The sequence below is a fragment of the Providencia sp. PROV223 genome (genome assembly GCF_028479245.1).
Taxonomy (GTDB): Bacteria; Pseudomonadota; Gammaproteobacteria; order Enterobacterales; family Enterobacteriaceae; genus Providencia; species Providencia rettgeri.
This window is the reverse complement of record NZ_JAMPNG010000013.1, coordinates 57,672-113,528: the sequence shown is the minus strand read 5'-3', so window position 1 is coordinate 113,528 and position 55,857 is coordinate 57,672. Positions and strand designations below refer to the sequence as shown.

The following is a 55,857-nucleotide window of genomic DNA, read 5'->3' as shown; positions in this document are numbered from 1 at the left end:
GTGTTTTTTTTGAAAATAATTTTTAAGTGATGGTATTTTATACTTTACGTACATTTCTCAAACAAAAAAAGCGGTTTTATACGTAATTTGATATAAAAAAGGTGGCTATTATTAGCCACCTTTTGATTTCACAATAACATCAATTACTGTTTAGCAACGATTTCGTCATTTTCTACATCTAAAATGACAGGTTTACCTGGCAATAACTTACCTGACAAGATTTCTTGTGCCAGAGGGTTTTCAATTTCCTGCTGAATTGCACGTTTCAACGGCCTTGCTCCGAAGATTGGGTCAAAACCAGCCTCCCCAATTTTCTCAAGTGCCGCTGGTGTTGCACTGACTTCATAACCGTGCTCTTCAAGACGTTTATATAAACGAGCCAATTGAATATTGGCAATATTCGTAATTTGCTCTTTACCTAATGGATGGAATACAACGACTTCATCTATACGGTTAATAAATTCAGGTCTGAAACTATGGGATACCACTTCCATCACCATATCTTTCATTTCTGAGTAACCAATCATGCCAAACCTTTCTTGGATTAAGTCAGAACCCAAGTTGGATGTCATGATGATTACTGTATTACGGAAGTCTACCGTTCTACCTTGCCCATCCGTTAAACGTCCATCATCAAGCACTTGTAATAAAATGTTGAAAACATCAGGGTGTGCTTTCTCAACTTCATCCAATAAAATGACTGAGTAAGGACGACGTCGAACTGCTTCAGTTAAATACCCACCTTCTTCGTAACCAACATATCCAGGAGGTGCGCCCACTAAACGTGATACCGCATGTTTTTCCATAAATTCAGACATGTCGATACGAACCATTGCATCATCGCTATCAAACATAAAGTTTGCTAACGCTTTACATAACTCAGTTTTACCTACCCCTGTTGGCCCTAAGAACATAAACGAGCCAATTGGGCGGTTCGGATCTGATAACCCTGCACGACTACGACGAATTGCATTCGATACTGCAACTACAGCTTCATCTTGTCCAATAACACGCTGATGGAGTTGCTGTTCCATACGTAACAGTTTCTCTCTTTCGCTTTCTAGCATTCGAGATACAGGAATGCCAGTCCAACGCGCTAAGATTTCTGCAATTTCAACATCTGTTACTTTATTACGTAACAGTTTCATGCTTTTACCTTCAGCTTTCGTTGCCGCTTCAAGCTGTTTTTCCAACTCTGGAATTTTACCGTATTGCAATTCGGACATTTTTGCCAAATCACCCATACGGCGTGCTTTTTCCATCTCGATACGTGTATTTTCAAGTTCAGCTTTAATATGCTGAGTACCCGTTAATGATGCTTTTTCAGCTTTCCATTCTTCTTCTAACGCAGAATATTCACGCTCTTTCTCTGCGAGCTCTTCTTCTAACATCTCAAGGCGTTTTTTACTTGCGTCATCTGATTCTTTTTTCAGCGCTTGCTGTTCGAGTTTGAGCTGAATAATACGACGTTCCAGCCTATCTAAGGATTCAGGTTTTGAATCCATTTGCATACGTAAACTTGCACCCGCTTCATCAATTAAATCAATCGCTTTATCGGGTAACATGCGGTCAGTAATATACCGATGCGATAACGTTGCCGCTGCCACAATCGCTGGGTCAGTTATTTGCACATGGTGATGCAATTCATAACGTTCTTTTAAGCCACGTAAAATAGCAATTGTGTCTTCAACGGATGGCTCTGCGACATACACTTTTTGGAAACGACGTTCTAAAGCAGGGTCTTTCTCAATGTATTGTCGATACTCATCCAATGTGGTTGCACCAACGCAGTGTAATTCACCACGAGCCAACGCGGGTTTTAACATGTTGCCCGCATCCATCGCACCATCGGCTTTACCTGCACCAACCATAGTATGTAGCTCGTCAATAAATAGAATGACGTTACCTTCCTGTTTGGCGAGGTCACTTAGAACGGCTTTCAGACGCTCCTCAAACTCACCACGATATTTCGCACCCGCAATCAGTGCCCCCATATCTAGGGATAATACCCGTTTGTTTTTTAACCCTTCTGGAATTTCACCATTTACGATACGTTGTGCTAACCCTTCAACAATCGCTGTTTTACCAACACCTGGCTCACCAATCAGCACGGGATTATTTTTAGTACGGCGTTGCAATACTTGAATGGTACGACGAATTTCTTCATCTCGGCCAATCACAGGGTCTAATTTGCCTTGCTCTGCACGTTCAGTTAAATCAACCGTATATTTTTTCAAGGCTTGGCGCTGGTCTTCAGCGCTTTGGTCATTCACTTTTTCTCCACCACGCATCTGTTCTATTGCCTTTTTTAAATTATCTTTATTAACACCTGCTGCTTTGAGCATGTCTGCTAATGTCGTATTGGCTTCTAAAGCGGCGACAAGAAATAATTCTGAGGAGATAAATTCATCTCCGTGCTTTTGTGCCAGCTGATCACATAAATTCAAATGACGCATTAAGTCACTTGATGGTTGAACATCTCCCGCTACACCTTGCACTTGAGGTAAACGACCTAGCGCATCTTCGACTTTTTGCTGGAATTGTACGGCATTCACGCCTAACGTCGTCAGCAATGGACGAACGGTACCCCCTTCTTGATTAAACAGGGCACTTAATAGATGAATAGGTTCTATAAACTGGTTTTCGCGCCCAAGGGCTAGTGATTGGGCGTCAGCGAGAGCTTGCTGGAATTTATTAGTTAAACGGTCCAGACGCATAACACCTCCAATAAATGAGATTAAATTTGCTACTGGATACTAGATGAGGTCAGTTTTTAAATATTCAAGTTTTGCAAGGAATTATTTTCATAATATCCATTAATTTAGAATAAAACACCAAGACTAGGTGTTTATCCATATTAATGAAGCCATTCTGCCAGTCTTTCCTTCCCTTCGATAGGAAAAAAATCTGTTTTCATCTGTTACGGTACAAAAATCACCGCCATACACTTTCGTTACGCCAGCAGCTTGTAGTCTTTTACGCGCTAACAAATAAATATCAGCTAGATATTTATTGTTATAAGGAATAAAAGCAGAGGCTAAATCAGACGATTGATTAACAAAAGCCTCTTTGACTTCCTTGCCGACTTCAAATTTCTTAGCACCAATAGCTGGGCCAAGCCAAGCGATAATTTCATTTGCAGGACAAATAAATTGAGCAACTGTATTTTCAAGGACTCCATGACATAACCCACGCCACCCTGCATGGGCGGCGGCTACTTCCGTTCCGGCTTGATTAGTAAATAACACAGGCAAGCAATCCGCCGTCATAATGACACAAACTTGGCCAACCTGGTTGCTATACACTGCATCCGCTTGCCTATTGTGAATTTTATTCCCAACAAGATGTAGCACATCAGTACCATGCACTTGCTCAAGCCATACAGGCTGTTGTGGTAGCTGAGCAAGTTTTTCAAGGCGTTGACGATTTTCACTGACAGCATTGGGAACATCCCCAACATGATCACCTAAATTCAAGCTATCAAAAGGTGGTTGGCTCACACCACCTGTACGAGTTGTACTACAGCTAGCTATATTTTTAGGTTGTGGCCAATCAGGGAAAATCAATGTATTCATTACCAGTCCATATCGTCTTTATGCAGTTCAGTATCTGCTTTTAGAGCTTCAATAAGCTTAACCATATCATCAGGTAACGGTGCATGCCACTCCATTTGAATACCTGAGATTGGGTGATATAAACGCAACATGGTGGCGTGCAGTGCTTGCCTATCAAAATTACGCATGACCTCTAAAAACTCCTCTGTCGCCCCTTTTAATGGACGCGGCCGCCCACCGTATAAAGGATCACCAATTAAGGGATGATTGATATGGGCCATATGAACTCGAATTTGGTGTGTTCTACCCGTTTCCAGACGTAAACGTAAACGAGTATGAGCTCTAAAGTGTTCCATTACACGATAATGCGTTACGGCTGGTTTGCCCATTGGGTGTACAGCCATATGAGTTCGTTTAGTTGGATGGCGAGAGATAGGTTCTTCTACCATACCGCCCGCGGTCATACGACCGACCGCAACTGCTTCATATTCACGCGTAATTTCTCTACGTTGCAATGCTTCGACAAGGTGTGTTTGAGCTGGAACGGTTTTTGCGACAACCATTAAGCCTGTTGTGTCTTTATCTAAACGATGAACAATACCCGCCCTTGGCGCATCTGCAATTTCAGGATAACGATATAATAACGCATTCAGAATTGTGCCATCTGGGTTTCCTGCCCCGGGGTGGACAACTAAATCACGCGGTTTATTAATAATTAGGATATCTTCATCTTCATAAATCACATTAAGTGGGATATCTTGTGGTTCCCAGCGATTATCTTCTTCAATGAGGGCATCGATTAAAATTTGTTCACTGCCGAAAACTTTTTCTTTTGGCTTATTGATAACTTTGCCATTAACCTGCACTCTATCAGCTAAAATCCATTCTTTTATGCGAGAACGTGAATAATCAGGGAACAATTCGGCCAAAGCCTGATCTAAACGTTGACCAAGCTGTGATTCAGCGATAGTTGCACTAAGTTGTACTTGTTGAGCCATAAATTAATCTACTTTTTGGTGTTTGTGTTTTGACGGCAGTGCCGTTTCATTTAAAATATATGCTATTGTAACTCGAATTTTGCCGGGAGCCTTATGGATAGACTCCCTCGAAACACTCAGAGGATAACCTACACGTGATGATACGTATGAAAAATCTGGTGGCTGCAGCCACGTTGAGCCTGATTTTAGTCGGCTGTTCCAGCACTCCTGAAGTCAGCCCTGATAGCTCCCCTGCTGAAATATATGCAACGGGTCAGCAAAAACTACAGGACGGCAATTTTAAAGCAGCGATTAAACAATTTGAAGCTCTTGATAACCGTTATCCATTTGGTCCATATGCTCAGCAGGTTCAATTAGACCTGATTTATGCATATTATAAATCAGCAGAGCTGCCAATGGCGATAGCCGCGATTGACCGTTTCATGCGTTTGAACCCAACTCATCCAAATATTGATTATGTCCTCTATATGCGAGGCTTAACCGCGATGGCCCTGGATGATAGCTTATTGCAAGGCCTCTTTGGTATTGACCGCTCAGACAGAGATCCACAGCATGCACGAGTTGCATTCAAAGATTTCAGTCAGCTAGTTCGCTACTATCCTAACAGCTTATATTCCAATGATGCGAGTAAGCGATTAGTTTACTTAAAAGACCGTTTAGCAAAATTCGATCTTTCTGTTGTCGAATACTACAACAAACGCGGTGCTTATGTCGCGGTTGTTAATCGTGTTCAACAAATGCTAAAAGACTACCCAGACACAGAAGCAACACGTAATGCCTTAGCATACATGGAAATTGCTTATAATGAGATGGGGCTAAACCAAGAAGCGAATAAAGTTGCGAGTATTATTGCTGCAAACCCACAATAATATCATCGTGAGATCGAAAACAGCGGCCAAGGCTGCTGTTTAGGTTGTTGACAAAGCGGGATAAAAGCGTGGTTTTTCCCGCTTTGTGTTATCAGCCGAAAATCAATGAATTGATTTTCCTAATTTATTTTCAATAACCGATTAAACTTGCTGCCAAACATAATATGTTTGTCCGCAGTCTGAACAGCAGCCAAGGCTGCTGTTTTCTTTGCTAACGGCGATTTAGTTGCTTGCCCATTTAGTGTGCTAATTTTAACCCAAAAAAAACTCCGGCTAATTACCGTTCCGTTAGCCAACCCAGCCAGTTTCCCTTAATCAATTCATTTTGGCAATGCTTTTTCGCCCCTTTTTTACGTGAAATCACACTTCGGATGAGCGCTACTCTTCCTCTGAATGAGATGTGATCTATATCAATTTTTTCTTAGCAAGAACGGGTATTCTGAACTCAACAAAGACGGAAACAATGAGAGGTAACTATATGATAGTGAACATTACTAGCAAACAAATGGACATTACCCCAGCGATTCGTGAGCACATTGAGAGCCGTCTAACAAAACTCGATAAGTGGCAAGCATCCTTGATAAATACGCATGTTGTTTTATCAAAAGAGCCACAAGGTTTTATGGTTGATGCCAACATAAAAACAGCGACAGGAAAATTGGTCGCAAGTGCCAAGCATGAAGATATGTACGTTGCAATTAATGAACTAATTAACAAACTCGAAAGACAACTTAATAAAGTGCAACATAAAGGAGAATCAAGAAGAGCATATAATAGTGTAAAAGAAGCGAATAATACTGTTACGTTATAATTTTATATTATCTATCAACTAATCTTGAACCTTGTAAACGCGCTCGCTATGGGCGCGTTTTTTATGTTTCTGATCCTTACCTATTGACTTCTTAGTGAGTATCGGGTTTATTTAAATTGAATCGACTAAAGGTATTCATATGAATCTTAATTTTGTTTTCTTTTTCTTCTTTTTTAGCAACTCCTAATTAGGGGCTTTTGTCGTTCGAGAAAGAAAAGAAGACAAAATTAGAAAGCCCCCTCTAGGGGGCTTTTTTTATATCATAATATTAACAGGGTAGGCAGCATGGAAAACAGCACTAATTTATTGAAAGTAAGAGAAAAAATAAGTCAACTGGATAGTGAATTACTAAATCTTTTAGCAAAGCGCCGTGGTTATGCTGTTGAAGTCGCTGAAACAAAAATTGATGATAGCCGCCCTATTCGTGATAAAGACCGTGAGCGTCAGCTTCTTGATGTTTTAATCAACAAAGGCAAACCGCTAGGGCTTGATGGTTTTTATATCACCCGCCTATTCCAAATGATTATTGAGGACTCCGTTCTTACACAACAGGCGATTTTACAAAAACATTTAAATTTAACCCCGAGTGATACTGCCCGTTTCGCATTCTTAGGGCCGAAAGGTTCTTACTCACACATTGCTGCACGCCAATATTCTGCTCGCCACTTTGACCAACTGGTTGAATGCAGTTGCCATAAATTCCAAGATATTTTTTCATTAGTTGAGAGTGGGCAAGCGGAGTATGGCATTTTGCCAATAGAAAACACCAGCTCGGGTGCAATTAATGATGTTTACGATTTACTGCAAAATACATCATTATCAATCGTTGGAGAAATTCGACTCCCAATAAACCATTGTCTCTTAACAACAGGAAATACTGATCTCAGCCAGATCAAAACCGTGTATAGCCACCCTCAGCCTTTCCAGCAATGTAGCCAATACTTAGCGCAATTCCCTCACTGGGAAATAAAATATTGTGATAGTACATCAACTGCAATGCAAATGGTCGCAGACCAAAACTCACCGAGTGTAGCGGCGCTTGGAAGTGAAGCCGGCGGCGCGTTATACAATTTAAGCGTAATAGAACACAACCTCGCTAATCAGCAAATTAATATGACTCGGTTTATTGTTGTTGCACCGCAACCAATTGAAGTCACTGAACAAGTCCCCGCTAAAACAACACTACTTCTTACCACTGGCCAACAAGCTGGAGCCTTAGTTGATGCATTAGTTATTTTGAAAAATAATAAGATAATTATGAGTAAATTAGAATCTAGGCCAATTAATGGTAAGCCCTGGGAAGAGATGTTTTATGTAGATGTTCATTCAAACTTACGTTCAGATAATATGCAGCAAGCTTTGAGAGAACTTTCAACAATTACTAGATCAATTAAAATATTAGGCTGCTACCCATCCGAAAATGTGGTTCCTGTTGAACCTGAAAAGATCACGCCTTAATAAAATATAATCTGGCTGCACTTTTATCAGTGCAGCCTATTTAGCGGAAACTATATTGCTGCTTTAGGCTGATGACTCGACGATTTAACTCTGAAATAATTCACTAACTCCTTCAAATGATATGCTTGTTCATTTAAGGAGTCCGCAGCAACAACAGATTCTTCAACTAAACTCGCATTTTGTTGTGTGGTTAAATCAAGTTGCCCTACCGCACTATTAATTTGAGAGATTCCATCGCTTTGCTCACGGCTAGCTTGCCCAATTTCACGTAGTAGCGCATTCATCTCTTTTACACTATCCACCATGCCATGTATTTGCTGAGTTGCTTTTTCAACAAGTTCCATGCCTTCTTGCGTTTGTGACGATGAGTTTTCAATCAACCCGCGAATATCACTCGCTGAAGCTGCACTTTTTTGTGCTAATAATCTCACTTCCCCAGCAACAACGGCAAAGCCTCGCCCATGTTCACCGGCTCTTGCCGCTTCAACGGATGCATTCAATGCTAAGATATTAGTTTGGAATGCAATCGAGTCTATTAGGTTAATAATTTCTGTCATCTGTGATGACGAACCGTTGATTGCTCGCATTTTGTTCGTAACTTGGCTCATCATATCGCCATTATTTTGCACAATAATCGCTGCTTGGTCTGCAAGCATACTTGCTTCATGGGTGTGCTCAGTCGTGTTTTGAACAGTTGAAGTTATTTGCTCCATTGAACTAGCCGTTTCTTCAACTGATGCGGCTTGTTCTTCTGTACGTGCGGCAAGGTTTTGGTTCCCTGCAACAATTTGCCCTGCTGCCGCCGAAATACTTTCAGAACCTTGCTGAACCTCTTGGACGATTTCCAGCAAGTGTTCTTTCATATCATTAAGTGCATTTAGCAACACACCCGTTTCATCTTTTGAGGTGACCTGAATATCTTTAGTCAAATCCCCATTTGCAATTGACTGAGCGAAATTAACCGCATTTTCCAATGGTCTAGTAATAATAGTCGTAATATACCAACCCATTACGCAGCCCGCAGCGATACTCAAGATTGAGAGCACAGCCAGTAATAATTTATTACTTTCATAGTCTGCATTGACTTTCCGGCCGATCTCTTGCATCTGCAAGTCTTGAATTGCCATCAATGTTTGAATGTGATCTCGATAATCCCGCTGAATACTCGAAGTTTTCGTCATCATCTCATCAATCGCCGCTTGCCGATTATTTTGTTGTAAGAATACATTCATACGTGCCAGCGATGCATGGAACTGTTGGCGGATCACGCGTAAATCTGCCAAAATTTCTTTAGAACGATCATCAGTGACACTGCTTTCTAGTTTTTCTAACAACTCTGTTATTTTCAGTGTAATTTTAGCAAGCTCTTCACGGCGCTTATCACTACCTCTGTCATCAAGTAAAATCAGCTCTTGGATCCCAATAAAAGAATAAAAGTTATCCATCATCTGCCCGGCTGTCGAAGCAATAGGATAGCTTTCATAAAGTACCTGCTTCATTCCTTCATTAGCCCGGTTCATATTCGCTAAAGAAAATATTGAACTTAAGATAATAAGCGCAACAAAACCACCAAATGCTATCGTTAACTTCATACTGATTTTGAGATTTTTAAAAAACATATATTTACCACGCTAGTCATCATTTAATGAGTAGTGTTATCGGTAAAACAGATAAGATCTTTATCATATAAATCGATCGATTTATAAATATTAATTTTAAAAATTGATTAATTTAGAATTAAATAGTGAATAAATTCAATTTTAGGCTAATTAGCACATTATTCGATAGAAATTATACATATAAGTACAATTACTTATTTTAAATAAAGATTTCAAGTGAGATTAACTAAAATGGAAGAATATGGAAGAATATGGAAGACAGCGATACATTAACACCACAGATAAAGCCCCCTACCGCAATAAAACACGATAGAGGGCGGGGATGATTATTTTCGATTATCGTTTGCTCGTTGCAGTAATGATTGGCTTTCTTTCATAAAATGATGGGCATCTTCGCCGAACCACTGGCTAACTTGATTAAATTGGTGGATAAATTCCTCTTTATCTTTTTTCTCAAGTAGCATTATTGAGTCCCCTAACAATTGGTGATACCTCCGTATCAATTCAACGTTTTCATCAGAAGACATAATAATATCTGCATACAGTTGAGGGTCTTGTGCAAACAGCCGCCCAACCATCGCGAGCTCTAAACGATAAATAGGCGATGATAAATCAAGCAGTTGCTGTAAATCGATATTTTCCTCAGCAAGATTTCGTCCATAAGTAAATGTAGTAAAGTGCCGTAATGCCTGAATAAAGCTCATATTTTTATCATGCTCTTCAGCTGATATTTCTTTCAAGCGAGCTCCCCAAACTAATAGCTGTTCAAGGAACCACTGATAAGACTCCGAGCTACGGCCATTACAATAAGCAAATACTTGCTTTGCAACGCTACCAATATCAGGGCCAAACATCGGGTGAAGTCCAAGTACGGGCCCATCATGCGCAGCTAACATCGCTTCTATGGGCTGTTGCTTAATTGACGCGATATCCATCAAGATCGTGCTTTTATCCAATTTAGGCAGTTGGTTGATCACTTGTACTGTTAAGTGAATAGGTACACTGATGATCACAACGCTCGCACCAGCAACTATAGACTCTGCTTGCGGCCAATCACCTTCATTCAATATTTTGACTTGGTAACCTGATAAAGTCAGAAGGCGGTGGAACAACCGCCCCATTTTCCCATCACCGCCCACAATCACAATGGGTCCAGCTGATGGGTTCAATGTTTTGAACCCTTTATCATTTTCACGTGCGTAAGATTCACGCATGATCCGCCTTAGAATATCCTCAATCAGATCAGGTGGGATCCCCATACGCTCAGCTTCAGCGCGACGTGCGGCCAACATACTGGTTTCGCGCTCAGGCACATAAATCGGTAAGCCATGTAAGCTTTTCACTTCACCGACTTCAGCAACCAATTGCAGCCTTTTTGCTAATAAATCGAGTAACGATTTATCAACTTCATCAATTTGTTCCCGTAAATGGGATAACTCAACAGACATACCAATACCTTGATCAGCTCACTTTACTCAATTTTTGCGCACGTTGTTCAAGCACAGGTAGTAATGCCTGATGCAATTTACGCAATACCGTTTCCGTCGTTTGCCAGTTAATGCAGGCATCAGTTACTGAAACACCGTATTTCATTGAGTCACGGGCTTGTTCTGATGTTTGATTCCCTTCATTAATATGGCTTTCTAGCATAATACCTGTAATTGATTCATTACCATTAATAATTTGTTCAATAATAGAATCAACAACTAATGGCTGACGACGGTAATCTTTATTTGAGTTTCCATGGCTACAATCCACCATAAGTGATGGCTCTAAACCAGCTTTTTTCATTTCAGCTTCACAAGCCGCAATGTCTTCAGCGTTGTAGTTAGGTGTTTTTCCACCACGTAAAATGACATGGCCATTACTATTGCCTTTAGTATGTAATAAACAAACTTGGCCAGATTGGTTAATCCCCATAAAACGGTGTGGCATGGCAGCTGCTTTTAATGCATTAATTGCGGTAGATAAACTTCCATCCGTTCCATTTTTAAAACCAACAGGCATAGATAAACCCGATGCCATTTCGCGGTGTGTTTGTGACTCAGTGGTTCTTGCACCAATGGCAGACCAACTAAATAGATCCCCTAAGTATTGAGGATTGTTAGGATCCAGTGCTTCTGTCGCTAATGGTAACCCCATATTCACTAAATTAGTCAGCAAGTCACGAGCAATATGCAGGCCTTTTTCCATTTCAAAAGAGCCATCCATAAATGGATCACTAATCAAACCTTTCCAACCCACGGTTGTACGAGGTTTTTCAAAATACACACGCATCACAATATATAAGCTATCACTTAATTCTTCGGCTAATACTTTCAGACGCTCACCATATTCAATAGCAGCATCCACATCATGGATTGAGCAAGGACCACATACCACGAGTAAGCGAGGGTCGCGTTGATGAATAATGTCAGCAATCACTTGGCGCGATGTCGCAATGGCATGCAGGTTGCTGCGACTCAGCGGATATTTCTCTTTCAGACTCTCAGGAGTGATTAATACCTGCTCGTCTTGAATATTCACATTGTTGAGTACATCTTTTTGCATGATCATTTTTTACCTACTTAATTAGCTTATATTTGCTTAGTTTGTTATTTACGTATTGTGTTTGGTTGTATGACTAATAACATACCATGCATCGTAAACAATTCAATCCATTTATGTAAAACATTCCCACATATGTAAAATATTATTTACACAACAGTAGTGAATTGATAAATATATAAATTTACATAAAATTAACATTTATAATATTTAAATTAGAGTTCAACACCAATTTTTAGTAAATATTTATTTACAGATTAAGATATTAATCTCTCAGCTATATTCTAAATAGTTCGAGTTGTAGCAAGGCGGCAAAGGAATGAGACGCTAGGAGCATACACAAGTATGTGACTAGTGCGAATGAGTGCTGCCAACACAGCTACAACTTGAAATATGACGAATATAGGTATGTGACCTGTGTGGCTGAGCGCAGCCAACACAGCTAGGACTTGAAATAAACTCTCTCAGCTATATTCTAAATAGTTCGGGGTGTAGCAAGGCGGCAAAGGAATGAGACGCTAGGAGCATGTGACTAGTGCGAATGAGTGCTGCCAACATAGCTACAACTTGAAATAAACTCTCTCAGCTATATTCAAAATAATTCGAGTTGTGGCTAGGCGTCAAACGAGGTTATCTCGGGGAGCATACATAAGTATGTGACCCGAGTAACCGAGAGAAGACAACAACGCCACAGCTTGAAGTATGACGAATATAGTGGTGAATGTAAAAAGGCCCGCAAATGCGGGCCTCTCTCATAACATAACTTTCGGATGTAGCGAAAGCGTATTACTTGGCGTTCAGACGCTCTTTGATACGAGCTGCCTTACCAGAACGCTCACGCAGGTAGTACAGTTTAGATCTGCGAACAGCACCACGACGTTTAACTGCAATGCTATCTACGACTGGTGAGTGAGTTTGGAATACACGCTCAACACCTTCGCCGTTAGAAATTTTACGAACAGTGAATGCAGAGTGCAGACCGCGGTTACGAATAGCGATAACCACGCCCTCGAATGCCTGCAGACGTTTTTTAGAGCCTTCTACGACCCATACCTTAACTTCCACGGTGTCACCCTGACGGAATGAAGGTACGTCCTGCTTCATTTGCTCTTGTTCAAGTTGTTTAATAATGTTGCTCATAATAACTCTCTTACCCTAGGTAAACTGATATGTTTAGACAATTAATTGTCTGGATTCATTTGTTGCTTGGACTGATATTCAACTTGGAATTCAGTCAGCAACATCCTCTGCTCGTCAGTCAGAGCTAGGCTTTCCAGAAGCTCAGGTCTTCTAAGCCAGGTACGGCCGAGTGATTGTTTCATGCGCCAGCTATCTATTTTAGCGTGGTTTCCTGAAAGTAAAACATCAGGAACTTGCATGCCGTCTAACACTTCAGGGCGGGTATAGTGTGGACAATCTAACAAACCATCTGCAAAAGAGTCTTCTTGAGCAGAGGCTTGATGACCAAGTACCCCCGGTATAAACCGTGAAACTGAGTCAATCAACACCATCGCGGGGAGCTCCCCACCACTGAGAACGTAATCACCGATTGACCATTCTTCGTCAACTTCGGTTTGAATGATACGCTCATCAATGCCTTCATAGCGGCCACAAACAAGAATCAATTTCTCATTGGTTGCCAGCTCGCAAACACCGTCTTGACTGAGTTTGCGCCCTTGCGGTGAAAGATAAATAACCTTTGCACCAACACCAGCCTCAGTTCTTGCTGCGTTGATTGCATCCTTAAGCGGTTGCACCATCATCAGCATGCCTGGACCACCACCATAGGGGCGATCATCAACAGTTTTGTGCCTATCGTGAGTAAAGTCACGCGGATTCCAGCACTCAAATGTTAGCAGGCCATTTTTCACTGCCCGACCAGTTACCCCGTACTCGGTTATTGCGCGGAACATTTCGGGAAACAGGCTAATTACACCAATCCACATCATTTCGTCCCACTTATCAAAACCGTTCAACCGGAGATTTAAAAACCAGGATCCCAATCCACTTCAATAAGTTTGGCATCGAGATCGACTTTCTTGATAACCTGCCCATCAAGAAACGGAACTAACCGCTCCTTGATGCCAAATGCATCTTTTAAATTCGCCTTAATGACCAGTACATCATTTGAACCGGTCTCCATCATGTCAGTGATGGTACCAAGGTCATAGCCTTGTAACGTCACTACATGGCAACCCATCAGGTCTTTCCAGTAGTATTCGTTTTCTAACTCAGGAAGTTGGGTTGAATCAACCGCAATCTCAAAGTTAGTCAAAAGCGCAGCTGCATCGCGGTCATCGACCCCGTTCAGCTTGACGATGATATCCTTGTTATGATGTTTCCAATCTTCAATTTCAATGTGTTGCCATTGACCTGAGCGCTGGATAAACCAAGGCTGATACTCAAAAATACTTTCAGCATGTTCGGTGGACGAAAAAACTTTGAGCCAACCACGAATACCGTACGCTGCACCTAATTTCCCCAATACGATTGGGTTTTCAGGTGGCTGTAGTTTAGTTTGCTTGCTCATTGTTACCACCGCGACAGATTAAGCTGCTTTCTTAGCTTGTTTGACCAGTTGTGCAACACGGTCAGAAATAGTTGCGCCTAAGCCAACCCAATGCTCAATACGGTCCAGGTCTAAACGCAGTTCTTCTGCTTGACCAGCAGCGATCGGGTTGAAGAAACCGATACGCTCAATGAAACGACCGTCACGCGCATTGCGGCTATCGGTTACAACGATTTGGTAGAACGGACGTTTTTTAGCGCCGCCACGAGATAAACGAATTGTTACCATAACATCCTCATTAGTTAACAAAACAACCAGACTCCATCGAGGGATAGAGTCCGGCTGTCATATAAAAAGCCCGAAAAGTTTACTCACTTTGACGCAAAAATCAATCAAAAGTGCGTTTTCTTTGAGGCTTTATTGCTTAACGCCCCGGAAAACCCGGAGGCATCATACCCTTCATGCCGCGCATCATCTTGGCTAGACCACCTTTTTTCATTTTCTTCATCATGCGTTGCATGTCATCAAATTGTTTTAAGAGGCGGTTAACTTCTTGCACGGTAGTTCCCGAACCTGCCGCAATACGACGTTTTCGCGAACCTTTAATAATTTCAGGTTTTTCACGTTCTTTACGTGTCATGGAATTAATCATCGCTTCCATACGAACGGTGATTTTATCATCCATTTGGGACTTAACGGCATCCGGTAACTGAGACATCCCGGGCATTTTGCTCATCATGCTCGCCATACCGCCCATATTACGCATTTGCTTTAATTGACTTAAAAAGTCATTTAAATCAAAGCCATCCCCTGTTTTAAGTTTTTTAGCCAGCTTTTCAGCTTCATCGCGGTCAACTTTATGCTCAATCTCTTCAATCAGAGAAATTACATCACCCATACCGAGAATACGCGACGCGACGCGCTCTGGATGGAATGGTTCTAAGGCGTCAGTTTTTTCACCAACCCCTAGAAATTTAATGGGTTTGCCTGTAATTGCGCGAATAGAAAGCGCCGCACCGCCTCGCGCATCACCATCGACCTTGGTCAACACAACCCCAGTCAGTGGCAAGGCTTCATTAAACGCTTTCGCTGTGTTTGCCGCATCCTGTCCTGTCATCGCATCGACGACGAATAAGGTTTCAACTGGCTTAATAATGCGGTGAACTTCTTGGATTTCTTCCATCATCGCTTCGTCGACGTGCAAGCGACCCGCGGTATCTACTAACAGCACATCGTAGAATTGCAATTGTGCGTGTTTTAATGCTTTTTGAACAATAGCAGCGGGTTTTTCTTGTACTTCCGAAGGGAAAAAGTCAATTCCAACACTTTCAGCTAACGTCTCTAATTGTTTAATCGCCGCGGGGCGATAAACGTCAGCAGAGACAACTAATACTTTTTTCTTTTGTTTTTCTTTTAAAAGCTTACCTAATTTTGCAACGCTGGTTGTTTTACCCGCACCTTGCAAACCCGCCATTAAAACGACCGCAGGAGGTTGTGCGGATAAATTAAGTTGGTGGTTTTCGTCCCCCATCGCCCGAGTCAGTTCATTTTGAACTATTTTGATGAACTCTTGGCCTGGTGTTAGACTTTTATTGACATCTTGCCCAACCGCATTTTCTTTAACTTTTTGAATGAATTCACGGACTACTGGCAAAGCAACGTCAGCTTCCAGCAAGGCCATGCGAACTTCGCGTAGTGTTTCTTTAATATTTTCATCAGTTAGACGCCCACGCCCACTGATATTGCGCAACGTGCGCGATAGTCTGTCAGTTAAATTATCAAACATATGTCTTAGCTCAATTCTGTTGATGGGCCGATGTCAGCCTGATCTGGTTGCTAATACAGATAATTTCAAGTGCGTGTTATCTAACAACTTGAATTATAAGCATCAATGCCTTCACAATGATGAAGGAAAACCAACACTAAAAATAATTGCGGCAAAATAATGCCCCATTGTAACATGCCCGCAGTTTTTTCGCTGCCCCCTGTTTGAAACGGATGATACAGGTTATTATGGCTTGAATTTAATAATACGAACCAACCCCGTAGGCACATGAAGTGCTATCCGCAATGAATATATTGCGATTGGCCCGTCCAATAGTTGGAGCCTGCACTCGTACAAGTTATACTATGAAATAACTTTCCACTAAAAATGATTAACGACACTATACTATGCCCGTATTTGCAGTCATAGCAGTTTGTACATACATGGTCAGTCTGTTACTGATCGTCCCCGGCCAAGTGCGTAAACAGCCGTTTTACCGCCATCTCGCGCTTTTTCTTGCCGTTGTTGCGTTAGTAACTCACGCTATTACATTGAAATTCTTGATTTTCAGTGAAGCCGAAGGACAAAACCTCACTCTGTTGAATTTAGGCTCAACAGTGAGCTTACTCATGTGTGTGATTATGACTGTTGTCGCTTACTGGGGAAAGGCTTGGTACTTAACGCCCATAGTCTATAGTTTTGCCATCATTAACTTGATGCTGTCAACGCTAATGCCTGGTGAGTTTATTACGCATCTCGAAGCTCGCGTCCCCCTGTTTGTTCACATTGGCCTCGCTTTGTTGAGCTATGCAACACTTCTTATTGCGGCTTTATATGCATTACAAGTGGCTTTAATCGACCATCAACTAAAAAACAAAACCTTAAAATTTAGTCCCGATATGCCACCGATGATGGTGATTGAACGTAAAATGTTCCATATCACTCAAGTTGGTGTCATTTTGCTAACTCTGACCTTATGCACTGGCTTTATTTATATGGATAATATTTTTGATAAAGAAAATATTCATAAATCAGTGTTATCCGTTATCGCCTGGTTTGTTTATATCACTCTACTTTGGGGGCATTTCCATGGAGGATGGCGAGGTAAGCGCGTTCTATTTTTCCATGTTGGCGGTTCAATCATCTTAACTATGGCTTTTTTTGGTAATCGTCTAATACAGGAGTTCATGGTATTTTGACGCAAATAAAGTCACTACTTTCACCACATAAGGAAACTTGTTTTGGATGATGTGTCCACGAGTACGCTAATCATCATATTGATTGTTTTAATTTTTATGTCAGCCTATTTTTCTGCATCAGAAACTGGGATGATGACGCTAAACCGTTATCGGTTAAAACATTTAGCAAAACAAGGTAATCGCTCAGCGATACGTGTTGAGAAACTGCTTAAACATCCTGACAAGCTGTTAAGCCTAGTCCTTATCGGTAACAACTTAATCAACATAGTTGCTTCCGCATTAGCCACTATTATCGGTATGCGACTATATGGTAACGCGGGTGTAGCGATGGCAACCGGGATCCTAACTTTTGTGATACTCATTTTTGCCGAAGTTATGCCAAAAACACTGGCAGCGCTGTACCCTGAAAAAATTGCATTTCCAAGTAGCTATCTCTTAAAACCATTACAAGTAGTTATGATGCCTATTGTTTGGGCATTTAATACTATTTCAGCACTACTGTTACGTTGCATTGGGGTGAAATCACTAACCGCACGAACTGATGCGGTTAATAAGGAAGAGCTACGCACCATTGTTAACGAATCAAAGCATAAAATTAGCCGCCGAAATCAAGACATGCTGATTTCCATTTTAGACTTAGACAAAGTCACAGTTGGCGATATTATGCTGCCAAGGAATGAGATTGTTGGTATTGATGTCAATGATGACTGGAAATCAATTATTCGGCAGCTTACGCACTCCCCTCATGGCCGTATTGTGCTTTATCGCGATTCACTTGATGACTCTATTGGCATTTTACGCGTCCGCGAAGCGTACCGTCTCATGATGGAAAAACGTGAATTTAATAAGCAAAATCTCATTAAAGCTGCAGATAACATTTATTTTATTCCTAACAGTACACCGTTAAATGTTCAGTTAGTTAACTTCCAGCACAATAAAGAAAAACTCGGGATTATCGTTGATGAATATGGCGAGATTCAAGGTCTTATCACTGTAGAAGATATCTTAGAAGAGATAGTTGGTGATTTCACCACCTCTATGTCGCCATCCTTAGCTGAAGAAGTTTTGCCACAGAGCGATGGGAGCGTTCTTGTGGACGGTTCTGCTAATATTCGTGAACTGAATAAGGCTTTTGATTGGAATCTCCCTGTAGATGGTCCTAGGACGGTTAATGGCATGGTTTTGGAAGTCATCGGTGATATTCCACAACTTGAAGAGCAAATCGTGGTAGGACATTACCTTATCGAAGTATTAGCGATGAATGAAAATATCGTTAAGCAGGTCAGGATCACACCTCTTACTTTTAGTTCTCAAGTCCCCGACCTTTGATTTCTTCATAAACTTGCCATTAAATTCTGCTATAAAAATAAAAAGAGCCTTAATTGGCTCTTTGCATAAAGAATATTTGATAAAAACTAAACGTGTAGCTGTTCAAGTTTCTCAGCAGGTAATGCTAACTCATCGTTCTTATTGATACCAATTTCAGATGCAAGAACATTACGTGCAATTTGCTGAGCTTCTTCCAGTGAGTGCATTTTATATGTGCCGCACTGATAGACATTCAATTCAGGAATTTTGTTTTGGTCTTTCACCTGCAAAACATCTTCCATTGCTGCCTTCCATGCATTAGCAACACGCAGTTCATCGGGCTGACCAATAAGGCTCATATAAAAACCAGTACGGCACCCCATTGGTGAAATATCAATAATTTCAACACCATTACCATTGAGGTGATCACGCATAAAGCCTGCAAAGAGGTGCTCTAAAGTATGCGTCCCTTTTTCTGTCATGGCTTCTTCATTTGGTACAGTAAAACGCAAATCAAAAACCGTGATGGTATCACCACTTGGTGTTTTCATGGTCTTTGCCACACGTACAGCAGGCGCTGACATGCGAGTATGATCGACAGTAAAGCTATCTAATAATGGCATTTTGTGACCTCCTCAAAAATAAAAAATATTTTCTAAAATAAATGAAACTATTTTGAAAATGCAGAGTCTGAATTATTGAAAGACGCGCAATTTGTTATCATCCCTAATTCTCTAAGAGATTTTTTATTTGGCCACCTAGAGTGGCCATTTCTTTTAGCGTCCTGCATGAATGCGTAGATAGTCCTCAAAGCTTTCGCTCTCACTTTGTTCCATCTTCGCTTGCTTCTCTATTGAAGCCAATCGTGCTTGCTCAAATTGCTCTTCAGTTATCACTTCATACGGTTCATTCACTAACTGTTCAAAATATTTTTCAGCTAATTCTAACCCGTAGCCACCAATGCCTTTCTCTAACATTTCATCCATAACGAGCGCTGAATATGTGAGAGTTGGGTCTTTAAACATAGCGACAAATTGGTGACAAACTTCTTGATATTTTGCATCGCAACAAGTGTCTAACACTTCAGCCACGCGGATCAAGTCATTAAATAATTGCTGTCCAACTTCAACTAACGGCTTAACTTCACTACCACAACCGAAACCAATAACTTGACCTGGCTTACGACCTTCAAGGATGACACGATTCCAGTTTTGACGGCAACAGTCTAATTCTTGTGCATTCATTTCAGGCGCATCAGCGAGTACACACCATATTAAGAATAGATCAACAAAACGAGCTTGAGTTTCATTAACGCCTATTGCACTAAATGGATTGATATCAAGTGAACGGACTTCAATGTACTCAATACCACCGCGCAATAATGCATCGGAAGGTGATTCATTGCCTTTAGGAACGCGTTTCGGGCGTATTGGGGCGTAGAGCTCATTTTCAATTTGTAGCACATTGGTATTTAGTTGAATATATTTGCCGTCTTTTTTGACACCCAGTTTTTCAAATTCAGCTGAAGGCTTATGGATAGCTTTTTTCAGGTTTTCTACATATTCATCCAATTTATTGAATGTGATATTTAAATCACTTTGTGATTTATTTGTATAACCTAAGTCACTCATACGTAGAGATGTCGCATAAGGCAAGTAATACGTACCACAGTCCGTTTTATCAAATGACAGCGACGTCTCCCTATCTTTCAAAAAAGAGCCGCAAATCGCCGGAGAGGCGCCAAATAGATAAGGAATAACCCAACCAAAGCGGTAGTAATTTCTAATCAGACGTAAATAGCCTTCAGAAATTTTTTCTTTACCGCCTTCTTCATCTTCAATACCTGCCCATGCTCGCCAAAATTCAATCGGCAAAGAGAAGTTATAATGCACGCCTGCTATCGTTTGCATCAAAGCACCATAACGATTTTTAAGGCCTTCACGGTACAGCGTTTTAAACTGCCCCACATTAGAAGAGCCATATTGCGCAAGAGTGATTTTATCTTCACTTTCAATAAAGCACGGCATACTCAACGGCCACATTCTTTCATCTTGAAGGTGACGAGCTGTATAGCGGTGTAAATCTCGCAAGAAAGCCAAATTATGGCTAATGCTTTTATCTACAGGAGTAATAAATTCGAGTAGGGACTCCGCAAAATCTGTCGTGATCCATTTATGTGTTAAAGCTTTTCCCAGCCCTTCTGGATGCAAGGTCTCTGCAATTGCGCCTGTTGGGGTTACACGCAATGTTTCACGCTCTATACCACGTTGAATACCATTTAGTGTTTCTGGGTGCGCCTCTAACCATGAGAGCGCTTTCGATACGTCCGGGATCAAGTCGACCTCCCGCCTGTGATGTTAATTTATTTTATTAAGGCAATTACTTTAGCTTAAATCACATAAATTGTCGCTGTCTAGATGTGTGGTTTATGAGGGAATAAATCAAAGATGCATGGAAAATGCGATTTAGTTAATTTTATGAATGGTAATTTTAGGCAAAAAAAACTCCTCAAATGAGGAGTTTCTTAATGATGGTGCATCCGGGAGGATTCGAACCTCCGACCGCTCGGTTCGTAGCCGAGTACTCTATCCAGCTGAGCTACGGATGCAAAATTCATTCGATTTTGAATCGATATATTCTCAATAACTTATCTGAGTTAAATTAAAAGGTATTATTGATATGCTAAGTTATTAGCTAAGAGATGGTGCATCCGGGAGGATTCGAACCTCCGACCGCTCGGTTCGTAGCCGAGTACTCTATCCAGCTGAGCTACGGATGCATACTTAATGCAAAGGAGTGCTGCTCTCTCAAACTTCTTTATCAACTTCTACTTCTATAAATCAACTTCTTAGTTAATGCTTTGTTTGGCTGCTAAAACCAAAACAAAACCCCATCAGATCTTCTCATAGGGTTAAAGATGGTGCATCCGGGAGGATTCGAACCTCCGACCGCTCGGTTCGTAGCCGAGTACTCTATCCAGCTGAGCTACGGATGCATAATCTAAAATGGCGGTGAGGGAGGGATTCGAACCCTCGATGCAGCTTTTGACCGCATACTCCCTTAGCAGGGGAGCGCCTTCAGCCTCTCGGCCACCTCACCATATTTTAGTTACACACGATTTGTTTTTTCAAACATCTCGTTGCTGTGTGGCGCACATATTACTTTCCTAGACTTAGAAGTCAAACAATTTTTCCAAACTTTTTGCATTCCGGTGTCTGTTTGCACATTTCACAAGCAAGATGATTAGTTTAACACCGAAAAAGATATATTTCAGCCCCTATGACACTAACTTTATAAACAAAAATACTGGAAAAAATTATTCTACAAATGAATAAAAATGTGTTCACAGGATTGATTAGCCTATATTTCAAACAAAAGGAAACAAAATTTCAGTACAAGAGAACCGAAAACTAAACAATAATGTGAGTTTGATGCTAGAGAAGTATAAAAATGAAAGGATATTTTTAGAATATAATACGAGTAAGACAAGCGCCCATTCTTGCTGTGTGGTCAATCATTGGACGCTTATTCATTATTATTGATTATCTGGTTGAGTCTTTTCAGCCTGGATCCGTTGATAAATTTCTTCACGGTGAACAGAAACTTCTTTTGGCGCATTAACACCAATACGAACTTGGTTGCCTTTGACACCCAATACAGTAACTGTTACCTCATCGCCTATCATGAGTGTTTCACCAACTCGACGAGTCAGAATAAGCATTCTTTGCTCCTTGAAATATTAAAAGAGTCGGGTCTCTAGGTATCCCCCGCTATTGTCCATCACACACCGTGAAAACGTAAAGCAATGACATTCACCTAAAGCATTGATGCCATCAATACAAGCATTCTAATTATTTACAAGCAAAATATAGCACTACAAACGATACATTAACAATGCCGCAACAGATTAAAGTTGCCTCATCTTTTAATGAGGCAACTTTGTAAGTGCTTACAGGCGTGCTTCAACCCATTCTTCGACACTCGCCATAGCAGTAGGTAATGCGTTAACGTCAGTACCTCCTGCTTGAGCCATGTCTGGGCGGCCACCACCTTTACCACCAACCTGACCTGCAATGTGGGAAATCAAGTCACCTGCTTTAACTTTAGCAGTTAAATCATTAGTCACCCCAACAATCATACTGACTTTATCACCACTTGTTGTTGAAAGCACGATAATCGCTGATTTCAACTGATTTTTAAGGTCATCAACCATAGTTCTCAACAACTTAGGATCAGTATCTCCTAATTGAGTCACTAATAATTTGACGCCTTTCACGTCTTTCGCTTTGCTACTTAGTGAAGCACTTTCTTGAGATGCTTGTTGATCTTTTAGTTGCACAATTTCTTTTTCGAGCTGGCGAGATTTATCTAATGCCGCTTTCACTTTCTCGACAAGGCTATTCATATCACCTTTAACCAAGTGTGCAATTGCTGAAAGTTGCTCTGATTGATTGTGAATACTTTCAATTGCTGTAGTGCCTGTCGTCGCTTCAATACGACGAACACCTGCAGCCGTACCCGATTCACTCAGAATACGGAATAAACCAATATCTCCGGTACGACGCGCATGGGTACCACCACATAATTCGATAGAAAAATCACCCATACTCAGAACACGTACACGCTCTTCATATTTTTCACCAAATAATGCCATAGCGCCTTTTGCTTTTGCACCTTCTAAATCCATTAGTTCGGTTTCAATTTCTGAGTTTTTACGGATTTGCGCATTCACAATATCTTCTACTTGGCGTAGTTGGTCTTGTGTCATCGCCTCAAAATGAGAGAAGTCAAAACGCAAGTATTTATCATTAACCAATGACCCCTTTTGAGAAACATGGTCACCTAATACTTGGCGTAGTGCCGCATGCAGTAAGTGCGTTGCTGAGTGATTTAAACGGATCGCATCACGTCTAGCACTATCCACGAAAGCGGTAATTCTATGATTAACAACGAGTGATCCCGCTTCAACCTTACCAATATGCCCAATCGCTTGACCATATTTTTGCGTGTCAGTAACTTTAAAGCTCGCACTATCATTATTTAAATAACCAGTATCACCGACTTGCCCACCAGACTCTGCGTAAAATGCTGTTTTGTCTAGTATAACTAAGCCTTCTTCACCAGCATTCAAGCTATCTACAGGCTGGCCATCTTTATATAATGCAGTAATAGTAGCTTGTTGCTCATCATATTGATAACCGGAGAATTCACTGCGCTTATCAACTTTAATTAAAGAGTTATAATCTGCCCCAAAACCACTGGATTCGCGCGCACGACGACGTTGGTCCTCCATCGCTCGCTCAAAACCTTCTTCGTCGACTTTAATATTGCGTTCACGGCAAACATCTGCCGTTAAATCGATTGGGAAGCCATAAGTATCATATAAGCGGAATGCAGCTTCACCGTCCAGAGTATCCTCTTTCAGTGAGGCAAGCTCTTCATCTAATAATTGAAGACCACGTTCTAAAGTACGAGCAAATTGTTCTTCTTCGGTCTTGAGAACTTTTTCGACCATTGCTTGCTGCCGTCCAAGTTCATCAGCTGCGGACCCCATGACGTTAATCAGTGGCGCCACTAATTTATAGAAGAAGGTATCTTTGGCACCAAGCATATAACCGTGACGAACAGCACGACGGATAATGCGACGCAGAACATAACCACGGCCTTCATTTGATGGAATAACACCATCACTTACAAGGAATGCACAAGAACGAATATGGTCAGCAATAACACGTAATGATTTATTTTCTAAATCTGTCGCACCTGTTGCTTTAGCAGCAGCAGCGATGAGATCGCGGAAAATATCAATTTCATAGTTTGAATTAACGTGCTGCAATACTGCAGAAATACGCTCTAAGCCCATTCCTGTATCGACTGAAGGTTTTGGCAGAGGCTCCATTGTCCCGTCAGACTGACGGTTAAATTGCATGAAGACCAAGTTCCAAATTTCAATATAGCGATCACCGTCTTCTTCTGGGCTTCCTGGAGGCCCACCCCATATGTGGTCACCGTGATCATAGAAAATCTCGGTACATGGGCCACAAGGACCTGTATCACCCATCTGCCAGAAGTTATCTGACGCATATGGCGCGCCCTTGTTATCACCGATACGAATAATACGCTCAACTGGAACACCAATTTCTTTGTTCCAAATGTCATAGGCTTCATCATCAGTTGCGTAAACGGTCACCCACAGCCTTTCTTTTGGTAAGTTAAACCATTCTTCGCTAGTCAATAATTCCCAAGCAAAACGGATTGCGTCATGCTTAAAGTAATCGCCAAAGCTAAAATTGCCTAACATTTCAAAAAATGTATGGTGGCGAGCGGTATAGCCCACATTTTCTAAGTCGTTATGTTTGCCACCCGCGCGCACACAGCGCTGCGCGGTTGTCGCTCGGGAATATGCTCTTTTATCCAGACCAAGAAATACATCTTTGAACTGGTTCATCCCTGCGTTTGTGAACAATAGTGTAGGGTCATTATTTGGCACTAGTGAACTACTAGAGACCACTTGATGACCTTTTGTATGAAAAAAGTCGAGAAACGCTTGACGGATCTCAGCGGTGCTTTTACTCATATTTATCCCGATATCAAGCTGGAAACAGAATTACGAATTGTTGAGATGGAATGTAACATCACCTCTAATCAACTCTCCGATTAAAAAGTGACTGATAAGATAAAGTCTCTTTGTGCAGAAGTAAAATATAGATACATCCATTCGCAGCTTTCATTGTAAAGCGTCTAGATATTTTCTGAAAGTATGTTTATACCTTGCACTGGCGTATTTTTCCACAGAAAAACTGTTCAATAAACTATTAATGTAATAGGTTTAAAACAAAACAGGCGCAACCACATCAGCGGAGCGCCTATAATTTACTTACTAATCAATAAACTAGATTGATATTAAAATTCTTCTGGTGTTTCTTCTTCATCAGAATCATTGATAAAGTCTGTTGCCGCACTGCTAAATTCACCAGTGTGGTTTAATAACATTTCACGCAGTTTGGTATCAATTTCTTGAGCGACTTCAGGGTGCTCTTTTAAATAATTTGTTGAATTAGCTTTACCTTGGCCAATTTTATCGCCGTTATAGCTATACCAAGCCCCTGCTTTTTCAATTAATTTGTGTTTTACACCCAAATCAATTAACTCGCCGAAGGTATTAATACCTTCACCATACAAAATTTGGAATTCAGCTTGTTTAAATGGCGCTGCAACTTTGTTTTTTACCACTTTAACGCGAGTTTCACTACCGACGATTTCCTCGCCATTTTTCACTGCACCAATACGACGGATATCTAAACGAACAGATGCATAAAATTTTAATGCATTACCACCCGTTGTTGTTTCTGGGTTACCAAACATAACACCAATCTTCATACGAATTTGGTTGATAAAGATCAGTAGGGTATTAGATGTTTTTAAGTTACCCGCTAACTTACGCATTGCTTGGCTCATCATACGAGCAGCTAAGCCCATATGTGAATCACCAATTTCACCTTCAATTTCTGCTTTTGGTGTTAACGCAGCAACGGAGTCAACGATGATTACATCAACCGCACCTGAGCGAGTTAATGCATCACAAATTTCTAGCGCTTGTTCACCGGTATCAGGTTGAGAGCACAGTAAGTTATCAATATCGACGCCTAATTTTTTAGCATAGATAGGGTCTAAAGCGTGTTCAGCATCGATGAAAGCACACGTTTTACCGCTACGTTGTGCTGCTGCAATAACTTGCAGGGTTAGTGTTGTTTTACCTGAGGATTCAGGGCCGTAGATTTCAACAATACGACCTAGTGGCAAGCCACCAGCACCCAATGCAACATCAAGGGATAAGGAGCCTGTTGAGATAGTTTCAACATCCATAGAGCGGTCTTCACCAAGACGCATAATGGAACCTTTACCAAATTGTTTTTCAATTTGGCCTAATGCTGCTGCAAGTGCTTTTTGTTTGTTTTCATCAATAGCCATGTTTACTCCCTAAGTGCAATGATTTGACCACTGCAAATAAAACGATTGAATTCGGTTTGTTGAAATTGATTATACTGTATAATCATACAGTATCAAGAAAATTTTTAATTTAACTGCTTTAAAAGTGTTTCAAGTATATAAACTGTTGATTGAAAACGAACTTCGTTTCGGTTTCCTTGAAACACTCTATGTTGTGTTGTGACAAATACCGTTTGGTCTGCCTGTTTTTGCGCAAAACCAAACCATACCGTACCAACAGGTTTTTCTATACTACCGCCCCCAGGGCCTGCAATTCCACTAACTGAAACAGCGAAATCTGCACAGGCTTCTAGCAAAGCGCCTTCCGCCATTTCTGTAACAACTTGTTGGCTTACAGCGCCATATCGTTGTAAAGACTCACTCTTAACACCAATCATTTGATGCTTTGCTTCATTACTGTATGTCACAAAACCGCGCTGAAAGTAATCTGAGCTACCCGAGATATCGGTTAAAACCTTCGCAACCCAGCCCCCGGTACAAGACTCAGCGGTTGTGACTGTTTTACCCTGCTCTTTCAGTCTCAGTCCAATCTGAATACTCAGTGTTTCAAGCCGTTTCTCATCTATCATGATGCTATCTACCTTTATGCCATTTTTTTACGAGCACGATCCCAAACCCATAAACCCGCAATCGCAATTGCAAATACAGCACCAAAACCAATACCCGCATTCACAACTGATAAACCTGCTTTAATTGCCAGTGAGTACAAGCCTAACATAATCAGCATTGCACTATTTTCACCTAAATTTTGTACGGCAATCGCATTCCCTGCGCCAACGGTTTCTTTCCCTTTTTCTTGTAATAATGCATTCAATGGAACGACAAATAAACCGCCAAAAATCCCAAGGATAATTAAAATAAAATAGGATGGAATAATGTTAGTTTGCAAGGAAAGTAACACTACCATCACGCCTATAATAACTCCCGCAGGGATGCATCGATAAACCGTTTTTAAGGTAATAAATTTGGCAGCAAGCCCCGCACCTGCGACTATCCCCACCGCAACCATCGCATTTAGAATGGTTGGTGTGGTGTTGTCTTGTAACCCCAACGCTACAGGCACCCATGCAACGAGCAGAAAACGCAACGTTACCCCGGCACCCCAGAACAAGCTAGTTCCGACTAGTGAAAAACGACTCTCTTGATTCGCCCATAGCACACGGCAAGCACTGAAAAAAGACGCCATCAACAGCTTAAGATCCCAACCTTTTCCAGGCCTCGCCGCAGCTAAGTGTGGGATGAAAAAATTCGCAATAACGGCTAACGCATACAGTGCAGCACATGTACCTAACGCTAAGATTAAGTTAATATCGGACAGCATTCCTCCGACAACTGACCCCACTAAAATGGCTGCAATTGTTGAAGCCTCCATCACACCATTGGCCTTAACAAGGTTATCGCCGCCAGTGAGTTCACCGAGAATACCGTATTTAGCCGGTGAATAGGATGCTGCACCGATCCCCACTAACCCATAGCAAAGGAATGGGTTTAGGCCAAAACAAATCCCTAGTGCTCCAATAAATTTAAAGATGTTAGAAAACAACATCACTCGGCCTTTTGAAAACCTATCCGCGATTTGCCCAACAAATGGCGCTAAAATGATGTAAGTAAAAACAAACACCATTTGCAAGATAGGGTGACTCCACTCGGGGTAAAATTCGGCTTTGAGCTGGGCTAATATGGCAAATAATAATGCATTATCCGCAAATGCAGAGAGGAACTGTGAAGCCAGTACTGCTTTCATACCTCGGCTCATTAGCGGTGAATTGGAAGTGCTTTCTTGCATATTATTCATCCTTTAATGCCATTTGCTTTAATGTAACAAAATCCGTTTTACCACTACCTAGCACTGGCAACTCTTTAACAAAACGAATATCGCGTGGAACCGCTAACTCGGTTAATCCTTTACTTTTGGCTGCACTGGATAATGCGCTACGGTCTAATTCTTTATCTGTTGTGAACAAAACAAGTGCTTCACCTTTACTGCTATCTGGCTTTGTAACCACACCGTGATTTGCATTGGGAGAAATAGATGCCACCATTTGCTCGATACTTTCGAGGGAAACCATTTCGCCTGCAAGTTTAGCAAAACGTTTAACACGGCCTTTTATAGTACAGAAATTTTTATGGTCTAATTCAACGATATCACCAGTGTCGTACCAACCTTCCTCTATTTCACCTTGTGCATTTTCAGCTTGCGGTGTTTCAAGGACGCCAGGGGCTTCAACGCGCAAATACCCTTTCATAATATTTGGGCCTTTAAGCTGTAATTTGCCACCTTGTTCAATTCCAGAAATTGGAATAATTCGCGCTTCCATTTCAGGTAAAATTTGCCCAACAGAACCTTCTTTCGCGGCCATAGGGACATTGATTGATACAATTGGTGCACATTCAGTGACCCCATAACCTTCAAGAATTCGGATGCCAAATTTATCAAACCAGATTTTTTTCGTTTTATCCGATAATTTTTCTGCACCGGCAACCACATAACGTAAACGTGCGAAATCATACTGATGAGCAAACCGTGCGTAGTTACCTAAAAAGGTTGATGTTCCGAATAATACGGTGCAGTTTTTGTCATAGACTAATTCAGGAATGACTCGGTAATGCAATGGGCTTGGATAAAGGAAAACTCGGCTTCCTGAAAATAGAGGGATAAATAAACCAACCGTCAAACCAAATGCGTGAAATAACGGCAGTGACGACATAAAACGGTCACGTGGGGTGAAATCAGCGATCGTTTTTATTTGTTCTACGTTTGCCATCAAGCTAGCATGGCTGTGGACAACACCTTTTGGTGTACCTTCAGAACCAGATGTGAATAAAACAACGGCTTCATCAGACGGTTTACGAGGAAGAATGGCTTTTTTAGGGTTGAATAAGTGTTTAATAATCCATAATTTATCTTGCCATGTTACCGTATCTTTTAAATCTTCAAGATAAATCCAACTTGCTTCTGGCACTTGTTCTGGAATATGCGTTAAGTTGCCTTTTTCCAAAAATTGGCGCGAAGTAAAGACTACTTTCGCCGCAGAGGCTTTTAACGCGTTACTAATACCGTGACTGCCCGCTGTGTAATTGAGCATAGCAGGTACTCGGCCTCTCATTAAAGCACCGAAAATTGCAGCCGCGGTGACTGTCGCATTTGGCAATAATAGGCCAACTCTTTCATTTTCATGTGTATAGCGTTCAATAATACGACCAACCCCTAAGGTTTTTTTCAATAGGGATTGATATGAGTCTTCTTTAAATGCGATGTCCTCGATACAAGGCGTACGGCGCCCAAAAAACTGAACACTTTGAATAAATTCTTCAACTAATGTGACTTGTGGTAAACAAGACATACGAGCAGATTTCATGATTTGGTACAGGTGTTCACCAGCCAGAGCTCGACGCTCTACAGCCTTAGGTGCTTCAGGCATTGGGATAGCTTGTGCCGGCAAGATATGCAATGTGATCTTCGGAAACCATTTTAATGGAAAAATGCCTTTCAGACGCCCAAAATGGCTATATTGAGCCCCTTCTATACGAATAGGAACAACTTTTGCTCCAGACTTTGCGGCCACAAAAGCCGCTCCTTCGTATATTTTCATTAAAGAGCCATGAACTGAAATTCGGCCTTCTGGAAAAATAACTATCGGGCGCCCTTTTTCTACCTCTTTAACTAGATGACGAATACCTAGAGGGTTGGCAGGATCAAGAGGGACAATATCTGCATAGGGCTTAAGGCGCTTCACCATTTTTGGTGTGGCAAATGTTGAATAAACAGCAAATACAGGTTTAACAGGTAAGAAAAGTGCGATTAATACACCATCAAGGAAAGAAACATGATTAGGTGTAATCAAACATTTATCTTGATTAAACTCTTTCGCATCACCAATAACTTGCACGCGAAACAAAAATTTAAGTACTGTTTTGACTATCTTTGCCAACATAATGAGTCCCTATACTATGATTATATTTTTATATATTAGTGTGATACAACTATACCTTTAGTGACATCTATCTTACTGAGCTACTCCCTTTGCTCTAATTAGTATATTCCGAAAACACCGCAGGCTTATTAGTCATTAGTTTAAGTTAAATCATTAAGTTGTGCGATGATATCGTCGACAGGCTGCGCAGCATCAATAATATGGTGAGCAGTCGCACGGTAGATAGGTTCCCTTTGTTGCATCACTTCTTCAATTTCTTCAATTAAAGATTTCCCGGTCAAACTTGGTCGTTGATCCGCTTGTGGCTCTGCTGCAAGGCGTTTTGCTAAAACTTCAGGATGGGTATTTAAATAAATAACAGTGCCGTTATTACGCATAATTTGCTGATTTTCTTCTGCGAGAACCAGGCCTCCGCCAGTAGAAACAATCATATTATTTTGCTTAATCGACTTAAGGACGTCAGTTTCTAGCTGACGAAAGTAATCCCAACCGTGCTGTTCAACAATTTCAGCGATACTTTTTCCCGCTTTTTCTAAAACCAATTTATCTGTATCAACAAATTGATAGCCTTTAGATTCTGCAAATTTTTTACCAATTGTGGTTTTACCCGAACCTCTTGGACCGATAATGTAAAACATTAAATTTCATCCCATCATCATGAATACTAAGCAATACTGATTACAAATTTACTTATGATAAATTGCTTAATTTGACAAATAAAAAAAGAAAGCCACACAAGTGTGGCGATAGATTGCTGCCAAACATATTATGTTTGGCAGCAATCTAATAGGTTTTGAAAATAAACTAGGAAAATCAATTTATTGATTTTTGGCTGATAACACAAAGCGGGAAAAACCACGCTTTTATCTCGCTTTGTCAACAACCTCAAGCCACACAAGTGTGGCTATCTCATCATTTTTACTCATTATGGACGACTCAAAAAGTCGCCATATCCGATCCATTTATACGTTGTTAGTGCATCTAACCCCATAGGGCCACGTGAGTGTAATTTCTGCGTACTTACTGCGACCTCTGCACCTAAACCAAACTGACCACCATCAGTAAAGCGAGTGCTTGCATTAACATATACCGCTGCTGAATCTACACATTGAACAAAATAGTCAGCTTGATGAATAGATTCTGTCAAGATAGCATCAGAATGCGCAGTACCATACTGGCGAATATGGTCAATAGCTGCGTCAATGTCATCCACAATTTCTACGTTAAGATCCAGTGATAACCACTCATCGACAAGGTTTTCAGGTTTTACATCAACAACTTTCGCTGGGCCTTGTTTTAGTAATGGAAGTGCTTTTTCACTCGCATGCAGAGTGACTTGTTGCTGCGCCATTTTTTCACTTAAAAACGGTAGGAACTCAGTCGCAATCTCTTTATGAACTAATAATGTTTCAAGTGAATTACAGGCACTTGGGCGCTGAACTTTCGCATTAATAATCACATCAATGGCTTTATTAAAATCCACCGATTTATCAACAAATGTATGGCAAACGCCAATGCCCCCGGTAATTACCGGGATCGTGGATTGCTCACGACATAATTTATGTAACCCCGCACCGCCACGAGGGATTAGCATATCAATGTAACGATCTAATTTGAGTAATTGTGCAACTAATTCACGGTCCGGATTATTAATAGCTTGTACTGCATCTGCTGGCAAGCCGCTATTTTCCAATGCTTTTTGAATAACTTCCACTACCGCAAGGTTAGTATGATGCGTCTCTTTCCCGCCACGCAAAATGACCGCATTACCTGTTTTTAAACATAACGAAGCCACATCAACGGTAACATTAGGGCGAGCTTCATAAATAACGCCAACAACTCCCAATGGAACACGGCGACGTTGTAAATTTAAACCGCTATCCAATTGGCTTCCATCAATGATTTGCCCAACAGGATCAGCTAATTGACATACTTTTCTGACATCATCAGCAATACTTTTTAAACGCTCTGGCGTCAATAATAATCGGTCTTGTAACGCCTCACTCATACCGCTTGCTTTTGCCTGCGCCATGTCTTTTTGATTCGCGGCAAGTATAACTGCATTATCTTGTTCTAGTAGATATGCAATTTGTAATAGTGCTGCATTTTTTTGTTTGGTACTTAACTGAGCTAATTGCCATGAAGCAACTCTTGCTGCCTTACCCATTGTCTCTAACATAATTAACTCACTATCATATCATCACGATGAACAGCCACAGAACCGTGTTCATAACCAAGTATTTTACTGATTTCTTGTGAATGGTGCCCAGCAATCATTCTCAGTGCATCACTGTTATAATGGCTGACCCCATGAGCTAGGTCTTTTCCTGCCATATTACGAATACGGATCACTGCGCCTCGAGAGAAATCACCTTCAATCTTTTTAATTCCTTTTGGCAACAATGAACTCCCTTTTTCCATAATCGCCAGTTGTGCACCATCATCAATGTAGACATCCCCAGCGGCTGGAGCACCGAAAATCCAACGTTTACGATTTTCCATTGGATTTTTTTGCCCATAAAAACGGGTACCAACTGGAAGATTTTCAATAACCGCATTAATAACATCAGGTTTATTGCCTGCTGCAATGATAACATCAATTCCTGCGCGGCCCGCGACATCTGCTGCTTGTAATTTAGTTGCCATTCCACCGGTTCCTAACCCGCTAACGCTTCCCCCCGCCATTTCACGAAGTTCATCATTGATACCATACACTTCGGGTATCAATTTTGCATTTGGATTACTGCGTGGGTCAGCATCATATAAGCCTTCGATATCCGTGAGTAATAGCAGTTTGTCGGCATCGCCGAGAATCGCGGCCAAAGCGGATAGATTGTCATTATCACCGACTTTAATTTCTGCGGTAGCAACGGCATCGTTTTCATTGATAACTGGAATGATTCCGTTATTTAACAGAGCTTGCAAGGTATCTCGTGCATTTAAGAAACGTTCTCTGTCTTCTAAATCGGCTCGTGTCAGTAACATTTGCCCGATATGAATACCATAAATGGAGAATAACCGTTCCCATAACTGAATTAAACGACTTTGACCGACCGCCGCAAGCAACTGTTTAGATGCTATGGTAGCCGGCAGTTCGGGGTAATTTAAATGTTCGCGACCCGCGGCAATTGCCCCAGAAGTCACAATAATAATGCGATGCCCTTTTTCATATTGCTGCGCGCATTGCCTAACCAGCTCAACAATATGAGCTTGATTTAAACGGCGCGAGCCCCCTGTTAATACACTGGTCCCTAATTTAACTACCAGCGTCTGGCTATTTTTCATCATTTTTCTGCCATTAGGATTAATAAACCAAAAAGTAGGTATCATTTTTATCAGGAGAAGCGCGTTATGCCAACAAGCATAACGCAAAATTCAACAAAAGTTGGTTTAAAACAAATTTATGCGCTTAATTCCAGTTTTAATTCTGCCATTAGCGGGGAGGGAAAGAGGCTTAACTCAAGTTCAGATAATTGTTTTGCAAGGGCTTGGTGAAATGACACTAAATTTTGCTCGGTCGCTTCAATGGTTGCTGCATCTTTTAGTGCTTTGACTTGCCAACTACCATGACTGTTGTATAGGCCAAAATGATAAATAAATTCAAAGCCCTTATCAGTTGCTACCAATTTTAGCCACCACCCCCAAAATTCGCGTTTTTCTGGGGCAATATTTGCATTCACGCAAACAACGAGGCTATCAAATATATAACAGCCATTTAAACATTGTTTTTCACGTAAATAAGGTCCTATCGAAGCAAACTTCTTTAAATACTTTCCATTTGAGTAATCAGTCGGTAAAGCCATGTTAAGGATCTCCTTCTTGGGAAGATCCCTTTTTAACAAATGGGTAAAAATAAGCAAGTTATTAAATAAAATTAAAGTATTTTTGCTTTTAACCAATTAGTAGTTTCACTTAACGCCTTTTCAAAATTAGCAAAAACAGGCTGGCTTGGTAGCATTATCGTATCAGCATCCATCGAAGAGCGTCGAATTAAATCAGATTCGGCTTTAGGGCTATAAATATCATCTTTGAGGCTAACCGATAACATTGGGACTTTACTGCGTCGCCCTAAAAGCCCTTGATTTTTAAGTGAATAACAACTTAACTCATGGCGTAAAGCAGAACCATCAACTTGATAAATACCCAAACGACTGGCGAACACATCCAGAACCATTCGAGGAATATCCTGCTGATATTTCTCTTCATGCAATAAACTGTGCACAATTGGCCCTATGACAGCGACTGCTTTAATCTTATCTGGACACATATAAGCTAATCTTAATGCTATATTTGCGCCAAAACGCATACCCACGATACCAAAACGCGTGTGGTCAATCCAAGCGATATCCCCAATCTGGCGAACAATTTGCTCATGTAGGGTGCTTGTTTCCTGTGTAAGCTTTTGTTTTACCGAATAACCAATAGATGGCATATCCAGTGTTAGCATCGCAATACCGAGAGGTTCGAGGTAGTCACGGAAATAGCGGCAAAAATCAATTTGTAAGCTATCTAACATGCCGCAAATCATCACGGTCGGGTAAGGCCCTTGACCGTGTGAAGGAATATGTAAAAAGCCACAGACTTCTTTTCCACCATCAACTTTAAATGGAATTTTCTTTAAGCGATATTGAGAAAATTTTGCTGCGCTATCATACGCTTTACAAGCCAACAAAATAGCTTGGTCAGCCAGCTCGTCACCTTTAATAAAAGGATAAGCTGCAATGCTGTACAAATTAGCAGAACGCAACCAAGCATCCCCTGCTTCTGCACCTTTTTCAAACTCTAACGCTTTTTGCTGCCAATGCATGGCTTGCTGGGACCATTCAAAACACCAGTTTCCACGACGATTACCAATGACTGTATCCAATAAATTATCATCACTACGCTCAGCATCTGAGATAGCAATACGGCTTAGCACCTCTTCAATTTCTAAGGCGTCTATTCCCCGCCAAATCCACATTAAGCGGTTAATCATACGGTACCACCCCGCATGGTGAGACCCACTTAACACACTATGTTCTTTAATTTGAGACATTGTTTGAGATGAATAAGAGACTAATGTTGACGTTTCAACTTGTCTGACTTTAGGTTTGAAAAGTTTTTCTGAAAGGTTTTGCTGAGTCATCCCTATTTCCTTGTCTATCAGAGTTGAATTTGGCCAAAAATAAAGGGAATGCAAAAATGCACTCCCCAAATTATATCGTGTTTAGCTTAAAAATTTTAGGTATTAATGTGTTTTTGCAATCAATAAATTCTATAACACTTTATAATTACAATGTTTTTACCTAAAGCTCGCGTAAAACACAGATTTATTTATCTTGTTCACACAATGGTTTAACAAAAACGACGCCCATATCCCATGGCTGTTCGATCCATGTGTCTTGTGGAATATCAACTACGTAGTCATCCACTAATGGACGCCCTGCAGGTTTTGCAAAAATAGTAACAAAGTGGGCTTTAGGGTACATGTTACGGATAGCTTGAGCTGTGCCGCCTGTATCCACCAAATCATCAATGACAATATAGCCTTCACCATCACCTTCAGCACGTTTAATCACGGTTAATTCGCGCTGGTTGTCATGGTCATAGCTAGAAATACAAACGGTGTCAACGTTACGAATACCAAGTTCGCGTGCTAGAAGTGCTCCAGGAACAAGGCCACCACGGCTAACCGCGATAATACCGGTCCATTGCTCTACTGGTAATAAACGTTGTGCGAGTTTACGGGCATGTATTTGCAACATATCCCACGTTACGACATATTTTTCGCTCATAAAATTCGGGTCCCGACTGCTGAGTAAATCTGAAATGTGTCTTGCGGAAAAAAGGTTGCGCGAGATTATAGTGATTTGGCCGGTTAAAAACCAGTAAAAAGCACCATTCGACATTAATTATTATCATTTACACTGTCCATTGCTCAAAAGAAAGTGTTATCCTGAGTTTATAAAAGAGGCAGCCTTTAATTCGAAACTTCAGGCTGTTAGGTCATAATTACAGCAATATTCCTTTTAAAATTGAAGCTGAAATTAACGTTGGTTGCCGATCAGCTCCTACTGGGTTATTCAGGATATTATCCCTAAATAGTTCAATTTGTAGCTAGGCGGCAAATGAGTAAATCCTAGGAGCATACATAAGTATGTGACTGGGATTTATGAATGAAGCCAACAACGCTACAGATTGAAATATAAAGGGAAAATAAAAGGAGAGAGACGTGTCTGAGCTAGCTACATTATCCCCCCAACCACTATGGGACATCTTCGCGAAAATCTGTTCTATCCCGCACCCTTCATACCACGAAGAAGCCTTAGCCGCACATATTGTTGATTGGTCAAAACAAAAAGGCTTTCACGTTGAACGTGATGAAGTGGGTAATATTCTGATCCGTAAACCTGCAACCCCTGGTTATGAAAACCGCAAAGGCGTTGTTTTACAAGCTCACTTAGACATGGTGCCACAGAAAAATAACGACACGGTACATGACTTTAAAACAGATCCAATTCGTCCATATGTTAATGGTGAATGGGTCACCGCTGAAGGAACCACTTTAGGTGCTGATAACGGCATTGGCTTAGCTTCTGCGTTGGCTGTTCTTGCTGATGATAGTGTTGAGCATGGGCCAATGGAAGTTCTTCTGACCATGACTGAAGAAGCCGGCATGGAAGGTGCGTTTGGCTTGAAAGCAGGCTGGTTACAAGCCGATATTCTGATTAACACCGACTCAGAAGAAGAAGGTGAAATTTACATGGGTTGTGCTGGTGGGGTTGACTTTACCTCTACGTTTGACCTGACGCGTGAAGCATTACCACAAGGCTATAAAACCTTCACAATGACCCTAAAAGGCCTAAAAGGTGGGCACTCTGGTGGTGATGTACATTTAGGCTTAGGTAATGCCAATAAGCTGTTAGCACGTTTTCTAGCTGGCCACGCAGAAGATTTAAACCTAAAACTATTAGATTTCAGAGGTGGTACTGTTCGTAACGCCATTCCTCGGGAAGCTTACGCCATTATTGCCGTTCCTGCGAACAAAGTCGCTGAGTTAACTGCCCTAAGAGCTCGTTATGAAGATATTCTGAAAAATGAATTAGCCGTCGTTGAGCCTAACCTTGTTCTGCTACTAGATGAAACGCAAAGCGAATTAAAAGCACTTTCTGATGACTGCCAAAAACGTTTTGTTTTCTTCTTAAATGCGGCGCCAAACGGTGTGATCCGCATGAGTGATGTTGCCATTGGCGTGGTTGAAACCTCACTTAACGAAGGTGTTGTACGACTAACTGAAGATAAAGCAGAAATTATCTTCCTTGTTCGTTCACTTATCGATAGCGGCAAAAACTACGTTGTTAACATGTTGACATCTATCAGTAAATTAGCACAAGCCCAATACCGTGCAGAAGGTAGCTACCCAGGTTGGCAACCAGATGCAGACTCACCAGTAATGCATTTAGTCAGCGATACCTACAACAAGCTGTTCGGTAAAATCCCTAATGTCATGGTGATCCACGCAGGCCTTGAGTGTGGTCTATTCAAAAAACCTTACCCAGACATGGATATGGTTTCAATTGGGCCAACTATTCGCGGTGCACACTCCCCTGATGAACGTGTACACATTGCAAGCGTTGGAGAGTATTGGAAATTACTAACTGCGGTTTTAAAAGCAATTCCAGTCAAAGAATAAGCAATTAATTGTTATGAAACACCCATCATGCGATGGGTGTTTCACACTGCTGACAAACATATTATGTTTGGCGGCAAGTCTAATAGGTTTTGAAAATAAATGAGGAAAATCAAATCATTGATTTTCGTCTGATAACACAAAGCGGGAAAAACCACGCTTTTATCCCGCTTTGTTAACAACCTCAAACACCCATCATGCGATGGGTGTTTTTTATAATTCAAGTAATAATTGCCTTTCAAGCTGTGGGCTTTGCAGCATCACATGCAAACCAACTAACCGAACACCACGCCCTAAGCGGCGATTATCCCAAACTTGTTTCGCTATCTGGACTAAATCTTGTTTATTGAGAATTGGGTATACGTGTTCTTGTGTTGTTTGCTGAAAGTCTGCAAATTTAAATTTTACACCTTGACGAGCAATACGCAGATCGGGTTTTACCTTCGCTAGACGTAATTGTAGTTCGTCATAGAGTTTATCAAGCAGAGGAAGACAATCGCTCCATTGATATATATCTTCTGCAAGGGTGCGTTCAACCCCTACCGACTTTCTGAGTCTATCAGGGTTAATAGCACGCTCATCGATACCATGGCATCGATCCCAAAGTACCTGCCCGAATTTACCCATGCTTTTAACCAATGTAACAACATCATATTTTTGGACGTCAGCACAAGTGAGTAACCCCATATCCGCTAATTTCTGAGCGGTTACCTTACCCACGCCAGGAATTTTTTTAAGGGGCAAGCTAAGAATAAATTGATCCATATTTTGCGGCGTGATCACGAATTGGCCATTGGGTTTATTCATATCTGAAGCTATTTTCGCCAAAAATTTTATTGGCGCTATCCCCGCTGAAGCGGTTAATTGCAGTTCATCAAAGATTTGCTGGCGAATGGCCTCAGCAATTAGCGTTGCAGAGCCATGTAATTGCGTACAATCAGTGACATCCAAATAAGCTTCATCAAGAGAAAGTGGTTCTATGAGGTCAGTATAGCGAGCAAATATTTTTCGAATATACAGGGAGGTTTCTTTGTAAAGTGCCATATGCCCAGGAACCACTTTCAAGTGAGGGCAAAGCCTAAGTGCAATCGCAGTAGACATCGCACTGTGAACACCGTAGCGACGGGCTTCATAATTTGCAGTACTAATAACGCCTCGGCGATCTGCGCTTCCCCCCACTGCAATGGGGACATTACGAAGGCTTGGGTCGTCACGCATTTCGATCGCTGCATAAAAGCAGTCCATATCAATATGAATAATTTTACGCACGGGTTAACTCTGCCAATCAAACACCTGATTAAATATACAGTATTTTTATTAGCCATGCAATTATTGTCACATCACCATAAAATTGACGAATGAAAAAGCTAACTCCATGATAATTAGGTAATTCATATTATTGCAATAATCATCTGCCAAGCTATCCAACTCTAGATTCGGCTTAAAGTTTGTCTTAAAAATAAGTATTACCACTTACTTTTAAACAAAAAAGTAATAAAAAGAGTTGTTTTACCAACAACAATATCTTGAAAAACTATTTATGGATCATCTCTATGGCAATTATATCAACATCAAAATATGTTAAATTTATGGCTCCTCTCATTATGCTGCTTGCTAGCCAAACAGTTTTCGCACTATCCCCTAATTTAGCGCTATCCCCTAAAATTGTAGCTCACCGTGCAGGAACAGCAGATGCACCAGAAAACACAATTTATGCCATTGATTTAGCCAAGCAAAATAATGCCGATGCTATTTGGCTTACCGTTCAACTTAGTAAAGATAATCAATTAGTCCTATATCGTCCGAGTGATCTAGATTCATTGACGGACAAAAAAGGTAACGTATCTGCTTATACAGTAGAACAACTCAATCATGTCAATGCTGCTTATAAGTTTAGTCAAAAACATAATCAGCAATTCCCCTTACAAAAAACAACTATCACTACACTAGAAAATATTCTGCAAAAATACCCAGACACAACTTTCTACGTAGATTTAAAATCCCCTGACGCCAACCCTGATATTCAAGCAAAGGCGATTTTAGCTCTCTTAGATAAAACTAATGCATTTAACCAAGTACGTTTTTATTCCACTAATGATGAATTTTTAAAAGCACTCAAATCCCTTTCTCCAAAGATCCCATTATTTGAAAGTCGTGATGAGACTCGCACCCTGTTGGCAAATGTTGTGATGAACCATCAATGTTCAATAGAAAATGACAAAACAACAACTCGCTGGTATGGCTTTGAACTACATCGTAAAGTTGAAGTGGTCGAAAAATATACTTTAGGCGAAGCACGCTCGCCAGCAACCCTTTCATGGGATAAAGAAGCCATTGACTGTTTTAGAAAAAATGGTAATGCCTATATCATTGTCTTTGGTGTTAATAATGACAGTGACTACCAACTCGCAAAAGAAATTGGCGTAGATGCTGTAATGGTTGACTCACCTGAGGCGTTCAAAAAATAATATTTATTTAACTAAGCTACTTATTTTTTATCTCGTTATTAAAATTAAGTAGCTTATTTTATTTTTAATCAATCAGTTTTATTGTGATTCCTTTCATTAAAAAGTAACAACCTATATTAATTACACCTTCAGTAAAGAAGATCATGATAAATCTTCACTAAATATTATTTTTCATAATTAATATTACAAAGAGGGAGATATGACTAAATCATCTGGAACTATTTCTATTGAAAATAAGTGGAATCAAGATATTAAAAAAGTAGAAATCATTTATCACTGTACTGAAGATGAATATGATAAAGTTTTTGTTACCTACAATATACCCGACAACCATATAAACAAAAAATACCCAGAATTTCATATAATTATACTTGACTAAGTGTTTGGATAGGTAATATCACTACTAAAGATGGGAAAAAATGGAGCAGTGGTAGTTTCTTAAGTTGCAATGCGAATAAGGCTCAAAACAGCCAAATCGTTATTAGCTTTGATGGTAATAAAAAAGAAATGACCGTTTGCTACCCGGCTTTTAACATGTGCTCAAAAGGAATGGTTCAAATTGCGAGTGTATCTGATGAAGAATAAAACTTACGAATCGTTTTTTAACCTAACATTTGAGAATTATTGGGGGGAATATCTAATACAAGTTGGTATTGATATGGACCCAGACCCAAACCCTTATCATCCTAGTAAAACTTATTTTCAAGATGACGGTGATATATCAATAAAAAACATTGAAAATAAATAACATATAACGTTTAAAGAGCAATTTTATTACTCTTTAGAGGATATACATTACTGGAGAATTTTTTTTATCACGAAGTATGGGCAAACTTGGGTATCTGAATATGGTTTCTCATGTCAAATAAAACCCGAAGATAACCACACTGTTATTATTAGGGTTAATGGTGATTCTAAAAGAATGTATGTCTCATTTCCCAATTCAAATTCTTGCTCAACAGCTCTTAGTAAAGCTCAGTAGCTTCATAAAATAAAGAATAAGTGAATTAACTTTCTATTTGTAAAAAGCCTTAATCTCTATCAACTTCGCTAATTGAGATTAAGGCCAAATATAAGTACTAATTTAAATAATACGGTTTTTATCCAGTAATTTTTGACGGGCTTCTTCACGCGCCATACGTTTTTTACGTGCATCACAAGGCTCAGGGCAATCACACACCTTTTCAACACCAATACTGCTTAACCCGCCGCAGCTACCTTGGATACTCTTACGTTTAATAATATACCCAAGTGACATACCTAAAAAGGCCAGCAAAAACAGTGCAAAGGCTGCAATAAAAATATTCAGCATTTTTTATCCTCCTACAACTACTGTTTTTTGGTTAAAAATGGTTCGAATGCCTTAGTATAGCGCTCTTCAAAACCTTTATCTGTCTTAACAATCATAAAAACAGGAATATTCATTTTTTCAGCTAAAGCAAAGCCAACTTCAGGCCCTAAAACATTTAGTCCTGTAGATAAGCCATCAGCACTCATGCAATTTTCTGCAATTACTGTAATAGAGACTAAATTATGTGTGATTGGTTTTCCTGTTTTTGGGTCTATCGTATGAGAAAAACGAACGCCATCTTGCTCGAAGTAATTACGGTAGTCCCCTGATGTAGCGATAGAGCGGTCACCTGGTTCAATAATCTCTTGTGCTGTTTGGCTGACACCATCCGATGCGGGTTTTTCTATTGCGATACGCCATGGCACTTCTTTACCATTTGTTCCTTTCGTACGCACTTCACCACCAATATCAACCATATAATTATTGATGCCTAATGATTCTAAATATTCAGCAACAACGTCGACACCATAACCTTTCGCAATGGAGGAAAGATCGACATATAGCTCAGGGATTGTTTTAATTAAGTTATTATCTTGAACAGCGAGTTTTTCGATACCAACCCATGCTCTGCGCTTAGCCAATTCTTCATCCGAAGGTGCTTTAGTGACTCTTCCTTCAGGGCCAAACCCCCATAAATTAACTAAAGGCCCAACCGTTACATCTAATGAACCATCTGTCAGCTTATTAATTTCAATGGCTTTTTTAACTACAGTTGCCGTTGCTGCAGAAACAGGGAACGGTGTATTGACTTCTTTAAACTGATTAAAACGACTTAATTCTGAGTCTGGGCGATATGTTGACATTTGGTCGTTAACTTCTTCCAAACGTTTATCTATTTCGGCTTGAATTGCTTCAGGCTTTGGCTCCGAAGAATCTGTGACATATTTAACCGAATAATACGTACCCATTGTTTGCCCCTGAAGATTCTGTTGTTCAGGTCCACCACAGGCAGTAAGAAACAGTGCTGCAACAAATAGCAGTACCGAGGTATAAATTCTTTTACTTAGCATAATTTTCTCCGCGTCAATCATGAGCGCATTTTGTTAAGGCCGCCCAGACTATTAACACACTTTACATCGTCACCCATGCAGAGAATGTTCCAGTCAAAATAATCATAAACCTACCTATTAACCGTTAACTAATTAGCGCTTAATAGATTTACTAAAATCACAAAGAGGGAAAATATTTTCCCTCTTTAAAGTGTTACTGTCTACTGACTTTGATTAGTCTAATAAAATCAGCTAAGTTGCTTAACCACCGAAGTCATCCAATAAGATATTTTCATCTTCAACACCGAGGTCTTTCAACATTTTGATCACGGCAGCATTCATCATTGGAGGACCACACATGTAGAACTCACAATCTTCCGGTGCTGGATGGTCTTTCAAGTAGTTTTCATATAAGACATTATGGATGAAGCCAGTATAACCATTCCAATTATCTTCAGGCATAGGGTCAGAAAGTGCTACATTCCATGTAAAGTTTTCATGTTCTGCAGCGAGTTGGTCAAAATCTTCGGTGTAGAACATCTCACGGACAGAACGTGCACCATACCAGAAACTAATCTTACGTTTAGAATCTAAGCGGCGCAGTTGGTCGAATATATGAGAACGCATTGGTGCCATACCCGCACCACCACCGATAAACACCATTTCAGCTTCCGTTTCTTTAGCGAAAAACTCACCAAACGGCCCAGAAATAGTCACTTTATCCCCTGGCTTTAATGACCAAATATAAGAGGACATAATTCCTGGTGGAACATCCGGATTACGAGGTGGTGGTGTAGCAATACGCACGTTTAGCATGATAATACCATGCTCTTCCGGGTAGTTTGCCATGGAATAGGCGCGAACAGTTGGCTCTTTAACCTCAGACACATAACGGAATAGGTTAAATTTATCCCAATCTTCACGGTACTCTTCTGGTACATCAAAATCTTCATATTTGACAACATGTGCCGGGCATTCAATCTGAATAAAGCCACCCGCACGGAAAGGAACGACCTCTCCTTCTGGAATTTTCAATTTCAGCTCTTTAATGAAAGTGGCTTTGTTATCATTAGAAATAACTTCACACTCCCATTTTTTCACGCCAAATATTTCTTCTGGAAGCTCAATTTTTAAATCTTGCTTAACGTTGACCTGACACGCTAACCGGCAGCCTTCTTTTGCTTCACGTTTGTTAATGTGAGAAAGCTCAGTAGGCAGAATATCACCACCGCCTTCTTTGATTTTCACACGGCACTGACCACAAGAGCCACCACCACCGCACGCTGATGAAACAAAAATACCTTGGTTTGATAACATGCCTAATAGCTTGTCACCCGCAGGAGCTTCAAAACTTTTGTCTGGATCGCCATTAACTTCAACTTTGATGTTCCCTGTGTTGACTAGCTTGGATTTTGCAAACAGGATTAAGCCTGTCAGCACCAAGACAATCAGGGTAAACATCACGACACCTAAAATAATAATTTCCATGAATTCTTCTCGCCTTTATAGCTGCACACCGGAGAAGGACATAAAGCCCAATGCCATTAAACCGGTTGTCACAAAGGTGATACCTAACCCTTTTAGACCCGATGGAATATCTGAGTACTTCATCTTCTCTCGAATAGCTGCCATCAATACGATTGCGAGCATCCAACCGATCCCCGAACCGAACCCATATACGACCGATTCGCTAAAGTTATAGTCACGTTGCGCCATGAAAGAAACACCACCAAAAATGGCACAGTTAACGGTAATCAATGGCAAAAAGATACCTAACGCGTTATACAGTGATGGGAAGTAGCGATCTAAAATCATTTCAAGGATCTGAACTAACGCGGCAATAACACCGATAAACGTGATGAAGTTCAAGAAGGATAAGTCGATACCTTCAGCAATCGCACCATCACGCAATACTAAGTTGTATACCAAGTTATTAGCTGGGACAGAAATCCCAAGAACTACCGTTACAGCGATACCCAGTCCAAAAGCAGTTTTTACATTCTTCGATACCGCAAGGAAGGTACACATTCCCAAGAAAAATGCTAATGCCATATTTTCAATAAAAATGGCTTTAACAAACAGGCTAATATAGTGTTCCATGTGATTAGTCCTTCTCTACCTGAGCTGGTTTCAGGGTACGTAACCCCCAAATCAGCATACCGATGATAAAGAATGCACTTGGCGCGAGGAGGAACAGGCCATTTGGCATGTACCAACCACCGGTTTGTAGTGATTCAAAAACTGTGATACCAAACAATTTGCCGGAACCAAATAACTCACGTAAAAAGCCGACTAAAACAAGGATCACACCGTAACCTAGACCATTACCAATACCGTCCATGAAGCTTTCAATTGGTGGTGCTTTCATTGCATAAGCTTCAGCACGCCCCATTACGATACAGTTAGTAATAATCAAGCCAACAAATACAGAAAGTTGTTTTGATATTTCATAGGCATATGCACGTAAAATTTGGTCAACCACAATAACTAAAGAAGCAATGATTGCCATTTGAACGATAATACGTACGCTGCTCGGAATATAATTCCTGATGAGTGAAATAAAGAAGTTAGAAAATGCCGTCACTAAGGTTACAGCAATCGTCATAACGAGTGCTGTTTCTAACTTCGTTGTCACTGCCAGTGCAGAACAAACCCCTAATACCTGTAAAGCAATTGGGTTGTTATCCAATAACGGTCCAAGTAGGACGCGTTTTACTTCTTTTGAATCAGCCATTATTCAGCGCTCCTTCACGTACTTTTTTCAGGAACGGACCAAAACCGTTATCCCCTAACCAGAAATCAAACATATGCTGGATTCCGTTTGATGTTAGAGTCGCACCTGAAAGGCCGTCGATACCGAATGGGTTATCTGTCGCACCACCGCGCACTATTTTAATTGCCGGAACCCCCTGCTCATTGAACAGTTTTTTACCTGGCCATTGGGCTTTCCACTGAGGGTTATCAACCTCACCGCCCAGCCCTGGTGTTTCGCCATGTGCATAGTAAGTAATACCACGAGAGGTGACACCATCTACATCTACCGCAATAAAGGCATACATGACAGACCACAAACCAGAGCCGTAAACAGGTAAAATAATTTGTGATACTTTTCCAGCTTCATCTTTAACTAAATAGATTTCAGCGCTATTGGCACGACGGCGAATTTTTGCAATATCTTCTGCAGGAGAGAGTGCAATACTCGTTTCTTCGCTGCGTAGCTCGCTATTTAAGTCATAACGGCTAGTGCTATCAGATAATTCATTAGTTTTAAAATTCAAAAGTTTAGGTTCGATACGATCCTTATATACATCTTGAACTTCCTCAGCGGTCATTTTAGGTTGCAGCAAGCCAGCAACACTTAAAATATTACGTTGAGTATCTAACTGAATCTGTTCTTGCTGCTGTGGTTTTAGACCAACTGCAGCCCCTGCGACGACAATAGAGCAAACTAGACAAAGAATAAAAACAACTAGAAATGTTCTGCCGACGCTATCGTTATTCATTGGTTTTTCATTAGCCACGAGCTTTTCTCCGCTTAATATTTGCTTGAACGACCAGATAGTCAAACAGAGGAGCAAACAGGTTGGCGAATAGGATCGCCAGCATCATCCCTTCTGGATAAGCTGGGTTAACAACCCTGATAAGAACACACATTACACCGATCAGAATGCCGTACGCCCATTTACCTTTGTCTGTGAAAGACGCTGATACCGGGTCTGTCGCCATAAAAATCATACCGAATGCGAAGCCACCAAGTACCATGTGCCACCACCATGGCATGGCAAATAACGGGTTAGTATCAGAGCCAATAGCATTGAATAGGTAGGACATTGCAATCATGCCAACCATCACGCCAGCAACAATACGCCATGATGCGATACGGAAGAACATGATAAGAGCACCACCAATAAACAACATCAGTGTTGACACTTCACCAATTGAACCTGGCATATTACCTAAAAAGGCTTGCATCCAAGTAATAGGTTCATGAGTCACCGTGTTCATTAGGGCATGCTCACCACCGGTTGCCCATTGTGATAATGGTGTCGCACCAGAGAAGCCATCTGCTGCAGTCCAAACTAAGTCACCTGATATTTGAGCAGGATAAGCAAAGAATAAGAAAGCACGGCCAGCTAATGCTGGGTTTAAGAAGTTACGCCCAGTACCGCCAAAAATTTCTTTCGCAACAACAACCCCGAAAGTGATACCTAATGCAGCCTGCCATAAAGGAATGGTTGGTGGCACAATCAAGGCAAATAAAATCGAGGTAATAAAGAAGCCTTCGTTAATTTCATGGCCGCGGATCATGGCGAATAAAACTTCCCAGAAACCACCGACTAAGAAAACGACAGCATAAATAGGAAGGAAATACACTGCACCTAGCAGCATTTTACTTCCCCACCCTGCATCCATCGAAAGTGATGCTCCTAGAAACTGTGCTAAGCTATAATGCCAATCACTCGCGAGAACTTGCTGTAACTCCGCCCCGCTATATAATTGGTGCAAAGCTGGGATGGCTTGGTTACCAACGTTATACATTCCCCAGAACATCGCTGGGAAAACCGCTAGCCACACCAATATCATCATACGTTTCAGGTCGATGGTATCCCTGACATGAGAACGCCCTTTTGTTACCGTACCCGGCGTATAAAAAACAGTCGAAACTGCTTCAAATAACGCATAGTATTTTTCTAACTTTCCACCGGGCTCAAAATGGTGCTCATACTTTTCAAATAAATTTTTCAGACCCATGGAATCACCCTTCTAGCTCAATCTTGGTCAGAACATCACGTAGCACTGGACCATATTCATATTTCGCTGGGCAAACATAGGTACATAAACCTAGATCTTCTTCGTCCAACTCTAAACAGCCCAATTCTTGTGATGTATCAGTGTCTCCAGCGAGGAGATCGCGCAACAAATGAGTGACCATGATATCGAGAGGCATGACTCGCTCGTAATTACCAATTGGTACCATCGAACGCTCACCGCCGTTCATTGTCGTTGTGAAATTAAAACGTTTATTTTTCAGGAAGTGCCCGATTGTGGTACGCGTAATCGTAAACTTATTAACACCAGGCATAATCCAGCCAAATAACTCTTTATTGCGACCTTCGGCTAACACTGAAACTTGATTGTGAAAACGACCAAGATAGTGATGAGTATCATCACATGTCACGCCCCAAAGGACTGAACCAGAAATAATACGATTTTCACCCGCTTTAAGCTGACCTTGTGTTAATTCATATAAATCAGCACCTAGACGAGTACGCAGAAGACGAGGCTTTTCAACTTGTGGCCCTGCTAATGAAATCACGCGGTCTGTATATAGGTGACCCGTAACAAATAGCTTACCAATAGCAATAACGTCTTGGTAATTAAGGCTCCAAACTTTTTTCTTGATGCTAACGGGTTCCAAGAAATGAATATGAGTTCCCACTAAACCTGCAGGATGCGGCCCTATAAATTGGGTATAAGAAATTTGGTTATGAGCCGTATTCTTCGGTAAGTCTCCCTCTCCATGACAAACATGGATTTTACCTTCTGTTAAACGGCTTAGAACCAAAAGCCCATCGTTAAATGCTTGTTCTTGCTCTTGAATAACTAAAATAGGATCCGCTGCAAGTGGATTGGTATCCATTGCAGTGACAAAAATAGCGATAGGTGAAGAACCTGGTTGTGGAGAACGGCTAAATGGACGCGTTCTTAAAGAAGTCCACAAACCCGATTTTATCAAGTTTTCTTCGACTTGCTGTTGCGTTAATGTAGATAGCTCATCACGAGTATAAGCTGCAAAAGTTTCTTGTTCATCACCATCTATTTCGATGACAACAGATTGAAGCACACGACGCTCACCACGATGAATAGCAACAATTTTACCGCAGGCTGGGCTTGTAAATAAAACCCCTGGGTTCTTTTTATCTTCAAAAAGAACCTGTCCTTTAACTACACGCTCACCTTCTTTAACCAGCATCGAAGGACGCATTCCGACATATTCCTCACCTAGCACAGCTACGTGTTGAATTTTCGGGCCGTCTTCTATCACTTGGGCTGGCTCACCTGCAATAGGAAGGTTGAGGCCTTTTTTAATTTTAATCATAAGATCTGCACAAGTTTATCAGTTAAACCCTAAGCTAACGATTCAGCAATGAATGATAGCGACTCATTAAATAAAAAATAGCTCAAGCAATAGGCATCACTTAAGCAGGTATTCTCACATAATTGTTACTAAATTTTATCTTCTGCCAACCATAATTTTATCAGTTCCCACTCTCTATGTCCGGCTATAGAAGTGACATAGTTCAAGCAAATTGCATTAATATTTAAATTTTTTTGTTAACAATTCGATATTATCGATATTTAAGCTCACATTTATCGATCATTGTTCATTATTTAAACAATAAAGGTTCATTTAAAAACTATTAACAAACTATATTAATTTTCGATTTACTCGTCTAGAATGCATAAAATATGTACTCTTTTTATTCAATAACATTTTCTTGATATGGCTTAGATATGAAATTAAGTAAATTTTTTAGTGCAATTTTCTTATTTGTACTCATATATTCTCCTGTTATTCAGGCAAGTAACTATTCATTTCTACTTAATAATAACGTATCGGATAGCCCAAACTCATCTATTTTTATTCAAATATTTAAGCAAGAAGGTTTATTAGAACTCTACCAAAAAACGCCATCAGGAAAATATAAACTGTCGAAAACTTACCCAATTTGTAAGTTTTCTGGCGGGCTAGGCCCCAAAAAAATTGAAGGTGACCTGAAAAGTCCAGAAGGATTTTATCAAATTACTGCCGAACAGCTCAATCCTAATAGTCGGTATTACCGATCTATCAATATTGGTTTTCCTAATGAGTTTGATAAAGCACAAGGTTATAGTGGCAGCTATCTTATGATCCATGGCAGTTGCGTTTCTGTGGGATGTTATGCCATGACGGACAAATATATGGGTGAGATTTACCAAACAGTAGAAACAGCCTTACTCAGTGGACAGTCCGTCATTAATGTCAGCATTTATCCATTTAAAATGACAAATGAAAATATGCTGCGCTATCGCAATTCCAGCCACTATGCTTTTTGGAAACAATTACAACCGGCCTATGAGTATTTCAACCGCACAGGAAGGCCTGCTGAGGTGTCAGTCTCTTTAGGTAAATATGCGGTTATTGACCAAGCTGAGACCCCAACAAAATTGTTAGGGTCTAAATCACAATATGCGCTCACCAAGATAGAATAAGACAAAATTGCCTGGGTCAATTCGCTGCCAGTTTTCGTTGCCCGTGAGTGGTTGCGTTGCGATCACAGAGACCACATCAGTAGGTGTCGTACACTGTTCGAAATCGATTTCAATATCTTGGTCAAGTAATTTTGCTTTACCAAACGGTGCCTTACGCGTTAGCCAATGTAAATTCGTCGAGCTAAAGGCCATCATATATTGCCCATCGGACAGCAACATATTAAATACGCCTTTATGACGCAATTGGTCAGCTAGTGTCGCAATAAAACGGAACACACTTTTCCAATTCGATGGCCTACGTGGATACTTTTCACTGAGTTGATGAAGTATCCAGCAAAATGCCCATTCGCTATCGGTTTCACCTATCGGGCAATAGCGCCCAGTTTTTAGTGTACGATAGCCTTTTAACTGCCCATTGTGCGCATAAGTCCAATTACGTCCCCATAACTCCCGTGTAAAGGGGTGAGTGTTCACTAACGACACATCCCCTCGGTTTGCTTGGCGAATATGAGCAACAATACTTTCTGATTTAATCGGATATTCCTGCACAAAGCGAGCGACAGGTGATAAAAAACTAGGTTGAGGATCTTTAAATGTGCGACACCCGAGCCCCTCATAAAAGGTGATTCCCCAGCCATCTTTATGTGGGCCCGTTTGACCTCCTCGGGAAATCAACCCACTGAGGCTAAACGAAATATCAGTTGGAACATTGGCACTCATGCCAAGTAACTCGCACATTTAAAAAACTCCTGAAACAGTAATAACGTTATTTCACCATCTCTTTTTCAATTAACTGAATTAAGATATGAATAACTTTAATATGAATTTCTTGAATACGGTCGGCATAACCAAAGTGTGGGACACGAATTTCAATATCCGCAGTTCCCGCCATTTTCCCGCCATCTTTACCTGTTAATGTGATGACTTTCATACCTTTATCACGCGCAGCTGCAATCGCTTTAATAATATTTCCAGAATTACCGGAGGTAGAAATTCCAAGTAAAACATCGCCTTTCATACCAACAGCTTCAATAAAACGTGAAAAAACATACTCATAACCGAAGTCATTACTCACACAAGATAAATGACTCACATCTGAGATTGCAATCGCAGGATAGCCCGGACGGTTTTCGCGGTAACGCCCTGTTAATTCTTCAGCGAAATGCATTGCATCACAGTGAGAGCCCCCATTACCACAAGATAATACTTTGCCACCCGCTTTAAAAGAGTCAGCCAGTAAAACGGCAGCCTGTTGGATTGCAGCAATATTTGCGTCATCGCTAAGGAAATTCGATAACGTCTCGGCCGCTTCTGTCAGCTCACCGCGGATTAGGTCTTGATACATGAGATTTCCTCTTAATTAAGAATACGTTATAAAAAACACGATTAATTCAGATTCAAATTATCCTAAAAGAAAAATGGCGCTCCATGGCAAAACTCAGATAGATATCAGTAATTAATCTTTAATAGTCAGATTGTTGCACAGGGATAATTTTGTTTCTACTTTTGATTGTGCTGTCTTGATCCTACCGACAAAATTCATCGTGACTCATAGCTAATAACCTGACTTTTCATAGAGCCAATAATACAAATTACTACGATATTTTCCTTTATATGACGTTTTTGTGAGCTAAGTTGTAATTAGGATGTAAATATATTGCTAATTCTTTATTAATGGGTATAGATTAAAGCAACAAACAGGTCAGACCTCTTACAAGTAGACAGGAGCTTCGCTATGATCCTTCTCAGCATCGTGTTATTTCTCGCCTTAATAGGCGTACTTTGTTATCACAAAACATCTTTGGTTTTTAGCTCAGTATTATTATTGGCTTATACCGCGGTTATGGGAGTCATCGATATTTGGAGCTACTGGATGTTACTGCCAGTTGCCTTGGTATTATTTCCTTTTGTCTTCACTCCTGTACGCCAATCGCTTTTCTCTATCCGCGCGATGAAAATGTTCCAAAAAGTCATGCCTCCTATGTCGAGCACAGAAAAGGAAGCCATTGACGCAGGAACAACGTGGTGGGAAGGCGACCTTTTCCGCGGAGCGCCAGATTGGCATAAATTGCATAACTATCCAAAACCACAGCTAACCGCAGAAGAACAAGCTTTTATTGATGGGCCTGTTGAAAACGTTTGTGGCATGGTCAACGACTTCGAAGTGAGCCATGAACTGGCAGATCTAACACCTGAAGTGTGGCAATACCTGCGTGATCACCGCTTCTTCGCGATGATCATCAAAAAAGAATACGGTGGCTTAGAGTTTTCTGCTTATGCGCAATCTCAGGTTCTACAAAAGCTCGCTGGTGTCTCCGGTATTCTTGCTATCACTGTAGGGGTACCCAATTCATTAGGCCCGGGTGAATTACTGCAGCATTACGGCACTGATGAACAAAAACAACGCTATTTACCAGGCTTAGCTACGGGTGAAGAAATTCCGTGTTTTGCATTAACCAGCCCTGAGGCAGGTTCCGATGCTGGTGCTATCCCAGATTCAGGTGTCGTTTGTATGGGTGAATGGCAAGGCGAGCAAGTATTAGGAATGCGCTTAACATGGAACAAACGCTATATTACTTTGGCACCAATTGCCACTGTATTAGGCCTCGCATTCAAACTTTCAGACCCTGATAAACTATTAGGTGGCGAGAAAAACCTTGGTATCACCTGTGCACTAATTCCAACCAATACCCCTGGCGTTGAAATTGGTCATCGCCACTTCCCACTAAATATTCCATTTATGAATGGTCCTACACGCGGAAAAGATATTTTTGTTCCAATCGATTACATTATCGGTGGGCCAAAAATGGCAGGCCAAGGCTGGAGAATGTTGGTTGAGTGTCTTTCTGTCGGTCGTGGTATTACATTACCATCGAACTCAACTGGTAGTTTGAAGAGTATTGCTATCGCGACAGGGGCTTACTCTTATATTCGCCGTCAATTCAAATTACCAATTGGTAAAATGGAAGGTATTGAAGAACCACTAGCTCGCATCGCAGGTAATACCTATCTGATGGACGCAGCAGCAACTCTCATCACCTCTGGAATTATGTTAGGTGAGAAACCTGCCGTTTTATCCGCTATTGTTAAATACCACTGTACACACCGTGGCCAGCGCGCCATTATTGATGCCATGGATATTACGGGTGGTAAAGGCATCTGTCTTGGGGATTCAAACTTTGTTGCCAGAGCTTACCAAGGCGCACCTATCGCCATTACGGTTGAAGGGGCAAATATCCTAACCCGCAGTATGATCATCTTCGGTCAAGGGGCTATCCGTTGCCATCCATTCGTATTAGAAGAAATGGCCGCAGCACAGGATAATAACTTACATAAATTCGATAAAGCCGTATTTGGCCATATAGGTCATGTGGTTAGTAATCAATTCCGTAGCTTCTGGCTTGGTTTAACCAATGGCCGTGGAAGTCATGCGCCAACCAAAGATGAAACGCGCCGTTACTATCAAATGCTAAACCGCCAAAGTGCCAACTTAGCATTACTATCCGATGTTGCCATGGGTGTGTTAGGGGGTAGCTTGAAACGCCGCGAACGTATCTCTGCTCGCTTAGGGGATATTTTAAGCAACTTGTATCTCGCATCTGCAACCTTAAAACGTTATGAAGATGAAGGTCGCCAAAAAGCAGACTTACCATTAGTGAAATGGGCGGTTGAAGATTGTTTATATCAATCAGAAAAAGCGATGGATGATCTCCTGAAAAACTTCCCTAACAAGTTGGTTGCGGGGGTAATGCGCATCACCCTATTCCCTACTGGCCGTGCGATGTCAACACCATCAGACCGACTAGACCATAAACTGGCTCAAATCCTGATGGAACCATCAGAAACACGTGATAGATTGGGCCGTGGGCAGTATTTAACACCTACGGAAAACAACCCTCATGGCCTTGTAAACCAAGCTCTGCTCGATATCATTGCTGCTGAACCTATTTTCGAACGTATCTGCCGCTTAAAAGAGCGTAAACTCAGCTTTACTCGCTTAGATAAACTTGCTGACCAACTACTTCCTGAAAACGTAATTACGCAAGAAGAAGCTGATATCTTGCGTAAAGCAGAAGCAAGCCGGTTACGGACGATTAACGTCGATGAGTTTGAGTTTGATGATTTGGGTGTACTTCCGACAAAAAAGTCACCAGATGAACCTTCAAATGAAGAAACTAGTAAGAAAAAGAAAGCGGCTTGATTAATTTTAGCTAGTAAATCAAAGGGAACTCAAGAGTTCCCTTTGTCATTTAGATTTAAAGCAAATAATCACTGAAATATTCGGCTACTTTGTCTTCATCAATACCTAAATGCCCCTTCCAGCCAGCCCATGGCATCTCCATATCTGAGCGACCTTTAGTATTGTTTAACTGGGACTCAGTACTCACAAGGTCACCAAAATTAACCCTCGACGCTAATGATAAAGGAATAAACTGATTTGGTATCACACCGATCAATGCTAGAGATTGTAAAACCCCTCTATGTGTATATTTATTACCCGGGATTATTTTGGCTTCAGCCAAACGCTTTTCAAAATGGCCGGGGGTTTCATCATCCTTAGCAGAACGAAATAAATCCAATAACTGGTTAAATTTAATTTTATCGTCCCCAAGCGGTTGTACTGGCTCAACATTAAGTAAGTGTTTTAAATTTAAATAAGCATATGAGGTATTACCTGTATAGGAATTTCCGTAATACAAGCAATATTGAAAGTAACTATCGTTGATGTGAATTTTTCGATTGTAATCACTGCATACCCAGCAACAGGCTAATTGTGGTTTTTCTATATAGTCATGAATCTGTATATTTTGGAGCTTATGAAAAGCACCTAGCACTGAACGTCCTCGTAAATAACTTCCGCCAACACCTGCAATAAAAGTATCAAAACAGCGCTCTTGGCTGAGTTTTTCCTCTTTTTTTAAACTGTTGAACTTGTGCATAATATCAGCATGGTCATTGAAAGACTCAATGTGATTCACTTGCCAATTAATTCGAGCGAGTTCCAATTGTTCTTTGGCTGACAGTGTACTTTGACTATAAACAGAAACCTCACGACCAACGTCATATTGGCTATTTTCGTACTTATACAGTTTACGAAGAACCCTCATCACTTTTTGCACTGATTTTTACCTTCTAGCTTTTATTATGTTGCGTAGAATTTATATAAGGTAGGTAAAGTACATGGGAATATAGATGTGGTGAATCAGAATAACCGCATCTTACAATAATAGCCCTATGAGTAAGATGCAGTTATCTATAATGAAAGGAAGACTTACAGCTCCAGAGCCAATAGCTCTTCAATCGTTTGGCGGCGGCGAATTAATTGTGGTTTACCATTCACAAACATCACTTCGGGTAATAATGGGCGGCTATTGTAGTTTGAAGACATCGAGGCACCATAAGCGCCTGTGTCATGAAAAACCAGAAAATCGCCAACTTTAACCTCAGGTAAAGCACGGGTTACCACTAAACCGCCCTCTAACTGGGTAAATACATCTCCTGATTCACACAGAGGGCCAGCGACAATCGTGTCTTTTAATTGAG

General features: G+C 40.8%; 48 protein-coding genes, 4 tRNA genes and 1 other annotated feature (1 of these 53 cut by a window edge). Of the genes, 10 read left to right on the top strand and 42 right to left on the bottom strand.

The features are described from left to right. Nucleotides 1-143: 143 nt before the first annotated feature. The 3 genes from clpB to rluD form a co-directional block, all read right to left on the bottom strand. Entirely contained in the window at nt 144-2,717 is a 2,574-nt protein-coding gene (gene clpB / locus PR767_RS15170; RefSeq protein ID WP_272520554.1) for an ATP-dependent chaperone ClpB, read from the bottom strand. Between the two features lie 123 nt (nt 2,718-2,840). Further along, complete coding sequence (gene yfiH / locus PR767_RS15165) at nt 2,841-3,575, bottom strand: purine nucleoside phosphorylase YfiH (RefSeq protein ID WP_272520553.1); 735 nt, start codon at nt 3,573-3,575, stop codon at nt 2,841-2,843. Next, entirely contained in the window at nt 3,575-4,552 is a 978-nt protein-coding gene (rluD, locus tag PR767_RS15160) for a 23S rRNA pseudouridine(1911/1915/1917) synthase RluD (RefSeq protein ID WP_272520552.1), read from the bottom strand. The genes yfiH and rluD overlap by 1 nt, the downstream gene beginning before the upstream one ends. A gap of 137 nt (nt 4,553-4,689) precedes the next feature. Here rluD and bamD point away from each other — a divergent pair, with 137 nt between their 5' ends. From bamD to pheA, 3 genes are all read left to right on the top strand, one after another. After that, nucleotides 4,690-5,421 carry an outer membrane protein assembly factor BamD gene (bamD, locus tag PR767_RS15155; RefSeq protein ID WP_004913985.1) on the top strand — a complete coding sequence of 244 codons (732 nt, stop codon included), beginning with the start codon at nt 4,690-4,692 and terminating at the stop codon, nt 5,419-5,421. A 478-nt stretch (nt 5,422-5,899) separates the two neighbouring features. Next, nucleotides 5,900-6,232, top strand: coding sequence for a ribosome-associated translation inhibitor RaiA (gene raiA / locus PR767_RS15150; RefSeq protein ID WP_004913987.1), 333 nt, complete (start codon nt 5,900-5,902; stop codon nt 6,230-6,232). 138 nt (nt 6,233-6,370) lie between these two features. Then, nucleotides 6,371-6,491, top strand: a sequence feature (Phe leader region). Between the two features lie 26 nt (nt 6,492-6,517). Further along, nucleotides 6,518-7,690: a bifunctional chorismate mutase/prephenate dehydratase gene (pheA, locus tag PR767_RS15145; RefSeq protein ID WP_004913989.1), complete on the top strand. Its 1,173-nt coding sequence runs from the start codon at nt 6,518-6,520 to the stop codon at nt 7,688-7,690. A gap of 50 nt (nt 7,691-7,740) precedes the next feature. Here the strand turns inward: pheA and PR767_RS15140 are convergent, their stop codons facing one another. The 8 genes from PR767_RS15140 to ffh form a co-directional block, all read right to left on the bottom strand. Next, entirely contained in the window at nt 7,741-9,309 is a 1,569-nt protein-coding gene (locus tag PR767_RS15140) for a methyl-accepting chemotaxis protein (RefSeq protein ID WP_004913992.1), read from the bottom strand. Nucleotides 9,310-9,635: 326 nt separating this feature from the next. Next, on the bottom strand, nt 9,636-10,757 hold the full coding sequence (gene tyrA, locus PR767_RS15135) for a bifunctional chorismate mutase/prephenate dehydrogenase (RefSeq protein WP_109911982.1): 1,122 nt from the start codon (nt 10,755-10,757) through the stop codon (nt 9,636-9,638). A 13-nt stretch (nt 10,758-10,770) separates the two neighbouring features. Further along, a complete protein-coding gene (locus tag PR767_RS15130; RefSeq protein ID WP_123382455.1) occupies nt 10,771-11,865 on the bottom strand; it encodes a 3-deoxy-7-phosphoheptulonate synthase in 1,095 nt (364 codons plus the stop codon). A 777-nt stretch (nt 11,866-12,642) separates the two neighbouring features. After that, nucleotides 12,643-12,996, bottom strand: coding sequence for a 50S ribosomal protein L19 (gene rplS / locus PR767_RS15125; RefSeq protein ID WP_004264827.1), 354 nt, complete (start codon nt 12,994-12,996; stop codon nt 12,643-12,645). Between the two features lie 41 nt (nt 12,997-13,037). After that, the gene (gene trmD, locus PR767_RS15120; protein ID WP_272520557.1) at nt 13,038-13,802 is read right to left on the bottom strand and encodes a tRNA (guanosine(37)-N1)-methyltransferase TrmD; all 765 of its coding nucleotides are present in this window, start codon (nt 13,800-13,802) and stop codon (nt 13,038-13,040) included. A 38-nt stretch (nt 13,803-13,840) separates the two neighbouring features. Further along, nucleotides 13,841-14,386, bottom strand: a complete 546-nt coding sequence (gene rimM / locus PR767_RS15115) for a ribosome maturation factor RimM (protein WP_047757188.1) — start codon at nt 14,384-14,386, stop codon at nt 13,841-13,843. Nucleotides 14,387-14,404: 18 nt separating this feature from the next. Continuing rightward, nucleotides 14,405-14,653 carry a 30S ribosomal protein S16 gene (rpsP, locus tag PR767_RS15110; RefSeq protein ID WP_004914031.1) on the bottom strand — a complete coding sequence of 83 codons (249 nt, stop codon included), beginning with the start codon at nt 14,651-14,653 and terminating at the stop codon, nt 14,405-14,407. Between the two features lie 136 nt (nt 14,654-14,789). After that, nucleotides 14,790-16,151: a signal recognition particle protein gene (ffh, locus tag PR767_RS15105; RefSeq protein ID WP_004914034.1), complete on the bottom strand. Its 1,362-nt coding sequence runs from the start codon at nt 16,149-16,151 to the stop codon at nt 14,790-14,792. Nucleotides 16,152-16,537: 386 nt separating this feature from the next. Here ffh and PR767_RS15100 point away from each other — a divergent pair, with 386 nt between their 5' ends. Both PR767_RS15100 and PR767_RS15095 read left to right on the top strand, forming a co-directional pair. Then, the gene (locus PR767_RS15100; protein ID WP_004264820.1) at nt 16,538-17,329 is read left to right on the top strand and encodes a cytochrome C assembly family protein; all 792 of its coding nucleotides are present in this window, start codon (nt 16,538-16,540) and stop codon (nt 17,327-17,329) included. Between the two features lie 42 nt (nt 17,330-17,371). After that, on the top strand, nt 17,372-18,658 hold the full coding sequence (locus tag PR767_RS15095; protein ID WP_109911980.1) for a CNNM domain-containing protein: 1,287 nt from the start codon (nt 17,372-17,374) through the stop codon (nt 18,656-18,658). 86 nt (nt 18,659-18,744) lie between these two features. Here the strand turns inward: PR767_RS15095 and luxS are convergent, their stop codons facing one another. The 18 genes from luxS to gpt form a co-directional block, all read right to left on the bottom strand. Next, nucleotides 18,745-19,260, bottom strand: coding sequence for an S-ribosylhomocysteine lyase (luxS, locus tag PR767_RS15090; RefSeq protein WP_004914042.1), 516 nt, complete (start codon nt 19,258-19,260; stop codon nt 18,745-18,747). A 153-nt stretch (nt 19,261-19,413) separates the two neighbouring features. Beyond that, nucleotides 19,414-20,973 carry a glutamate--cysteine ligase gene (gene gshA, locus PR767_RS15085; protein WP_272520551.1) on the bottom strand — a complete coding sequence of 520 codons (1,560 nt, stop codon included), beginning with the start codon at nt 20,971-20,973 and terminating at the stop codon, nt 19,414-19,416. A gap of 195 nt (nt 20,974-21,168) precedes the next feature. Then, nucleotides 21,169-21,245 (bottom strand) — tRNA-Arg (locus PR767_RS15080). A 94-nt stretch (nt 21,246-21,339) separates the two neighbouring features. Further along, nucleotides 21,340-21,416, bottom strand: a tRNA-Arg gene (locus PR767_RS15075). Between the two features lie 139 nt (nt 21,417-21,555). Further along, nucleotides 21,556-21,632: transfer RNA gene (locus PR767_RS15070), tRNA-Arg, on the bottom strand. An 11-nt stretch (nt 21,633-21,643) separates the two neighbouring features. Next, nucleotides 21,644-21,736, bottom strand: a tRNA-Ser gene (locus PR767_RS15065). 436 nt (nt 21,737-22,172) lie between these two features. After that, nucleotides 22,173-22,358 carry a carbon storage regulator CsrA gene (csrA, locus tag PR767_RS15060; protein WP_004264815.1) on the bottom strand — a complete coding sequence of 62 codons (186 nt, stop codon included), beginning with the start codon at nt 22,356-22,358 and terminating at the stop codon, nt 22,173-22,175. 228 nt (nt 22,359-22,586) lie between these two features. Beyond that, complete coding sequence (alaS, locus tag PR767_RS15055; RefSeq protein ID WP_272520550.1) at nt 22,587-25,214, bottom strand: alanine--tRNA ligase; 2,628 nt, start codon at nt 25,212-25,214, stop codon at nt 22,587-22,589. A gap of 326 nt (nt 25,215-25,540) precedes the next feature. After that, a complete protein-coding gene (gene recA / locus PR767_RS15050; protein ID WP_004914068.1) occupies nt 25,541-26,608 on the bottom strand; it encodes a recombinase RecA in 1,068 nt (355 codons plus the stop codon). 104 nt (nt 26,609-26,712) lie between these two features. After that, on the bottom strand, nt 26,713-27,216 hold the full coding sequence (gene pncC / locus PR767_RS15045; protein WP_272520549.1) for a nicotinamide-nucleotide amidase: 504 nt from the start codon (nt 27,214-27,216) through the stop codon (nt 26,713-26,715). A 14-nt stretch (nt 27,217-27,230) separates the two neighbouring features. Further along, the gene (lplT, locus tag PR767_RS15040) at nt 27,231-28,433 is read right to left on the bottom strand and encodes a lysophospholipid transporter LplT (protein WP_004914071.1); all 1,203 of its coding nucleotides are present in this window, start codon (nt 28,431-28,433) and stop codon (nt 27,231-27,233) included. A gap of 1 nt (nt 28,434) precedes the next feature. Beyond that, nucleotides 28,435-30,582: a bifunctional acyl-ACP--phospholipid O-acyltransferase/long-chain-fatty-acid--ACP ligase gene (aas, locus tag PR767_RS15035; RefSeq protein ID WP_109911976.1), complete on the bottom strand. Its 2,148-nt coding sequence runs from the start codon at nt 30,580-30,582 to the stop codon at nt 28,435-28,437. A gap of 140 nt (nt 30,583-30,722) precedes the next feature. Further along, nucleotides 30,723-31,220 (bottom strand): shikimate kinase AroL, encoded by a 498-nt coding sequence (gene aroL / locus PR767_RS15030; RefSeq protein WP_004914075.1) that lies wholly within the window; start codon nt 31,218-31,220, stop codon nt 30,723-30,725. Between the two features lie 287 nt (nt 31,221-31,507). Next, nucleotides 31,508-32,761 carry a glutamate-5-semialdehyde dehydrogenase gene (proA, locus tag PR767_RS15025; RefSeq protein WP_123382458.1) on the bottom strand — a complete coding sequence of 418 codons (1,254 nt, stop codon included), beginning with the start codon at nt 32,759-32,761 and terminating at the stop codon, nt 31,508-31,510. A gap of 2 nt (nt 32,762-32,763) precedes the next feature. Next, entirely contained in the window at nt 32,764-33,867 is a 1,104-nt protein-coding gene (gene proB / locus PR767_RS15020; RefSeq protein WP_272520556.1) for a glutamate 5-kinase, read from the bottom strand. Nucleotides 33,868-33,983: 116 nt separating this feature from the next. Then, nucleotides 33,984-34,385, bottom strand: coding sequence for a sigma factor-binding protein Crl (gene crl, locus PR767_RS15015; protein ID WP_109911974.1), 402 nt, complete (start codon nt 34,383-34,385; stop codon nt 33,984-33,986). Between the two features lie 71 nt (nt 34,386-34,456). Continuing rightward, nucleotides 34,457-35,707: an esterase FrsA gene (gene frsA, locus PR767_RS15010; RefSeq protein WP_272520548.1), complete on the bottom strand. Its 1,251-nt coding sequence runs from the start codon at nt 35,705-35,707 to the stop codon at nt 34,457-34,459. 184 nt (nt 35,708-35,891) lie between these two features. After that, the gene (gene gpt, locus PR767_RS15005; RefSeq protein WP_004914086.1) at nt 35,892-36,356 is read right to left on the bottom strand and encodes a xanthine phosphoribosyltransferase; all 465 of its coding nucleotides are present in this window, start codon (nt 36,354-36,356) and stop codon (nt 35,892-35,894) included. A gap of 437 nt (nt 36,357-36,793) precedes the next feature. Between gpt and pepD the strand changes: the two genes are divergently transcribed. Continuing rightward, on the top strand, nt 36,794-38,254 hold the full coding sequence (gene pepD / locus PR767_RS15000) for a beta-Ala-His dipeptidase (RefSeq protein WP_109911973.1): 1,461 nt from the start codon (nt 36,794-36,796) through the stop codon (nt 38,252-38,254). A 210-nt stretch (nt 38,255-38,464) separates the two neighbouring features. On the opposite strand, the gene dinB is transcribed toward pepD, so the two are convergent. Then, nucleotides 38,465-39,520, bottom strand: coding sequence for a DNA polymerase IV (dinB, locus tag PR767_RS14995; RefSeq protein WP_004914090.1), 1,056 nt, complete (start codon nt 39,518-39,520; stop codon nt 38,465-38,467). 284 nt (nt 39,521-39,804) lie between these two features. On the opposite strand from dinB, the gene PR767_RS14990 reads away from it, so the two are divergent. Together PR767_RS14990 and PR767_RS14985 are read left to right on the top strand one after the other, a co-directional pair. Next, nucleotides 39,805-40,719, top strand: a complete 915-nt coding sequence (locus tag PR767_RS14990) for a glycerophosphodiester phosphodiesterase family protein (protein ID WP_198635085.1) — start codon at nt 39,805-39,807, stop codon at nt 40,717-40,719. 199 nt (nt 40,720-40,918) lie between these two features. Next, nucleotides 40,919-41,098 carry a hypothetical protein gene (locus PR767_RS14985; RefSeq protein WP_272520547.1) on the top strand — a complete coding sequence of 60 codons (180 nt, stop codon included), beginning with the start codon at nt 40,919-40,921 and terminating at the stop codon, nt 41,096-41,098. A 705-nt stretch (nt 41,099-41,803) separates the two neighbouring features. On the opposite strand, the gene nqrM is transcribed toward PR767_RS14985, so the two are convergent. From nqrM to PR767_RS14945, 8 genes are all read right to left on the bottom strand, one after another. Beyond that, on the bottom strand, nt 41,804-42,031 hold the full coding sequence (nqrM, locus tag PR767_RS14980; protein ID WP_004914094.1) for a (Na+)-NQR maturation NqrM: 228 nt from the start codon (nt 42,029-42,031) through the stop codon (nt 41,804-41,806). A gap of 17 nt (nt 42,032-42,048) precedes the next feature. Beyond that, a complete protein-coding gene (locus PR767_RS14975; RefSeq protein ID WP_042851653.1) occupies nt 42,049-43,080 on the bottom strand; it encodes an FAD:protein FMN transferase in 1,032 nt (343 codons plus the stop codon). 240 nt (nt 43,081-43,320) lie between these two features. Next, entirely contained in the window at nt 43,321-44,547 is a 1,227-nt protein-coding gene (nqrF, locus tag PR767_RS14970) for an NADH:ubiquinone reductase (Na(+)-transporting) subunit F (RefSeq protein WP_004914098.1), read from the bottom strand. 15 nt (nt 44,548-44,562) lie between these two features. Then, nucleotides 44,563-45,159, bottom strand: a complete 597-nt coding sequence (nqrE, locus tag PR767_RS14965) for an NADH:ubiquinone reductase (Na(+)-transporting) subunit E (RefSeq protein ID WP_004914100.1) — start codon at nt 45,157-45,159, stop codon at nt 44,563-44,565. Between the two features lie 4 nt (nt 45,160-45,163). Beyond that, the gene (locus PR767_RS14960; protein WP_004914102.1) at nt 45,164-45,793 is read right to left on the bottom strand and encodes an NADH:ubiquinone reductase (Na(+)-transporting) subunit D; all 630 of its coding nucleotides are present in this window, start codon (nt 45,791-45,793) and stop codon (nt 45,164-45,166) included. Then, on the bottom strand, nt 45,786-46,580 hold the full coding sequence (locus PR767_RS14955) for a Na(+)-translocating NADH-quinone reductase subunit C (RefSeq protein ID WP_004914104.1): 795 nt from the start codon (nt 46,578-46,580) through the stop codon (nt 45,786-45,788). The genes PR767_RS14960 and PR767_RS14955 overlap by 8 nt, the downstream gene beginning before the upstream one ends. Continuing rightward, on the bottom strand, nt 46,573-47,811 hold the full coding sequence (locus PR767_RS14950; protein ID WP_004914105.1) for an NADH:ubiquinone reductase (Na(+)-transporting) subunit B: 1,239 nt from the start codon (nt 47,809-47,811) through the stop codon (nt 46,573-46,575). Before PR767_RS14950 ends, PR767_RS14955 begins: the two co-directional genes overlap by 8 nt. A 4-nt stretch (nt 47,812-47,815) precedes the next feature. Next, nucleotides 47,816-49,159: a Na(+)-translocating NADH-quinone reductase subunit A gene (locus PR767_RS14945; protein WP_109911970.1), complete on the bottom strand. Its 1,344-nt coding sequence runs from the start codon at nt 49,157-49,159 to the stop codon at nt 47,816-47,818. A gap of 416 nt (nt 49,160-49,575) precedes the next feature. On the opposite strand from PR767_RS14945, the gene PR767_RS14940 reads away from it, so the two are divergent. Beyond that, the gene (locus tag PR767_RS14940) at nt 49,576-50,313 is read left to right on the top strand and encodes a L,D-transpeptidase family protein (RefSeq protein ID WP_109911969.1); all 738 of its coding nucleotides are present in this window, start codon (nt 49,576-49,578) and stop codon (nt 50,311-50,313) included. Here the strand turns inward: PR767_RS14940 and PR767_RS14935 are convergent. Together PR767_RS14935 and lpcA are read right to left on the bottom strand one after the other, a co-directional pair. Next, entirely contained in the window at nt 50,284-51,051 is a 768-nt protein-coding gene (locus tag PR767_RS14935) for a class II glutamine amidotransferase (protein ID WP_004914108.1), read from the bottom strand. The genes PR767_RS14940 and PR767_RS14935 overlap by 30 nt on opposite strands. 28 nt (nt 51,052-51,079) lie before the next feature. Then, on the bottom strand, nt 51,080-51,658 hold the full coding sequence (lpcA, locus tag PR767_RS14930) for a D-sedoheptulose 7-phosphate isomerase (RefSeq protein WP_272520546.1): 579 nt from the start codon (nt 51,656-51,658) through the stop codon (nt 51,080-51,082). A gap of 390 nt (nt 51,659-52,048) precedes the next feature. Between lpcA and fadE the strand changes: the two genes are divergently transcribed. Further along, complete coding sequence (fadE, locus tag PR767_RS14925) at nt 52,049-54,514, top strand: acyl-CoA dehydrogenase FadE (protein ID WP_272520545.1); 2,466 nt, start codon at nt 52,049-52,051, stop codon at nt 54,512-54,514. 55 nt (nt 54,515-54,569) lie between these two features. On the opposite strand, the gene PR767_RS14920 is transcribed toward fadE, so the two are convergent. Both PR767_RS14920 and lysA read right to left on the bottom strand, forming a co-directional pair. Beyond that, nucleotides 54,570-55,433, bottom strand: coding sequence for a hypothetical protein (locus tag PR767_RS14920; RefSeq protein ID WP_238563095.1), 864 nt, complete (start codon nt 55,431-55,433; stop codon nt 54,570-54,572). Between the two features lie 152 nt (nt 55,434-55,585). Next, nucleotides 55,586-55,857, bottom strand: partial view of a diaminopimelate decarboxylase gene (gene lysA / locus PR767_RS14915; RefSeq protein WP_198641889.1) — the final stretch only. The gene runs 988 nt beyond the window's last position; only the last 272 of its 1,260 coding nucleotides appear in the window; its start codon lies beyond the right edge, outside the window — the gene reads right to left on this strand; it ends in the stop codon at nt 55,586-55,588.

Bases quoted from the DNA above. Each gene is read 5' to 3' on its own strand.
- aas (WP_109911976.1), bottom strand. From the start codon at position 30,582: ATGTTGGCAAAGATAGTCAAAACAGTACTTAAATTTTTGTTTCGCGTG.
- yfiH (WP_272520553.1), bottom strand. From the start codon at position 3,575: ATGAATACATTGATTTTCCCTGATTGGCCACAACCTAAAAATATAGCT.
- lplT (WP_004914071.1), bottom strand. From the start codon at position 28,433: ATGCAAGAAAGCACTTCCAATTCACCGCTAATGAGCCGAGGTATGAAA.
- rimM (WP_047757188.1), bottom strand. From the start codon at position 14,386: ATGAGCAAGCAAACTAAACTACAGCCACCTGAAAACCCAATCGTATTG.
- PR767_RS14950 (WP_004914105.1), bottom strand. From the start codon at position 47,811: ATGGGTCTGAAAAATTTATTTGAAAAGTATGAGCACCATTTTGAGCCC.
- fadE (WP_272520545.1), top strand. From the start codon at position 52,049: ATGATCCTTCTCAGCATCGTGTTATTTCTCGCCTTAATAGGCGTACTT.
- aroL (WP_004914075.1), bottom strand. From the start codon at position 31,220: ATGTTTTACATTATCGGTCCAAGAGGTTCGGGTAAAACCACAATTGGT.
- PR767_RS15100 (WP_004264820.1), top strand. From the start codon at position 16,538: ATGCCCGTATTTGCAGTCATAGCAGTTTGTACATACATGGTCAGTCTG.
- nqrF (WP_004914098.1), bottom strand. From the start codon at position 44,547: ATGGAAATTATTATTTTAGGTGTCGTGATGTTTACCCTGATTGTCTTG.
- recA (WP_004914068.1), bottom strand. From the start codon at position 26,608: ATGGCTATTGATGAAAACAAACAAAAAGCACTTGCAGCAGCATTAGGC.
- alaS (WP_272520550.1), bottom strand. From the start codon at position 25,214: ATGAGTAAAAGCACCGCTGAGATCCGTCAAGCGTTTCTCGACTTTTTT.
- PR767_RS14985 (WP_272520547.1), top strand. From the start codon at position 40,919: ATGACTAAATCATCTGGAACTATTTCTATTGAAAATAAGTGGAATCAA.
- bamD (WP_004913985.1), top strand. From the start codon at position 4,690: ATGATACGTATGAAAAATCTGGTGGCTGCAGCCACGTTGAGCCTGATT.
- rpsP (WP_004914031.1), bottom strand. From the start codon at position 14,653: ATGGTAACAATTCGTTTATCTCGTGGCGGCGCTAAAAAACGTCCGTTC.
- frsA (WP_272520548.1), bottom strand. From the start codon at position 35,707: ATGACTCAGCAAAACCTTTCAGAAAAACTTTTCAAACCTAAAGTCAGA.
- rplS (WP_004264827.1), bottom strand. From the start codon at position 12,996: ATGAGCAACATTATTAAACAACTTGAACAAGAGCAAATGAAGCAGGAC.
- csrA (WP_004264815.1), bottom strand. From the start codon at position 22,358: ATGCTTATTCTGACTCGTCGAGTTGGTGAAACACTCATGATAGGCGAT.
- gpt (WP_004914086.1), bottom strand. From the start codon at position 36,356: ATGAGCGAAAAATATGTCGTAACGTGGGATATGTTGCAAATACATGCC.
- PR767_RS15130 (WP_123382455.1), bottom strand. From the start codon at position 11,865: ATGATCATGCAAAAAGATGTACTCAACAATGTGAATATTCAAGACGAG.
- rluD (WP_272520552.1), bottom strand. From the start codon at position 4,552: ATGGCTCAACAAGTACAACTTAGTGCAACTATCGCTGAATCACAGCTT.
- PR767_RS14940 (WP_109911969.1), top strand. From the start codon at position 49,576: ATGAAATTAAGTAAATTTTTTAGTGCAATTTTCTTATTTGTACTCATA.
- nqrE (WP_004914100.1), bottom strand. From the start codon at position 45,159: ATGGAACACTATATTAGCCTGTTTGTTAAAGCCATTTTTATTGAAAAT.
- clpB (WP_272520554.1), bottom strand. From the start codon at position 2,717: ATGCGTCTGGACCGTTTAACTAATAAATTCCAGCAAGCTCTCGCTGAC.
- PR767_RS14960 (WP_004914102.1), bottom strand. From the start codon at position 45,793: ATGGCTGATTCAAAAGAAGTAAAACGCGTCCTACTTGGACCGTTATTG.
- PR767_RS14935 (WP_004914108.1), bottom strand. From the start codon at position 51,051: ATGTGCGAGTTACTTGGCATGAGTGCCAATGTTCCAACTGATATTTCG.
- proB (WP_272520556.1), bottom strand. From the start codon at position 33,867: ATGAAAAATAGCCAGACGCTGGTAGTTAAATTAGGGACCAGTGTATTA.
- crl (WP_109911974.1), bottom strand. From the start codon at position 34,385: ATGGCTTTACCGACTGATTACTCAAATGGAAAGTATTTAAAGAAGTTT.
- PR767_RS15140 (WP_004913992.1), bottom strand. From the start codon at position 9,309: ATGTTTTTTAAAAATCTCAAAATCAGTATGAAGTTAACGATAGCATTT.
- trmD (WP_272520557.1), bottom strand. From the start codon at position 13,802: ATGTGGATTGGTGTAATTAGCCTGTTTCCCGAAATGTTCCGCGCAATA.
- PR767_RS14945 (WP_109911970.1), bottom strand. From the start codon at position 49,159: ATGATTAAAATTAAAAAAGGCCTCAACCTTCCTATTGCAGGTGAGCCA.
- tyrA (WP_109911982.1), bottom strand. From the start codon at position 10,757: ATGTCTGTTGAGTTATCCCATTTACGGGAACAAATTGATGAAGTTGAT.
- lpcA (WP_272520546.1), bottom strand. From the start codon at position 51,658: ATGTATCAAGACCTAATCCGCGGTGAGCTGACAGAAGCGGCCGAGACG.
- luxS (WP_004914042.1), bottom strand. From the start codon at position 19,260: ATGCCATTATTAGATAGCTTTACTGTCGATCATACTCGCATGTCAGCG.
- pncC (WP_272520549.1), bottom strand. From the start codon at position 27,216: ATGATAGATGAGAAACGGCTTGAAACACTGAGTATTCAGATTGGACTG.
- PR767_RS14975 (WP_042851653.1), bottom strand. From the start codon at position 43,080: ATGCTAAGTAAAAGAATTTATACCTCGGTACTGCTATTTGTTGCAGCA.
- ffh (WP_004914034.1), bottom strand. From the start codon at position 16,151: ATGTTTGATAATTTAACTGACAGACTATCGCGCACGTTGCGCAATATC.
- PR767_RS14990 (WP_198635085.1), top strand. From the start codon at position 39,805: ATGGCAATTATATCAACATCAAAATATGTTAAATTTATGGCTCCTCTC.
- proA (WP_123382458.1), bottom strand. From the start codon at position 32,761: ATGTTAGAGACAATGGGTAAGGCAGCAAGAGTTGCTTCATGGCAATTA.
- pheA (WP_004913989.1), top strand. From the start codon at position 6,518: ATGGAAAACAGCACTAATTTATTGAAAGTAAGAGAAAAAATAAGTCAA.
- nqrM (WP_004914094.1), bottom strand. From the start codon at position 42,031: ATGCTGAATATTTTTATTGCAGCCTTTGCACTGTTTTTGCTGGCCTTT.
- raiA (WP_004913987.1), top strand. From the start codon at position 5,900: ATGATAGTGAACATTACTAGCAAACAAATGGACATTACCCCAGCGATT.